General features: G+C 68.0%; 52 protein-coding genes and 1 pseudogene (1 of these 53 only partly in view). 21 read left to right on the top strand and 32 right to left on the bottom strand.

The genetic code is table 11. The features are described from left to right. Window positions 1-458, bottom strand: partial view of an aldehyde dehydrogenase iron-sulfur subunit PaoA gene (paoA, locus tag ACSFBF_RS17210; protein ID WP_097200658.1) — the 5' portion only. 187 nt of this gene lie to the left of the window's left edge; 458 of the gene's 645 nt are visible here — the first part of the coding sequence; it begins with the start codon at window positions 456-458; its stop codon lies beyond the left edge, outside the window. Window positions 459-595: 137 nt separating this feature from the next. Here paoA and ACSFBF_RS17205 point away from each other — a divergent pair, with 137 nt between their 5' ends. From ACSFBF_RS17205 to kdpE, 3 genes are all read left to right on the top strand, one after another. Then, on the top strand, window positions 596-1567 hold the full coding sequence (locus ACSFBF_RS17205; protein WP_435468999.1) for a LysR family transcriptional regulator: 972 nt from the start codon (window positions 596-598) through the stop codon (window positions 1565-1567). A 72-nt stretch (window positions 1568-1639) separates the two neighbouring features. Continuing rightward, the gene (locus tag ACSFBF_RS17200) at window positions 1640-4387 is read left to right on the top strand and encodes a DUF4118 domain-containing protein (protein WP_435468997.1); all 2748 of its coding nucleotides are present in this window, start codon (window positions 1640-1642) and stop codon (window positions 4385-4387) included. Window positions 4388-4391: 4 nt separating this feature from the next. After that, window positions 4392-5090 (top strand): two-component system response regulator KdpE, encoded by a 699-nt coding sequence (gene kdpE, locus ACSFBF_RS17195; RefSeq protein WP_258352430.1) that lies wholly within the window; start codon window positions 4392-4394, stop codon window positions 5088-5090. Between the two features lie 19 nt (window positions 5091-5109). Here kdpE and ACSFBF_RS17190 read toward each other — a convergent pair whose 3' ends face one another. The 7 genes from ACSFBF_RS17190 to ACSFBF_RS17160 form a co-directional block, all read right to left on the bottom strand. Continuing rightward, window positions 5110-5550 (bottom strand): hypothetical protein, encoded by a 441-nt coding sequence (locus ACSFBF_RS17190; protein WP_435468995.1) that lies wholly within the window; start codon window positions 5548-5550, stop codon window positions 5110-5112. Between the two features lie 256 nt (window positions 5551-5806). Further along, the gene (locus tag ACSFBF_RS17185) at window positions 5807-6940 is read right to left on the bottom strand and encodes a zinc-binding dehydrogenase (protein WP_435468993.1); all 1134 of its coding nucleotides are present in this window, start codon (window positions 6938-6940) and stop codon (window positions 5807-5809) included. Between the two features lie 98 nt (window positions 6941-7038). After that, window positions 7039-7614, bottom strand: coding sequence for a dual specificity protein phosphatase family protein (locus ACSFBF_RS17180; protein ID WP_435468991.1), 576 nt, complete (start codon window positions 7612-7614; stop codon window positions 7039-7041). Continuing rightward, window positions 7611-8102 carry a hypothetical protein gene (locus tag ACSFBF_RS17175; RefSeq protein WP_435468989.1) on the bottom strand — a complete coding sequence of 164 codons (492 nt, stop codon included), beginning with the start codon at window positions 8100-8102 and terminating at the stop codon, window positions 7611-7613. The genes ACSFBF_RS17180 and ACSFBF_RS17175 overlap by 4 nt, the downstream gene beginning before the upstream one ends. Next, the gene (locus ACSFBF_RS17170; RefSeq protein ID WP_435468987.1) at window positions 8099-9253 is read right to left on the bottom strand and encodes an MGDG synthase family glycosyltransferase; all 1155 of its coding nucleotides are present in this window, start codon (window positions 9251-9253) and stop codon (window positions 8099-8101) included. Before ACSFBF_RS17170 ends, ACSFBF_RS17175 begins: the two co-directional genes overlap by 4 nt. A gap of 326 nt (window positions 9254-9579) precedes the next feature. Next, window positions 9580-11025 carry a nicotinate phosphoribosyltransferase gene (locus tag ACSFBF_RS17165; RefSeq protein WP_435468985.1) on the bottom strand — a complete coding sequence of 482 codons (1446 nt, stop codon included), beginning with the start codon at window positions 11023-11025 and terminating at the stop codon, window positions 9580-9582. Window positions 11026-11089: 64 nt separating this feature from the next. After that, the gene (locus ACSFBF_RS17160; RefSeq protein ID WP_435468983.1) at window positions 11090-12160 is read right to left on the bottom strand and encodes a bifunctional nicotinamide-nucleotide adenylyltransferase/Nudix hydroxylase; all 1071 of its coding nucleotides are present in this window, start codon (window positions 12158-12160) and stop codon (window positions 11090-11092) included. Window positions 12161-12242: 82 nt separating this feature from the next. Between ACSFBF_RS17160 and ACSFBF_RS17155 the strand changes: the two genes are divergently transcribed. From ACSFBF_RS17155 to ACSFBF_RS17135, 5 genes are all read left to right on the top strand, one after another. Then, entirely contained in the window at window positions 12243-13076 is an 834-nt protein-coding gene (locus tag ACSFBF_RS17155) for a pseudouridine synthase (protein ID WP_093080928.1), read from the top strand. Further along, entirely contained in the window at window positions 13043-14158 is a 1116-nt protein-coding gene (locus tag ACSFBF_RS17150; RefSeq protein WP_435468981.1) for a winged helix DNA-binding domain-containing protein, read from the top strand. Before ACSFBF_RS17155 ends, ACSFBF_RS17150 begins: the two co-directional genes overlap by 34 nt. 131 nt (window positions 14159-14289) lie before the next feature. Next, window positions 14290-14946 (top strand): response regulator, encoded by a 657-nt coding sequence (locus ACSFBF_RS17145; RefSeq protein WP_258352440.1) that lies wholly within the window; start codon window positions 14290-14292, stop codon window positions 14944-14946. Continuing rightward, complete coding sequence (locus tag ACSFBF_RS17140; protein WP_435468979.1) at window positions 14943-16325, top strand: sensor histidine kinase; 1383 nt, start codon at window positions 14943-14945, stop codon at window positions 16323-16325. The genes ACSFBF_RS17145 and ACSFBF_RS17140 overlap by 4 nt, the downstream gene beginning before the upstream one ends. Before the next feature lie 187 nt (window positions 16326-16512). Then, entirely contained in the window at window positions 16513-16851 is a 339-nt protein-coding gene (locus tag ACSFBF_RS17135; RefSeq protein ID WP_435468977.1) for a hypothetical protein, read from the top strand. Window positions 16852-16884: 33 nt separating this feature from the next. On the opposite strand, the gene aqpZ is transcribed toward ACSFBF_RS17135, so the two are convergent. After that, complete coding sequence (aqpZ, locus tag ACSFBF_RS17130; protein WP_093058653.1) at window positions 16885-17592, bottom strand: aquaporin Z; 708 nt, start codon at window positions 17590-17592, stop codon at window positions 16885-16887. Window positions 17593-17756: 164 nt separating this feature from the next. Then, window positions 17757-18767, bottom strand: coding sequence for a zinc-dependent alcohol dehydrogenase family protein (locus tag ACSFBF_RS17125; RefSeq protein WP_435468975.1), 1011 nt, complete (start codon window positions 18765-18767; stop codon window positions 17757-17759). Window positions 18768-18868: 101 nt separating this feature from the next. On the opposite strand from ACSFBF_RS17125, the gene ACSFBF_RS17120 reads away from it, so the two are divergent. Next, window positions 18869-19780: a LysR family transcriptional regulator gene (locus tag ACSFBF_RS17120; RefSeq protein WP_435468973.1), complete on the top strand. Its 912-nt coding sequence runs from the start codon at window positions 18869-18871 to the stop codon at window positions 19778-19780. A gap of 10 nt (window positions 19781-19790) precedes the next feature. Here the strand turns inward: ACSFBF_RS17120 and ACSFBF_RS17115 are convergent, their stop codons facing one another. The 7 genes from ACSFBF_RS17115 to ACSFBF_RS17085 form a co-directional block, all read right to left on the bottom strand. Beyond that, on the bottom strand, window positions 19791-20318 hold the full coding sequence (locus ACSFBF_RS17115) for a DUF3761 domain-containing protein (RefSeq protein ID WP_435468971.1): 528 nt from the start codon (window positions 20316-20318) through the stop codon (window positions 19791-19793). A gap of 82 nt (window positions 20319-20400) precedes the next feature. Beyond that, window positions 20401-21069 (bottom strand): hypothetical protein, encoded by a 669-nt coding sequence (locus ACSFBF_RS17110; RefSeq protein WP_435468969.1) that lies wholly within the window; start codon window positions 21067-21069, stop codon window positions 20401-20403. Beyond that, window positions 21066-21878: a COG1470 family protein gene (locus ACSFBF_RS17105; protein WP_435468967.1), complete on the bottom strand. Its 813-nt coding sequence runs from the start codon at window positions 21876-21878 to the stop codon at window positions 21066-21068. The genes ACSFBF_RS17110 and ACSFBF_RS17105 overlap by 4 nt, the downstream gene beginning before the upstream one ends. After that, entirely contained in the window at window positions 21875-22369 is a 495-nt protein-coding gene (locus ACSFBF_RS17100) for a hypothetical protein (RefSeq protein WP_435468965.1), read from the bottom strand. The genes ACSFBF_RS17105 and ACSFBF_RS17100 overlap by 4 nt, the downstream gene beginning before the upstream one ends. Continuing rightward, a complete protein-coding gene (locus ACSFBF_RS17095; RefSeq protein ID WP_435468963.1) occupies window positions 22366-23025 on the bottom strand; it encodes a hypothetical protein in 660 nt (219 codons plus the stop codon). Before ACSFBF_RS17095 ends, ACSFBF_RS17100 begins: the two co-directional genes overlap by 4 nt. After that, window positions 23025-23630: a hypothetical protein gene (locus ACSFBF_RS17090; protein WP_435468962.1), complete on the bottom strand. Its 606-nt coding sequence runs from the start codon at window positions 23628-23630 to the stop codon at window positions 23025-23027. Before ACSFBF_RS17090 ends, ACSFBF_RS17095 begins: the two co-directional genes overlap by 1 nt. Before the next feature lie 61 nt (window positions 23631-23691). Next, complete coding sequence (locus ACSFBF_RS17085) at window positions 23692-25950, bottom strand: SdrD B-like domain-containing protein (RefSeq protein WP_435468960.1); 2259 nt, start codon at window positions 25948-25950, stop codon at window positions 23692-23694. A 294-nt stretch (window positions 25951-26244) separates the two neighbouring features. Here ACSFBF_RS17085 and htpG point away from each other — a divergent pair, with 294 nt between their 5' ends. The 4 genes from htpG (at window position 26245) to ACSFBF_RS17065 (ending at window position 31847) form a co-directional block, all read left to right on the top strand. Continuing rightward, complete coding sequence (gene htpG, locus ACSFBF_RS17080) at window positions 26245-28281, top strand: molecular chaperone HtpG (RefSeq protein WP_435468958.1); 2037 nt, start codon at window positions 26245-26247, stop codon at window positions 28279-28281. After that, entirely contained in the window at window positions 28278-28967 is a 690-nt protein-coding gene (locus ACSFBF_RS17075) for a hypothetical protein (RefSeq protein ID WP_435468956.1), read from the top strand. Before htpG ends, ACSFBF_RS17075 begins: the two co-directional genes overlap by 4 nt. Window positions 28968-29041: 74 nt before the next feature. After that, window positions 29042-30037: a Bug family tripartite tricarboxylate transporter substrate binding protein gene (locus tag ACSFBF_RS17070; protein ID WP_435468954.1), complete on the top strand. Its 996-nt coding sequence runs from the start codon at window positions 29042-29044 to the stop codon at window positions 30035-30037. Between the two features lie 151 nt (window positions 30038-30188). Then, a complete protein-coding gene (locus ACSFBF_RS17065; protein WP_435468952.1) occupies window positions 30189-31847 on the top strand; it encodes a hypothetical protein in 1659 nt (552 codons plus the stop codon). Here the strand turns inward: ACSFBF_RS17065 and ACSFBF_RS17060 are convergent. From ACSFBF_RS17060 to ACSFBF_RS17045, 4 genes are read right to left on the bottom strand one after another with little or no spacing between them, the layout of a single operon-like run. Beyond that, window positions 31837-32955, bottom strand: coding sequence for a glycosyltransferase family protein (locus ACSFBF_RS17060; RefSeq protein WP_435468950.1), 1119 nt, complete (start codon window positions 32953-32955; stop codon window positions 31837-31839). The two genes, ACSFBF_RS17065 and ACSFBF_RS17060, sit on opposite strands and share 11 nt — an antisense overlap. Before the next feature lie 3 nt (window positions 32956-32958). Continuing rightward, a complete protein-coding gene (locus tag ACSFBF_RS17055; RefSeq protein ID WP_435468948.1) occupies window positions 32959-33729 on the bottom strand; it encodes a hypothetical protein in 771 nt (256 codons plus the stop codon). Next, entirely contained in the window at window positions 33719-34732 is a 1014-nt protein-coding gene (locus ACSFBF_RS17050) for a hypothetical protein (protein ID WP_435468946.1), read from the bottom strand. The genes ACSFBF_RS17055 and ACSFBF_RS17050 overlap by 11 nt, the downstream gene beginning before the upstream one ends. Before the next feature lie 49 nt (window positions 34733-34781). Beyond that, window positions 34782-35807: a glycosyltransferase family 2 protein gene (locus ACSFBF_RS17045; protein ID WP_435468944.1), complete on the bottom strand. Its 1026-nt coding sequence runs from the start codon at window positions 35805-35807 to the stop codon at window positions 34782-34784. A 96-nt stretch (window positions 35808-35903) separates the two neighbouring features. Here ACSFBF_RS17045 and ACSFBF_RS17040 point away from each other — a divergent pair, with 96 nt between their 5' ends. Further along, window positions 35904-37247, top strand: a complete 1344-nt coding sequence (locus ACSFBF_RS17040) for a UDP-glucose dehydrogenase family protein (protein ID WP_435468942.1) — start codon at window positions 35904-35906, stop codon at window positions 37245-37247. On the opposite strand, the gene ACSFBF_RS17035 is transcribed toward ACSFBF_RS17040, so the two are convergent. The 3 genes from ACSFBF_RS17035 to ACSFBF_RS17025 all read right to left on the bottom strand — a co-directional run bounded on the left by ACSFBF_RS17035 (window position 37233) and on the right by ACSFBF_RS17025 (window position 41369). Beyond that, window positions 37233-38375, bottom strand: a complete 1143-nt coding sequence (locus ACSFBF_RS17035) for a CaiB/BaiF CoA transferase family protein (protein ID WP_435468940.1) — start codon at window positions 38373-38375, stop codon at window positions 37233-37235. The two genes, ACSFBF_RS17040 and ACSFBF_RS17035, sit on opposite strands and share 15 nt — an antisense overlap. Before the next feature lie 285 nt (window positions 38376-38660). After that, on the bottom strand, window positions 38661-39638 hold the full coding sequence (locus ACSFBF_RS17030) for a Bug family tripartite tricarboxylate transporter substrate binding protein (protein ID WP_435468938.1): 978 nt from the start codon (window positions 39636-39638) through the stop codon (window positions 38661-38663). Window positions 39639-39674: 36 nt separating this feature from the next. Then, a complete protein-coding gene (locus ACSFBF_RS17025) occupies window positions 39675-41369 on the bottom strand; it encodes an acyl-CoA dehydrogenase family protein (RefSeq protein ID WP_435468936.1) in 1695 nt (564 codons plus the stop codon). A gap of 108 nt (window positions 41370-41477) precedes the next feature. Between ACSFBF_RS17025 and ACSFBF_RS17020 the strand changes: the two are divergent. Continuing rightward, a pseudogene (locus ACSFBF_RS17020) lies at window positions 41478-42365 on the top strand (LysR family transcriptional regulator); the annotation flags it as partial. Window positions 42366-42435: 70 nt separating this feature from the next. Here the strand turns inward: ACSFBF_RS17020 and ACSFBF_RS17015 are convergent. From ACSFBF_RS17015 to ACSFBF_RS17000, 4 genes are all read right to left on the bottom strand, one after another. Beyond that, on the bottom strand, window positions 42436-43479 hold the full coding sequence (locus tag ACSFBF_RS17015; RefSeq protein WP_435468934.1) for a serine/threonine protein kinase: 1044 nt from the start codon (window positions 43477-43479) through the stop codon (window positions 42436-42438). A 33-nt stretch (window positions 43480-43512) separates the two neighbouring features. After that, entirely contained in the window at window positions 43513-44628 is a 1116-nt protein-coding gene (locus ACSFBF_RS17010) for a DUF2855 family protein (protein WP_435468932.1), read from the bottom strand. Window positions 44629-44789: 161 nt separating this feature from the next. Continuing rightward, window positions 44790-45215 carry an organic hydroperoxide resistance protein gene (locus ACSFBF_RS17005; RefSeq protein ID WP_093058675.1) on the bottom strand — a complete coding sequence of 142 codons (426 nt, stop codon included), beginning with the start codon at window positions 45213-45215 and terminating at the stop codon, window positions 44790-44792. A gap of 100 nt (window positions 45216-45315) precedes the next feature. Then, window positions 45316-45771 carry a MarR family winged helix-turn-helix transcriptional regulator gene (locus ACSFBF_RS17000; RefSeq protein WP_435468930.1) on the bottom strand — a complete coding sequence of 152 codons (456 nt, stop codon included), beginning with the start codon at window positions 45769-45771 and terminating at the stop codon, window positions 45316-45318. Between the two features lie 194 nt (window positions 45772-45965). Between ACSFBF_RS17000 and ACSFBF_RS16995 the strand changes: the two genes are divergently transcribed. Beyond that, entirely contained in the window at window positions 45966-47018 is a 1053-nt protein-coding gene (locus ACSFBF_RS16995) for a MerR family transcriptional regulator (RefSeq protein ID WP_435468928.1), read from the top strand. Here the strand turns inward: ACSFBF_RS16995 and ACSFBF_RS16990 are convergent. Continuing rightward, window positions 47008-47853: an ABC transporter permease gene (locus ACSFBF_RS16990; RefSeq protein WP_435468926.1), complete on the bottom strand. Its 846-nt coding sequence runs from the start codon at window positions 47851-47853 to the stop codon at window positions 47008-47010. The genes ACSFBF_RS16995 and ACSFBF_RS16990 overlap by 11 nt on opposite strands. Before the next feature lie 3 nt (window positions 47854-47856). Then, on the bottom strand, window positions 47857-48846 hold the full coding sequence (locus tag ACSFBF_RS16985; protein WP_435468924.1) for an ATP-binding cassette domain-containing protein: 990 nt from the start codon (window positions 48844-48846) through the stop codon (window positions 47857-47859). A gap of 84 nt (window positions 48847-48930) precedes the next feature. On the opposite strand from ACSFBF_RS16985, the gene ACSFBF_RS16980 reads away from it, so the two are divergent. From ACSFBF_RS16980 to ACSFBF_RS16970, 3 genes are read left to right on the top strand one after another with little or no spacing between them, the layout of a single operon-like run. Beyond that, window positions 48931-49773, top strand: a complete 843-nt coding sequence (locus ACSFBF_RS16980) for a hypothetical protein (RefSeq protein WP_435468922.1) — start codon at window positions 48931-48933, stop codon at window positions 49771-49773. Continuing rightward, complete coding sequence (locus ACSFBF_RS16975; RefSeq protein WP_435468920.1) at window positions 49770-50447, top strand: hypothetical protein; 678 nt, start codon at window positions 49770-49772, stop codon at window positions 50445-50447. The genes ACSFBF_RS16980 and ACSFBF_RS16975 overlap by 4 nt, the downstream gene beginning before the upstream one ends. Further along, window positions 50444-51049, top strand: coding sequence for a hypothetical protein (locus ACSFBF_RS16970; RefSeq protein ID WP_435468918.1), 606 nt, complete (start codon window positions 50444-50446; stop codon window positions 51047-51049). The genes ACSFBF_RS16975 and ACSFBF_RS16970 overlap by 4 nt, the downstream gene beginning before the upstream one ends. On the opposite strand, the gene ACSFBF_RS16965 is transcribed toward ACSFBF_RS16970, so the two are convergent. Continuing rightward, a complete protein-coding gene (locus tag ACSFBF_RS16965) occupies window positions 51046-51936 on the bottom strand; it encodes a LysR family transcriptional regulator (RefSeq protein ID WP_435468916.1) in 891 nt (296 codons plus the stop codon). The genes ACSFBF_RS16970 and ACSFBF_RS16965 overlap by 4 nt on opposite strands. Window positions 51937-52055: 119 nt before the next feature. Between ACSFBF_RS16965 and ACSFBF_RS16960 the strand changes: the two genes are divergently transcribed. Further along, window positions 52056-52715, top strand: a complete 660-nt coding sequence (locus ACSFBF_RS16960) for a glutathione S-transferase family protein (protein ID WP_435468914.1) — start codon at window positions 52056-52058, stop codon at window positions 52713-52715. Next, a complete protein-coding gene (locus ACSFBF_RS16955; protein WP_435468912.1) occupies window positions 52712-53704 on the top strand; it encodes a flavin-nucleotide-binding protein in 993 nt (330 codons plus the stop codon). Before ACSFBF_RS16960 ends, ACSFBF_RS16955 begins: the two co-directional genes overlap by 4 nt. Here ACSFBF_RS16955 and ACSFBF_RS16950 read toward each other — a convergent pair. After that, window positions 53662-54840: a cytochrome P450 gene (locus tag ACSFBF_RS16950; RefSeq protein ID WP_435468910.1), complete on the bottom strand. Its 1179-nt coding sequence runs from the start codon at window positions 54838-54840 to the stop codon at window positions 53662-53664. The two genes, ACSFBF_RS16955 and ACSFBF_RS16950, sit on opposite strands and share 43 nt — an antisense overlap. Window positions 54841-54845 lie beyond the last annotated feature (5 nt).

The following is a 54845-nucleotide window of genomic DNA, read 5'->3' as shown; positions in this document are numbered from 1 at the left end:
GAGCAGATCTGCCCCGGCGTGCAGTAGCCGCACTGGTAGCCGTCGTGCTTCACGAAGGCGGCCTGCATCGGGTGCAGCGCACCCGGCTTGCCCAGGCCTTCGATGGTGGTGACCTTGGCGCCTTCGTGCATTACCGCCAGGGTCAGGCACGAGTTGATGCGGCGGCCGTCCACCATCACGGTGCAGGCGCCGCATTGGCCGTGGTCGCATCCCTTCTTGGTGCCGGTCAGGTGCAGGTGCTCGCGCAACGCATCGAGCAGGGTGGTGCGGTTGTCCAGCGTGAGGACGTGCGTCTTGCCATTCACTTCAATGGTCGTCTTCGACAGGCCGGAGAGCTTTGGTGCGGGTGTCGTTGCCGCGTTGGCCGCAGGAGCCTCCGCGACCACTGCCGCCGAAGCGGCTCCGGCAATCAGCAGGTCGCGCCTGGAGATGGTGGTGGGTTCGTCGGGGGTATTCATGCCGTGCCGCGTGCCTTTCATCTCGAACAACTGCAATCCACCAATGTAGGCCGGCACCCCCGGGCCCAACTAGGCGGCGCGGCCTTGATGCACTGACAAGTTGCTCTTGATAATCGACGGCCACACTGGAGGCCTTTATGCCTATCAATGAACTGCGTTCCATCGCCACATTCGCCAAGACGGCTGAGCTCGGCAGCCTGCGCCAAGCCGCCGCGGCACAGGGGATGACGCCACAGGCCGCCAGCCAGGCCCTGGCCCAGCTGGAGCAGCACCTCGGTGTGCGGCTGTTCCACCGCACCACGCGCAGCATGGCGCTCACCGACGAGGGGCGGCAGTTTCTGGAAGCCGCGCAGCCCGCGCTGCTCGGCCTGCAGCGTGCCTTGCACATGGCGCGCCGCGCGACCGACGAGATTGCGGGGCCGCTGCGCATCGTGGGGCCGCGATCGACCTTCGCGCCCGTTTTCTGGCCCTTGCTCGACGAGTTCTGCAGGCTTTACCCCGAAGTGCAGCCCGACGTGCAACTCGACGACCGCATCGGCAACTGGGTGGAAGACCGCGTCGACGTGGGCTTTCGCGTCGGCCCGTCGCCGGCCGAGGGCGTCATTGCGCGAAGGTTGTTCGGTCTTCAGCTCATCGTCTGCGCGGCCCCGTCGTACCTTGACCGCCATGGCGCACCGGACAGCCTGAACGCGCTGGCGGCGCATCGCTGCAGCGGCTTCCGTCTCCCCAGCACGGGCAAGGTCATGCCCTGGTACGTGAAGGTCGGGGAGGATGTCGTCGAGCACCACATCGTTCCGGCGCTGTGCGTCAACGACGAAGCGCTGGAAACTGAAGCGGTGCTGGCGGGGCATGTCATCGGGCTGATGACCAGCGTGAGCGCCGCTTCGCACATCCGGGCCGGGCGCCTGATACCGCTGCTGAGCGAGCATGCCGCCGACCGTTCGGCCGTGTTCGTCTACTACGGAAGCCGCGCGGCCCAGCCCGCGCGCGCCAAGGCATTCATCGACCTGGCCATCCAGCGGCTGACCAACAACCCCGCCTATCTGCTGACGGCGGAAGAGTTGCGCTCCGCGGAATCCGCAGGGCGGCTTGCGCATGCACGCCGATAGGGTGAGCCGGCATTCAAACGGGGCCACGGCGTCGCACCTCCTTTGTGGCCTATGCGCTAACCTGTGCCGCCGATGAACGACGTTTCCCGCCCCGACCCCGACGCTCTGCTAGCGCAACTGCGCAGCGACGAGGCGCGCGCACTGCGCGGCAAGCTGCGCATCTACTTCGGCGCCAGCGCCGGTGTCGGCAAGACTTGGGCGATGCTGAGCGCCGCGCAGCGCGAGCACGCCACCGGCCGCGACGTGCTGATTGGCGTGATCGAAACCCACGGCCGCAGCGAGACTGCCGCGTTGCTCACGGGGCTGGAGGCACTGCCGCTGCGCAAGCTGGACTACCGCGGCCGCACGCTCGCCGAGTTCGACCTCGACGCAGCGCTCGCGCGCAAGCCCGCCGTGCTGCTGGTCGACGAACTGGCCCACACCAACGCCCCCGGCTCGCGCCACGCCAAGCGCTGGCAAGACGTGCAGGAGCTGCTGGCCGCTGGCATCGAGGTGTGGTCGGCCCTCAACGTGCAGCATCTTGAAAGCCTCAACGGCACGGTCGGCGCCATCACCGGCGTGCGTGTGCACGAGACCGTGCCCGACACCGTGCTCGACGAGGCCGACGAGGTGGTGCTGGTCGATGTCACGCCCGACGAACTCACGGCGCGGCTCGCGGCCGGCAAGGTCTATCTGCCGCAGCAGGCCGAGCGCGCCGCGCAGAACTTCTTTCGCAAGGGCAACCTGATCGCACTGCGCGAGATCGCGCTGCGCCGCACCGCCGAGCATGTGGAAGACGACGTGCGCGGCTGGCGGGTGGAGCAGTCGGGCGTTGGCGGCAACGGGCAGGGCCGCGAGCTGCAGGCCTGGAATACGTCGGGTGCGATCCTCGCCTGCGTCGGTCCGCATGAAGGCGCGGCGCAGACGGTGCGCACTGCCGCGCGGCTGGCGGGCCAGCTCAACGTGCGCTGGCATGCGGTGTATGTAGAGACGCCCAGGCTGCAGCGGCTGGCCGCGGCGGAGCGCGATCGCACTCTTGCTGTGCTCAAGCTGGCGGAAGAGCTGGGCGCAGCCACCGCCGTGCTTACCGGCTCCGACGTGGCAGAGCAGCTGGCCGAACAGGCGCGCCGGCTCAACTGCGCGACGCTGGTGCTGGGGCGCGCCGAACCCGCTACCGGCTGGCGCCGCTGGTGGCCCGCGGGAGCTCAGCCGCTGGCGCGTGCGCTGGCCGAACGGGCGCCCGCGCTCGACATCATGGAAGTGGCCCGCGCGGAAAGCTCGCGCCGCCTGTCGCACACCCAGCTGGAGGGCATGCGCATCGACAGCGACGATCACGAGAAGGCGCCCACCTACTGGCCCGCCTACGCATGGGCCGCTGCCACCAGCATCGCGCTCACGCTGATCTGCACGCCGCTGGCCCACGTGCTGGAGCTGTCGAACATCGTCATGTTGTTCCTGCTCGGCGTGGTGGGCGTGGCGATGCGCTTCGGGCGCGGGCCCGCGGCGCTGGCGGCTCTGCTCAACGTCGCGGCCTTCGACTATTTCTTCGTGCCGCCGCGCCTGTCGTTCGCAGTGAGCGACGTGCAGTACGTGCTGACCTTCGCGATCATGCTCGGCGTCGGCCTGCTGGTGGGGCAGCTTACGGCGGGGCTGCGCTTCGCGGCTGGCGTGTCGGCCAGCCGCGAGCGGCGCGCGCGTTCGCTGTTCGAGCTCACGCGCGAACTGTCGGCTGCGCTGGAGAGCTCGCAGGTGGTCACGCTCGGCACCGCTGCCGTGCGGGGCCACTTCGGCGGCGATGCGCTAGTGCTGGTGACCGACGCGTCCGATCAACTGATGCTGCCCGCCGACCCTCCCAAGGGCTTCGACCCGCAGGTGGCCGACTGGGCCTTCCGCCACGCCCAGCCCGCCGGCCTTGCGACCGCCACGCTGGCAGCGCAGGCCTGGCACTACGTGCCGCTGCAGGCGCCGATGCGTGTGCGCGGCGTGCTCGCCTTGTCACCCGCGCAGCCGCGCTGGCTGCTCATTCCCGAACAGGCGCAGCAGCTCGACACGCTGGCGCGGCAGATCGCGATCGCGCTGGAGCGCGTGCACTACGTCGAGGTGGCGCAGCAGGCCGTGGTCGAGATGGAATCGGAGCGACTGCGCAACGCTTTGCTCGGCGCTATCTCGCACGACGTGCGCACGCCGCTCACCGCGCTGATCGCGTTGGCCGAATCGCTGCAGACCCTGCCGCCCGAGGAGCACGGCAACACCGCGCGCGCCATCGTCGCGCAGGCGCACGAGCTGCATGCGCTGGTCAACAACCTGCTCGACATGGCGCGGCTCGAAAGCGGCATCGCGGGCGGTGCCGTGAACCTGCGACGCGACTGGCAGTCGGTGGAGGAAGTGGTGGGCTCCGCGATTCGCGCGGCGCGCACGTCGCTCGGCAACACCGTCGTGCAGACCGCGCTCGACCCCGACCTGCCGCTGGTCGAGTTCGACGCGGTGCTGATCGAGCGCGTGCTGGTCAACCTGCTGGAGAACGCCACCAAATACGGCGCGCCGCCCATCGTGGTGGGCGCGCGGGCCGAGCCCGGCACGCTGGTGCTGACGGTGCGCGACCACGGCCCCGGCCTGCCGGCCGCGCTGCTGGGCCACGAGCAGAAGCTGTTCGACAAGTTCACGCGCGGCGAAGTTGAATCGGCCACGCCCGGCGTGGGCCTGGGCCTTGCAATCTGCAAGGCCGTGGTGAACGCGCACGGCGGCGAAATTGCTGCGGGCAACGCGCGCGACGGCGGTGCAGAATTCACGGTCACTTTGCCCCGCCGCGAGCCTCCCGAACCGGCAGAAGCCCAACTCTGAACCCATGCCAACCCCCATCGCCATCGTGATCGAAGACGAGCCGCAGATTCGCCGCTTTGTGCGCGGCGCGCTCGAGGCCGAAGGCTGGGTGGTGCATGAGGCCGGCACATTGCGCGATGGGTTGGCGGCGGCCGGCACGCGACAGCCCGATCTGCTGGTGCTCGATCTGGGCCTGCCCGATGGCGATGGCGTCTCGCTGATCCGCGACGTGCGTGGCTGGTCGGCGGTGCCGATCATCGTGCTGTCCGCGCGCACTGACGAAGCCGACAAGATCGCTGCGCTCGACGCGGGCGCCGACGACTACCTGACGAAGCCTTTCGGCACCGGCGAATTGCTGGCGCGGGTGCGAGCCAACCTGCGCCGTCCGCGAGCGGCAGGCGGCAGCACCGAAGAGCCTCCCGAGGCGCTGTTCCGCTTCGGCGAGATCGAGCTTGATCGTGCTGCGCGGCTGGTGCGGCGTTCAGGCGTGGAGGTACACCTGACGCCTACCGAGTACCGCCTGCTGTCGGTGCTGGTCGCGAACGCGGGGCGCGTGCTGACGCAGCGCCAACTGCTGCGCGAAGTGTGGGGGCCTTCGCATTCCGACCAGAGCCATTACCTGCGGATCTACATGGGGCATCTGCGGCAGAAGCTGGAGGCCGATCCGGCGCAGCCCCGGCATCTGTTGACTGAGACTGCCGTGGGGTATCGGTTGGTGGTGTAGCTGCACGCAAGGGGATGCCTTAGAGGCAGCCCCACAGATAGACAGACTTCTTCTTGCCGACCGCCTCGGCTGCGAGCCTCCGGAGGTCTTCCATGACCGGATGCAGCTCGGTGGGCTCGCACGCGAGCTCCTCCGTGTTTGCCCATCGCTCCAGCACGGGGACCAGCGATGCAGAGTCGACTTGGGTCAACAATGTCGTCAGTTCATCGGGAAATCGATTGAGCCACGCATCGTTGTCTTCGCCGAGTTCGACGTATTCGAGCATGTGCCTGTCGACGTCCCACTCCTTGTCTTCCATGATGGCCCAGAGCGTCGTGATCTCAATGTCAGTGAATCGCTTGTACTGGACTGGCTCCAGCAGTTCCTCGATCTCGTCGCCCTCATCGGGCTCCTCGATCCGGTTGGCATAGCGCAATGCCTCTTCGGGGCTGGCGACGAAGAAATCCGAGAGTATTCCCATCTTCTGTTCCTCAGCAAGCTGAATGATGAGCCTGGATTACACCCTTCTTGCCCTTCGCCAGTTTTACGGATCGATGACGTTCGTCGGGGGAAGGGGTTGGACGCAGCGCTTGTGCTGGCCGATCAACCGCTGCGTCCATCGATCACGTCGATGGTGTGCTCTGCGCAGCGAAATAAAGGAGGAGGCCGAAGGCCGGAGGACATTCGCGGAGCAGAGCACGCCGTCGGCGTGAGCGCGCCCCTGAAGACGAACTTTCTCAGGCCGCAGCAACACCCTTGTTCGGATTCAACAAGAACTTCTCACCAGTAGCCTGCTTCCCATAAACGCCGATCGCATCGAGCTGCAGCGCCTCGACCAGCGACACCTCACGCGTGTAGTGGCTCGCAAACGTCGTCTTCAGTTCAGCGACAACACGCGCTTTCAAACGCTGCGTGCCGGCATCGCCGAGTTTCCCGAGAAACGGGAACAGCAGCCACCCGCCCATGCCCCACGCCATGCCGAAGTTGCGCACGAACTCGGTGGGAGCGCGGTCGAGGCCGCCGTAGATGTACACCTGCTTGTGCGTGGTCGAGCCGTAGCGGCTGTATTCCTTGGCGGTGCGGTTGATGGCCGCTTCCATGCAGCTGAGGATCTGTCCCGCGAGCTTGCCGCCGCCGGTGGCGTCGAAGGCCAGCGTGGCGCCGGTCTCGACCAGCGCCTGCGTCAGGTCTTCGAGGAAGGTGGGCGAGGTCGCGTTGCACACGTACTTCGCGCCCAGGCCGCGCAGCAGGTCTTCCTGCTCCTGCTTGCGCACGATGTTGACGAGGGCGATGCCGTCCTTCTGGCAGATCTTGTTGAGCATCTGGCCCAGGTTGGATGCAGCAGCCGTGTGCACCAGCGCCTTGTGGCCTTCCATGCGCATGGTCTCGACCATGCTGAGCGACGTGAGCGGGTTGACGAAACACGAGGCGCCTTCGGCCGGCTTGGTGCCGGCGGGCAGCTCCAGGCACTGGGCGGCGGCGAGGCAGCGGTACTGCGAGTACATCGCGCCGCCGATGGCAGCTACGGTCTTGCCGAGCAGGGCCTGCGCAGCCGGCGACGAACCGGCTTTCACCACCACGCCCGCGCCTTCGTTGCCGACCGGCATCGACTGGTCGAGCCGCGCCGCCATTGCAGGAAGCACACGTTCGGGCACGGTGGCAGTGACGACGGGGCGCTCGGCCGTGCCGGAGGCCTTGGCCGTGCTCATGTCGGCCGCGCCGAACAGCAGGCCCAGGTCCGACGGGTTCAGGGGCGACGCCTCGACGCGGATCACCACTTCGTGGGCCTGCGGTTCGGGAATCGGGTCGTCGTGCAGCGAGAGTTCGAGTTCGCCGCTGGCGCGAATGAGGGAGCGGATTTGCAGTGCCATGGAAGAGCCCTTTTCAGAAGGTTCGCGGGAGGTTCGCAGATGGCCTGTGGCCACGGGGCGGCCAGTATAGGAGCGGGGTACGAAAGGCGCTGGCGCCTTCAGGACACCATGGGCACCACCGGGGCATGGGCCAGCGCATGGCGCATCTTCACCGGGTCGAGCCGCTCGATATAACGCGGAATGTTGCGCCACAGCGTGTGATAGCCGTAGCCGCCGCGCAGCATCTCGTGGCGAGCGCTGTCCTTGTCCCAGTCCTGCACCGCCATGCGGTACACCGCCGCGACCACGCCGGTGCGGTCGGCGCCATGCATGCAGTGGATGAGCACCGGACCGTGCTTCTCGGCCTCGCGGATGGCGAGCAGCGCGCGCAGCACCTTGGCGTCGTCGATGGACCAGGTGTTGATCGGCACGCGCACCAGCCGGATGCCGCTGCCCGCGAACACCTTCCTGTCGTCGTTGAATGAGCGCAGGCTCACCACGGTGTGGATGCCCAGCGATTGCAGCGCCGCCATGTTGGCGCGCCGCGGCTGCGCGCTGCGGTACAGCGTGGGCGTGACGCGATGCAGGTTCTCGACCTGCAGTGCGTCCAGCGGATCGGCCCAGTGGCCGGGGCGCGGGTCGGCGATGCCCTCTTCTGCCGCTGCAGCAGCGGCCCTGTGCTTCTTGCTCGTCATTTCTTGCGCGGCCAGTGCCGCGTTGCCAGTATCAGTGCCGCCACCGCGAGACCGCCCCAGTAGTCGACCGGCGCACCCCACATCCAATGCTTGTGCCAGAACGCATCGACCGGGTTGAAGCGCGCCCAGCCGAAGGCCGGGTTGATGAGGAACCAGCTGAAGTCTTCGCAAACCCAGAACACGATGAGGCCTGCCCCCGCCAGCCCCACGTCGCGCCACGTCCAGCGTCCGTTGAAGGCCAGCGGCGAGAAGAACACCAGCGCCATGAAGGTGAACACCCAGGCGTGGTAGCCCGTCATCGCGCGGCCGCCCCAGAAGATATCGAGCCAGATGCTGTTCTCGATGCGCCAGGTCGGCAGCGACGTGGCCCAGCCCGCGCCGCCTTCGATCTGGATCTCGGCATTGGCAAAGAAGAAGGCCATGACGACCACCCAGGCGAGATAACCGAGCGTGCGGGCCACGCTCGTCTTTTCGACGGCGCCGCTCACGCCTTGGCACCCAGCACGTGTTGCAGCACCGCGCGCGCCGCCTGCGGCTTGCCCAGCGCCCGACTGCGCGCAGCCATGGTCGCGAGCTTGCCGGGGTCGGCCATCAGGCGCGCCACCTTGTAGTCGAGGCCGATGGCGTCATAGGCCAGCCAGGCGGCGCCTTCTTCCATCAGGAAGCCGGCGTTGTGTTCTTCCTGCCCGGGAATGGGCGAGATCAGCAGCATCGGCTTGCCCAGCGCCAGGCATTCCGAGACCGTGAGGCCGCCGGGCTTGGTCACCACGAGGTCGGACGCAGCCATCATCTTGTGCATTTCGTTGGTGAAGCCGATGGCCACCACGCGGCCCGGATAGCGCCTGGCCAGCGCTTCGAGCTTGCCGTGCGCCTCCACGTTGCGGCCCGCGACGGCGATCACCTGGAAGTTGCCTTCCTTTCCGTCATGCCCACCCAGGCCGAGCACCCGCTCGACCATGCTCGGCAGGTCACCGACGCCGGCACCGCCCGAGGCCATCAGCAGCACGGGGCGCGAAGGATCGAGGCCGAGTTCCGCCGCGCAGGCGTTGCGCGCGAGCGCCGGCACATCGGGTTCGGAAAACGCCGGCATCACCGGAATGCCGGTGACGTGAATGCGTTCCGCCGGAATGCCACGCGCCCGCAGGCGGAAGGCGACTTCTTCCGTTGCAGCAAGGTAGCCCGCCATGCCGGGCACCAGCCACATGTTGTGCAGGTCGTAATCGGTGATCTGCAGCCACACGGGATATTCGATGCGGCCGCGGTTGCGCTCGCGCATCAGCAGTTCGGCCGGCAGGAAGTGCGTGCAGACCACTGCATCGGGCTTCTCGCGGCGGATTTCGCGCACCAGCGCGCCGGTGCTCAACCGCTCGATGCCACGGCGCAGGCGTTGCGAGGGCGCGTGGTGCGGCGTGGTGTCGGTGCGCTGGTGCAGGTACGACCACAGCTCTGGTGCGCGGTTCACGAGCTGGATGTACCAGTCGGTGTAGACCTTGCGGAAGCCGCTGGCCACGTGGGCCATCGCGTCGATGTGAACCGCCGTGCAGGGCGGGACTAGGTTCTGGGCGGTGGCGGCAAGCGCCTGTGCTGCACGCACGTGGCCGTTGCCGGCGCTCACGCTGAGGATCAGGAGTTTGGTCATGGATTCGGCGGTCTGGGCGGATTATGGCTATGCCTTGTGGCACTGCTCTTTGGGGAGCCTGGGGCGCGCTCACGCCGACGGGGTGCCTTGCTCCGCGAATGTCCCCCGGCCTTCGGCCTCCTCCTTTATTTCGCTGCGCAAGACACCCCATCGACGTGATCGTCGGGCGCAGCGGCCGAACCACCGGCACGAGAGCAGCGCTGATGTGCGAATGGCACCGGGTACTCCCCGCAGCGAAATAAAGGAGGAGCCGAAGGCGGGGGACATTCGCGGAGGGGAGTACCCGGTGTCATTCGCACCCGCCCCGAAGAAGGACCGAAGCAGCCTCAGAGCGGCGCGCGCGAGGTGACGAACTGGTTCACCCCGATGGCAGCTCGCTCGCGTATTGCATCGAACGTGGTGCTCTCGACAATGCGCCCGTTCTCGAACACCGTCTGCAGCAGGTCGACCTGACCTGCCACAAGCGCTTCTTCACGCACGGTGTTCTCGACGCCATTCGCATCACGCACCAGCGCAAGCCGCCCCTTCTTCGAGGCCTTGCTCACATCGCCCACGGGCGACTTGTACACGTCGCGCCACTCGCCGTTCACCTGCATGGCCGAGCACTTCATCGCCCACTGCATGGTGTCGCGATTGACCTGTTGCAACAGCCCGCCACCCATGCCGAACGAGATGTTCTCCGTCGAAAAACCGTTGTGATAGAAGTTCGACAGGCACAGCCGCAGCGAGTCGAGGTTCACCCCGTCGCCCTGGATGATGCGCACGTTGTTCAGCACCCGAAAACCCTTTGCATTGGTCGTCGTGCCGAAGCGCTCGGCCAGTATCTGCGCCACCTTCAGCGTGGTCTCGGCCGGGTCGCCCGAGTCGGGCCGCACCACCAGCGTCGCGCCCGAGGCCACCACCTTCGCCTTCAACTCGTCGCCCCAGATGCGCGCGCAGGCATTGAAGATGTCGTAGCTGTCGCTCACCACCGCGAAGGTCGCGCCGGGCTTGCCGAACTGGTCGACCATGTTGCTGTAGGCGTCGGCTTCGTGCTCTCGGCCCCAGCCCGTGATGGTGCTGTGCTCGGCCGCGGGAATCGAGAAGCCCGCCACATCGCAGTCGTAATACCGGCGCGCGGCCACCAGCGCGGCCAGCGTGTCGGTGCCCATGAAGTTCACCAGGTGGGCCATGCCGCCGAGCGCGGCCGATTCGAGGCTCGACACACCACGTGCGCCGAAGTCGTGCAGCCTGAAGGCGATCTGCCCTTGCGGGTCGTCGCAAGTCGCTTCGAGATACCGCAACAGCGTGGTGCGCGCGGCGGCCGAGAGCGTGGCCACCGTGGTGGGGTACCAGATCGCGCGCAACAGTTCGGTCTCGAGAAAGCTCGTGACCCAGAAGAACTCGGGGTCGGTGTTCTCGATGGTCGCGAGCACGTTGTGCACCGGCAGCACGCTGCCTTCGGGCACCGCGCGGATGCGCACCGGCATCAGCCCGCCGTGCTTCTCGATCAGGCGCAGCCAGCCTTCGCGGTTGAAGGGCTCGCCATGCGCGGCCATGAGCAGGGCGGCTTCTTCCACGTCGTCGCGCGTTACCGGCGTCTGCAGATATTCACGCAGATAGGCCTGCAGGCCGAAGAACAACGAGTGGCTGAAGATGCCGCCGCGCGACTCGATGTAGCTGTACACCGTCTGCGTGCCGGATGGATATTGCATCCAGTGCGACACCTTGTAGGAGTCGGTGCGCAGCAGCAGGTTGTTGCCCAGGGGCGAGGAGGTGAGATTGCGGTTCATGTGAAAGCTCCTTTCACGTTGGCCCCGTCAACCGGGGCCGTTCTTGCTGACAAAGCCTGGTCGTTCAGTTCTTGCCCAGGCCACCCAAAAAATGATTCGCGATGAAGAAGTGGTCTTCGTAGATGCGGTCCTGCATGTCGAGGAACTCGGCAATCGGCACCCAGCGCACTTCGGCCGCGTCGTCGTCGGCACGCACGTCCGACAGGCCAGTCCACTGGTTGTGCGCCAGTTCGAAGAAGAAACCGTGCGTGATCGTGCGGCCGCGCTGCGAGCGGTCGGGCGCGTCGAACACGTGGCTGGCCTTCATGCTGCCGTTGAGCACGGGCACGGGCACCTTGAGGCGGGTTTCTTCCTTCAGCTCGCGGATGGCCGCGTCCTGCAGCCGCTCGTGCTGGCCGACGAAGCCCCCAGGCAGCGCCCAGGTGCCCTTGCCGGGATGGAACTTGCGCTGCACCAGCAGGATGTGGCCGGCCTCGACCACGATGGCGTCGACCGTGGTGTAGATCGGCGGAAAGTCGCTGCCCGCATAGCGGTACTTGTCGCGGTAGTCGACCAGGAAGGCGAGCTCTTCGCAGAGCTCCGCGTAGTCGGCCGTGGTGGTGAACTGTTCGAGAAACGCGGCGGTGCCGTCGGGCAGGTCGGCGCGCGCGAGCTGGCCGCGGTTCTCGGGGTCTAAGTAGAGGCTGCGAACGTCGGTAGCGTTGAGGCTTTCAACGCTGTTCTGGCCGACGAACTCCCAGTGCGGGAAGAGCTTGAGGTAGTAGCTCGATGAGTCCTTCAGGTGCCCCACCAGCGCCACCTTGGCCTTGGCGGGTGCATGGCCGTCCTGCACGATGAGCCGCTCGACCGCCGACTGGATCGACGCGATCCATATCTGATCGTTGTAGGGCGAGTCGCCCACGCCGACCACGCTCACGCGCATCTGCTCGGTGCCGCGCAGGCAGGCGCGCACCATGCGTTCGCGTTCGTCGAAGGTAAAGGGGTTCTTGACGCTGCGGGGCTTGCGGTCGGAGCCGACCACCACGATGACCCGATCGGCGGCGCGAAGGCCTTCTTCGATGAGTCGTTGATGTCCGAAATGAACGGGCTGAAAACGCCCGATGACGATGGCGTACTGGTACTTGCGTGTGCTCACTTGGGAATCCCCCAAAAAGGGCGCGATCAACTCGCGCTTGCGTTCAGGATAGCATCGGTGCCGCACATTGATCAAGCTTCCGATGACCGAGCCCTCTTCTCCCCCTACCGATGCCGTTCGCCTCAACAAGCGCATGGCCGAGCTCAAGATGTGCTCGCGCCGCGAGGCCGACGAATGGATCGCCAACGGCTGGGTGAAGGTCAACGGCAAGCCGGCCGAAATGGGCGTGAAGGTCACGCCGTCCGATCGCATCGAGATCGACAAGGCCGCCAAGGGCCAGCAGGCGAACCAGGTCACCATCCTCATCAACAAGCCCATCGGCTACGTGAGCGGGCAGGCCGAAGACGGCCACGAGCCGGCGGTCACGCTGTTCACGCCGCAGAACCGCTGGGCGGAAGACAACGCGCGCTTCTTCTTCAGCCCCCAGCAGCTGCGCGGCCTTGCGCCGTGCGGCCGGCTCGACATCGACTCCATCGGCTTGCTGGTGATGACGCAGGACGGTCGCATCGCGCGCCAGCTCATCGGCGAAGACTCCGTGATGGAGAAGGAATACCTGGTGCGCGTGGCGTACCACGGCCTGGGCCAGCCCGCGCCCACCGGCCAGCTGGTACGCATGGATGACGATGACCCCATCACGACCAACGTGCAGGCGGTCTTCCCTCCAGCCATGCTCGCCAGGCTGCGCCACGGCCTGAGCCTCGACGGCCAGCCGCTCAAGCCGGCGCGGGTCGAATGGCAGAACCCCGAGCAGCTGCGCTTTGTGCTCACCGAGGGCAAGAAGCGGCAGATTCGCCGCATGTGCGAGCTGGTCGGCCTGAAGGTGGTGGGCCTGAAGCGCGTGCGCATCGGCAAAGTGATGCTCGGCAATCTGCCGGTGGGCCAATGGCGCTACCTCGGGCCGCACGAGAAGTTCTGAGCCTGCGCGCGCTGAACCGCGCCACGCTGGCGCGGCAGATGCTGCTGGCGCGGCGCAAGCTGACGGCGACGCAAGCCGTCGAACGCCTGGCCGGCCTGCAGGCGCAGGCACCCAACCCGCCCTACATCGGCCTCTGGAGCCGACTCGAAGGCTTCCGGCGCGAACAGCTGACCGAAGCACTGCACAAGCGCCGCATCGTGCGCATGTCGACGATGCGCGCGACCCTGCACCTGATGACCGCGAGCGATGCGCTGGCGTGGCGTCCGCTGCTGGAGCCGGTGCATCAGCGCGGCCTGCTGGGCAATCACAAGAAGGCGCTCGACGGCATCGACCGTGCGGCGGTGGTAGCGGCTGGCCGCGTGCTGCTCGACGAACGGCCGCACACCAGCGCCGAACTCGGGCAGGCCCTCGGCCTGCGATGGAAGGGCCGCGAGACCGTCTCGCTGGCTGGCCTGATCCGCAACAACGTGCCGCTGGCGCATCTGCCGCCCGCCGGCACCTGGAACTCGCACCAGAGCGCGCTGCTGCAGCCCCTCAGCGATTGGCTGGGCGTTATCGATGCCGCCCCAGCCACGCAAGACGACCTGCTGCTTCGCTACCTCGCCGCCTTCGGCCCCGCCACGCTGGCCGACGCCGGCGCCTGGTCGGGCCTCACTGGCTGGAAGGCCGTGGCCGAGCGCCTGCGGCCGCAGTTGCGCGTGTTCACCGGCGAAGACGGCCAGGAGCTGTTCGACCTGCCCCGCGCGCCGCGCCCCGACCCCGACACGCCCGCACCGCCGCGCCTCGTGGCCGAGTGGGACAACCTGCTGCTCTCGCACGCCGACCGCAGCCGCGTGCTGAGCGAGGCGCACCGTGCCCGCGTGTTCACCGTCAACGGCATCGTGCGCGGCACGGTGCTGCTCGACGGGTTCGTGGCGGGCGTCTGGAAGATCGAGCGCGCGAAGAACGCCGCTACCGTGGTGCTGGAGCCGTTCACGCGCTGGTCGAGGGCCGACCGCACCGGTGTGGAGCAAGAAGCCCTCGACCTGCTGGCCTTCGCTTCGGACGGCGAGGGCGAACGCCATGCCGTGCGCCTGCCATGACCAGGCCATGACCCCGCGGTGTGCCCGCCGTCTAAGCGTGCCCTAAGTATTCGTTTCTACGCTGCGCCACGGCGCAGACACTTCCGATCATCCCGGTCGCGTGCTACCTTGCGGCCGAAGGAGTCGCCGCGATGCGCGTTCTACTGGTGGAAGACGATGAAATGATCGGGCGCAGCCTGAAGCAGGCGCTCGAGGGCGCGGGCTGGTCCGCGGACTGGGTGCGCGACGGCGAACTGGCGCAAAGCGCGCTGGGCGACGGCGGCTACACCTGCGTGCTGCTCGACCTCGGCCTGCCCAAGCAGGACGGCACCGAAGTGCTGCGCCGCGCCCGCGAACGCGGCGATGCCACTCCCGTGCTGGTACTCACCGCGCGCGACGGCCTCGACGACCGCATCCACAGCCTCGACCTCGGCGCAGACGACTACCTGCTCAAGCCTTTCGAATTCCGCGAGCTGCTCGCGCGCATGCGCGCCGTGGTGCGCCGCCGCGACGGCGCCGCGCATTCGCTGGTCGGCAGCGGCTCGTTGCAGCTCGATCTCACCACGCGTGAAGTGGTGGTCAACGGCGCGCGCGAGGCGCTCACCGCGCGCGAGTTCGCGCTGCTGCATGCGCTGCTGGAGCGGCCCGGCGCCATTCTTTCGCGCGAGCAGCTTGAAAATCGCATCTATGGCTGGGGCGAGGAAGTCACGAGCAATGCAATCGACGTGCTGATCCACGGCATGCGCCGCAAGCTCGGCGCCGACGCGATCCGCAACGTGCGCGGCCTGGGCTGGCGCGTCGCTGCATGACCGGAGTTCCGCGCAGCGGCGGCCGCTGGTGGCGGCCACGTTCGCTGCGCACGCAACTGCTGTTGTGGCTCATTACCCTGCACCTGGGCGCGGCCGTGCTCACGGCGTGGTTCTCCTTCGAGGCCTACGGCAACCTCGTGCACAACGCGCTGGACGACCAGATGCGCCTGGTGGCCGAGTCGTACGAAGGCAGCGATCCGCAGAAGCTGCCGCACCCCATGGACGGCGAGGCCGCCTTCTCGCGCGGGACTTTCATCGTGCAGATATGGAGTGCCGACGGCCACACGCTGCGCGCCACCTCGTGGCCCGTGCTGACGGTGCCCTTGCAACCCCAGCCCGGCTTCAGCGACGTGAACACGGGCGCGCATGCGGGCTCCGACTGGCGCGTGTTCACCGCCAAGCCCGGCCCGCGCGCCGACCAGCCGCGCGTGCAGGTGCTGCAGAACGAGGACTACCGCCGCCGCCGCGCCCTGCGCCGCGCAATGTTCGAAGGCCTGCCTATCGCGCTGCTGCTGCCGCTGGCACTGCTGATCCTGTGGGTCATCGTGTCGGCGGCTTCGCGCTCGCTGCGCGCGGTGGCGCGCGACGTTGCCTCGCAGGACGAGCGCAGCCCCACCGAGCTGTCGCTCGCACGCGTGCCCGACGAGATCGCGCCGCTGGTGGGCGCCTTCAACAACCTGCTGACGCGCGTGCGCAATGCCTTCGCCACGCAGCGGCGCTTCGTGCAGGACGCAGCCCACGAGCTGCGCACGCCGATGGCCGCCATTGGCCTGCAGATCGAGAACCTGCGCGCGCACGTGCCGGCAGGCGAGGCCACCGAGCGTTTCAACCAGCTCGAAGCCGGCGTCACGCGCGCGCAGCACCTGATCGAGCAGCTGCTGCATCTCTCGCGGCAGGATGCGCCGCAGAGCGTCGGCAATGCGCGCGAGCGCGTCGACATCGAAGTGCTGCTGCGCGAGAGCGTGAGCCAGCTGATGGTGCTGGCCGATGCGCGGCGCGTGGACATCGGCTTCGAAGGCAGCATCGCCGCGGTGGTTTTCGCGCCCGCGGCCGAACTACGCAGCGTGTTCGACAACCTGATCGACAACGCGCTGCGCTACGCGCCCGAAGGCGGCGTGGTCGATGTGAAACTGCACGAGGTCGAGGGCCACGCGGTGGTCGACGTGCTCGACAACGGCCCCGGCATTCCGCAGGCCGCCATCGGCCGCGTGTTCGATCGATTCTTCCGAGTGCCCGGCGCCGTGGCGGGCGGCAGCGGGCTGGGGCTGGCGATTGCGCGCACGGCGGCCGAGCGGCATGGCCTGCGCATCGAGCTGCGCAATCGCACCGGTGGGCCGGGGCTGATGGCGCGCGTGCATCTGCCCGTGCAGCCGGCTTAGCGGAGGCTGCCGGCACGCGAGGCACCTGCGGTCCAAAGCTTTAGAAAAAAACGCGCCGCTCACGCGTGCCTAACTCTTCCCTCACATTCACCTCAGTCTGCGTGCCTAGAGTGCACTCAGGTCCTGCCACGCGCAGTTCGCGCGATGGCACGTGACCGGGGACAACCTGCAATCAGGAGAACACGTCATGCGCACTTCCTTCAAGCTTCTCGCCGTCGGTTCCTTTGCTGCGCTGGCAGCCATGGGCGCCGTCACCGCATCGGCCGAAACCACCGATGGCTCGGACTTCCATCCGCTGCAGATGAACTCGGCCGAAAACCCGGATGTCCAGGCCGGCGCGATGGCCGCGGCCCGTCCGAGCGGTACTGAGCCAATGGGCCAGTCGACCAGCGCACCCGCGATGAGCTCGACGCTGCCGGTGGCCGACATCCAGGCCGGCGCCTATGGGGCGTCGCACCCGACCGGCACCGAGCCGATCGGGCAATCGACTTCACTGCCGATGGTGAAGTCGGGCAGCGGCAGCTGAGGCTGAAGCTGCGCTGCCGGTGACGACGATCAATCAGTCGTCGTTGCCGTTGCTGAGCAGGGCGCGGTAGATCACCGCGCCGATGATGGCGCCCGCAATGGGTGCCGCCCAGAACAGCCACAGTTCCGACACCGCATAGGACGGCCCGAACAGGGCCGGGCCCGTGCTGCGCGCCGGGTTGACCGAGGTGTTGGTCACAGGGATCGAGATCAGGTGAATCAGCGTGAGGCACAGGCCGATCGCAAGACCTGCGAAGCCGCCGGCCGCGCGCTTGGCGGTGGAGCCGAGGATCACGATCAGGAACACGGCCGTCATCACCACTTCGCACAGCAATGCGGCCGTCATGCCGTACTTGCCGGGTGAGTGCTCGCCGTAGCCGTTGGTAGCGAAGCCGCCGATGTCAGCGCCCGGCTTGCCCGTGGCGATGAGGTACAGCACGCCGGCTGCCGCGATGGCGCCGAGCACCTGCGCCACGATGTAGCCCGCGAGCTGCGAGGCCTTGAAGCGGCCCGCGGCGGCAAGGCCGATCGACACGGCAGGGTTGAAGTGCCCGCCCGAGATCGGGCCCAGTGCATAGGCGCCCGTCACCACTGTGAGACCGAAGGCCAGCGAGACCCCGAGCAGGCCGATGCCGACACCCGGAAAGGCCGCTGCCAGAACTGCGCTTCCGCAGCCTCCGAGCGTGAGCCAGAAAGTACCAATGAACTCGGCTGACCACTTTTTGTAGGTACTGTGTTCCATAACGCTCCATCCTGAAGTTGAGAAAGCGCGCAATGCACGAGGCTGTGCGCGGGCGGATTCTAGGAACGCCAGCGGGGGGCGTCGAGCGTGTAATTCGTACTAACGGAACCTGTTCACGGATGGCGCGGCTTTTGTGCAGTGCCGCAACTGCGTTGCGTCTTCGTTCAGAGCGTCACGACGATCTTTCCGAACGCACCGCGTTCGAGATGATCGAGCGCGGCGGGCAGCGTGTCGAAACCGTACTGCGCGGCAATCACAGGCTTGAGCGCATTCGCATCGACGGCGCGCACCAGGTCTTCAAGCGCGCGACGGTGGCCCACGCCGATGCCCTGCACCGTCACGCGGCCCAGCACCATCGCGTAGAACGACGCGCTCAGCGTCTCGCCGCCGAGCATGCCGATGATCGACACGCGCCCGCCCTGCTTCACGGCCTGCAGCGAGCGGTCGAGGTTGGGGCCGCTCGCGAGTTCGAGCACGTGGTCGGCACCGCGGCCTTGCGTGAGCCGGCGCACTTCGGCGGGCCAGTCGCTGTCGCGCGCCAGCACGTGCGTGGCGCCGAGTGCCAGCGCCTGCGCGCGCTTGTCTTCGCTGCCCGTGACTACGATGGCCTGCGCGCCGTGCAGCCGCGCGATCTGCAAACCGAAAAGCGCGACGCCGCCTGTGCCGTGGATCAGCACTGTCTCGCCCGCGCGCAACGCGCCGGTCTCGGCGAGCGCGAACCATGCGGTGAGGCCCGCGCACGGCAGCGTGCTGGCTTCGGCCAGGCTCAGCGTCGTGGGCGCGGCCACGGCCCAGGCGGCGTCGAGCAGCACATGCGAGGCGAGCATACCGGGGCCGGGTCCGCCAAGGAGCGTGGCCTCCGCGTGCCAGTGGCTGTCGATCCAGCCGCCCCAGAAGGTGTTGGCGACCCGGTCGCCGATGGCGAAGCGCGTCACGCCGGGGCCGACGGCCGCCACGGTGCCCGCCATGTCGGAGCCGGGCGTGAAGGGCAGGCCGAGCGTCATGCCCATGCCGTCGCGAATCATCAGCAGGTCGCGGTAGTTGAGCGACACAGCGCCGACCTTCACGAGGATCTGGTTCGTGTCCGGCACGGGCAGCGGTGCTTCGGCCTGTTCGAGGTGGGCGCGGCCGAGCTTGGGGAGTTGCCAGCGGCGCAGCGTTCGAGGTTCTTGCATGAAAAAAGACTCCGGGGAAGACAAGGACCTTTCATGCTATTGACGATGCCAGATACCCGGTGGCGGATAATTTTCCTTTCACTGGTGCTTGAAAGTCTCCAATGGGTCAACGTCTGCAAGGCATCGAGGAATTCGTCGCGGCGGTCGAGGCGGGCAGCTTCGCGCTGGCCGCGCAGCGCCTGCATGTCACGCGCTCGGCCGTCGCCAAGAGCATCGCGCGGCTCGAAGCGCGCCTGAACACGCGGCTCTTCCTGCGCACCACGCGCAGCCAGAGCCTCACCGAGGAAGGCCACGGCTACTACGAGCGCTGCCGCCGCGTGCTGGCCGAGCTCGAGGCGGCCGAAGCCGTGACCAATGCCGCGCGCAGCACCGCCTCGGGCCTCGTGCGCCTGAGCATGCCGGCAATGCTGGGCCGGTTGAAGGTCGGGCCGCTGATGCTGGCGCTGGCGCGCCGCCATCCGCAACTGTCGCTCGAACTCTCGTTCAACGACCGGCGCGTGGATCTCGTGGAAGAGGGGCTCGACCTGGCCATCCGCAGCGGCGAACTCGCCGACAGCGCGGAGCTGGCCGCCCGGCCGGTCGGCATGCAGTGGATGGCGCTGTGCGCCTCGCCCGCCTACCTGGCCGAGCACGGGCATCCCGCGAGCATCGACGACCTGAAGGAGCCGCACGAGGCCGTGCTCTATGCGCGCGACGGCCAGATCTCGTCCTGGCGCTTCAACGACGCCGAGGGCCGTCTTGCGGAAGTGACGCTGCCTTCAAGGCTGCGCTGCGACAGCGCCGAGGTGCTGCTCGAAGCCGCCATCGGCGGCATGGGCCTCGCGCGCCTGCCGGCCTGGCTCGCGGCTGATGCGCTCGCGGCCGGCACGCTGGTGCGCGTGTTCGACGAGCCGCGGCCCTTCGGCTTCGCGCTGCACGTGATCCGCCCGCGCAGCCGCTACCTGCCGCTGAAGACACGGGTGGTGATCGACTGGCTGGCAGAGCACCTGCCGCCGCTGCTGGCCGCGCGCTGAAGCGGCGAGCCTACGAACAGGCTTTGTTGTGCGAGGCGTGCATGCCCTTGGCCTTCGCATCGGCCTCGCTCAGATACTCGCCCTTCTTGGTCTTGCCGTAGTAGCGGTCGCCCATGCAGTGATAGACCTTGGTCTCGTCGTTCGCCCACACCTTGCCTGCGCCGCCACCGGGTGCGGCCGCCATCTTCGTGAGGTCGGGCGAGCCCGGCGTCCTGGTGGCCGTGCCGGTGCTCGGTGCCACGCCTGTCTTGTCGACCTTCGCCGACTGGGTCTCGACCGCGGGTGCGGGCGCAGCCGCTGCGGCCGGCGCGGTTGCTGCGGCACCAGCGGCAGCCGGCGCGGCCTTGCCGAACCAGGTCTTGATGCCCTTGTGACCACGGCAGGCGCCCGACTTGGTGTCTGGCGATGCATAGCTGTCGTCCTTGCATTGCACGGTGGTGCCGGCCGGTGCATCGGCCGGCACCTGCGCCTGCGCGCCGAGTGCGGCGAGGCCGAGGAAGGCGGCGACCCACAGCACACGGGGTTTCTTGTTGTTCATGCAAAGCTCCTTGAGGGGTGAAGGAAAAGATCCACCGCGGAGCTTTGGCGAGCGATCCCAGCGCCAGCTGACTTGTCGCCAATCAGGGCGAACTGGCCGTGAAGGTGACCTGCCCGGTGTAGGTGCCGGCGGGGCGGTTGGCCAGGTTGGCATACGAGAAGGTCCAGGTCGCGGTGCGCTGGGTGACGAGGTTGGCGAAGCTGGTGCCAACGACATTGACCGTGGTGCCCGTGCCCGAATTGGGAATCGGCGGCGCGGGCAGGTTGCTGTCGCTGCTCGCAATCGTGATCTCCGACAGCGGGATCGCGTTCGCCCCGCTCACGAGCGGCGCGGTTGCGGCTGCCCGCAGCGTGACCTGCCCCGCGTTGCTGCGCACCTCGATCGGCAGCGCGTTGCCGCTCGGCGTGACGCTGAAGGTCGGCGCCGCGCCGCTCCAGTTCACGGAGGTGTTGTTGCCCGCGACCGGCGTGGTGGGCCCGCCCGGGATCGACGGCGTCAGCACGAAGCTCACCGTGCTCGTGGTGCCGCCCGGCGTGGGCCACGCGCCGTCGCCGATGCGGAAGAAGATGAACTTGTCGATGGCGATCGTGAAGTCGAGGTTCACCAACCCGGTGGTCAGCGGCACCGAGGCGCTGGGGCCGACGGTGCTCGACGCGGCGTGCACGTTCGCTGCGGGCGCCATGCCGGCCGCCGTGGCGAGCAGGCCCGCGAAGGTGCCCGCGAGAGTGATGCCAGCGCAGTGCCGTGTCACTTGAGCTCCATGTCCACCTTGAAGCTGCCCTTGTCCCAGTCCAGCGTGCCGCTGGCCTTGACCGGGTAGGCGGGCTGCGGCGCGGGCTGACCGTTCTCGCCCTTGGGCACGAGCACCAGCGTGCGCGTCTGGCCCGGCAAGATGGGCGTACCCTCGGGCACCAGCTCGAAAGCGCGGCCCTTGCTGTCGGTGGCGTCCAGGCTGCCTTCGAGCCGGCCGTGCGCGTCGCCCGTGTTGCTCACGGTCACCAGCGTGCGGCGTGCGCCGTCGGTTTCTCCGCTGGCGATCTGCTTGATCTCCAGCTTGGGCTCGGCGCCGTTGAGCATGACGTACACCGCCACCGCGATGCGGCCCGTGACCGGCAGGCTCAGGCTGGCGCCGCCGCTGCGGATGACGGTCTGCTGCGCCGGCTCCGTGCCCTCGATGGCGATCATGAAGCGGCACTCGCCGCGCGGCGCGTCGGCCGGCGGATCGACCTGGAAGCGGAACGCCTTCTTGCTGCGCGCCGGCACCGACACGCTGCGCCGCTCCAGCACCACCCATTGCCTGCAGCTGCCGGGCAGAAGTTCGTCGTGGTAGCTGATGTTGCCTTCGGCCGAATAGCTCCAGTCGATGGTGCGCATCGTCACCTCGGTGGCGGTCGGCGCCAGGTTGTGGATGTCGAGCGACTGCCCGAGGCGCGCACCGGCCTTGCCCGAGAGTTCGAAGCGCGAGGGGGTTACGGCCAGCTCGAAGGGCGCGGCCATTGCAGCGCCGGCCGCCGCCAGCAGCAGGAGGACGAGAGAAGAGGAAGAGAAGAAAACATTCATGGCAGGGTTTCGATTTCGAAGAACGACTCGAAGCTCAGCGCCGAGCCCGAAGGCATGCGCAGCTCGCGGGGATCGATGCGCAGCGTCAGGTCGAAGGTCTCGTTCATCCACGGCGCCTGGATCACGCCGTTCCACACCTGCACCCGGTCGCCGGGGCGGCCGCTGCCACTTGCGAAGGCGCCGTTGCCGCGCCACTGCACCTGCATTCCGGCCGGCGAGCGCAGGCCCGCGACCATCGACGGAATCACGTAGAAGATGCGCGCGCGCCGGCCCACATGAGGCGCCATGGCCAGCCGGTACTCGATGCGCCCGAGGGGCACCACCACCATGTTGCCGTCCATCCGCTGGGCGTTGCTGAAATCGCTGCGCACCTGCGCGCGCGGGGAGGCCGAATCGTCGAGCCGGGCGACCGCCGCCCACGCGGGGGCGAGCGCTGCACCGCAGAGCAGCAGTGCAGCGGCTGGCCATCGGTGAAAGCGCAGGGAGGTCATTCCATCGAGGCCGTGAAGCGCACGGTGCCCTTGTAGTTGCCGCCCGGGTACACCACGTCGTTGTCGTAGGAGAACTGCAGCCGCGTGGCAGTCACGTTGCGCGACAGGTAGGTCCAGGTGCCGATGCCCAGGACGCAGGGCAAGCCGAGCGGGCCGACGCAGAAGGTGGCGTTCGCGTCGTAGCTCGCGATCGACTGGTTGGCGGCGGCGGTGAAGCGGCCACCCTGGATGTCGCCCGAGGCGGCGTTGCTGTTGTTCGTGGCCACCCAGGTGATCTTGCTGAAGGGAATGGTCGTGGTGCCGCAGCCGCCCGACTGGCAGGTCAGGGCAATGGAGGAATCGACGCGCAGCGTCACCGGCCGCGCTACGGTGGTGTTGGCTACGGGGCGCACTGGCATCACCCAGACGTCGATGGTCGGCGTGCCGATCACTGCCGTGGGGGTCAGCCCGGCGTTGGCGCCGGTCACGCTGAAGGCCACCGTGTCGACGGTCGCGCCGGCCGTGCCCACGCGCAGGGTCAGCAAGTAGCTGGCGCCCGTGTCGGTCACCGTGGTGATGACGGCGTGCGCGGGCGGGGCGAGGCTCGCCGCCGACGCCATGAGCGCCGCGGCGGCGACCGCCTCGCATCGCCGGGTGTGCAGCCCGGAGCGCGCCATCAGATCCCCTGGGCCGTGTACGTGATGGTGTTCGTGTAGGTGTTCGCAACCCAGCCAGCGGGCGTGCCGCCCAGCGTGTAGGCCCAGGTGCCCGTGGCGACCGCGTTCGAGGGGAACGAGGTCGAGGCGCAGGCGCCGAGGTTGGCGCCCGGGTGCGGCAGCGTGCCCGTTGCGGTGACGGTGAAGTCCGCGTTCGCTGGGCCGCCCGTGAGGGGCGCCCAGGCGCCCATGGCGCAGTTGATGGTGCCGGCGCCGGCGTTGGTCCAGGCGTACACGGTGAGCGTGCTCGCGGCGGACGTGGCCGTGACAGTAGGTGCCGCGCCGTTCCAGTCCACGTTGGTGTTGTTGCCCGTGACCGGCGTGGTGGGCACGCCCGGAATGCTGAGGGCTGAAGTCCAGGTCACCGTGTCGACCGTGGTGTTGGTCGAGCCGACGCGCAGCAGGATCAGCTTGGGCACCGTCACGCTCAGGTTCACCTTGGCCTGCGCCGTGATCGTGCCCGTGCCGGAGCCGTACTGGCTCTCGGCCATGGCGGGTCCTCCGGCAAGGGCGAGGCCTGTGAGTGAAATGGCCAGCACGAGGCGGGCAATGGATGTTCGGGTCATGAAGTCTCCTTGGGGTTGTGTATGCGAGGAAAAAAAGAAATCGAAAGGTCGGTGTCGTGGCTCATTCGCCCACCTTGACCACGGGAATCGCGGCAGTGGCCTGGCCGCGCAGCGGCACGTTCACGCTCGTGCCGGTGTCGCCGGCCGCGCCCCAGGGCAGCGGCACGCTTTCGAGCGTGAGCGTCAGTTGATGCCGGCCGGTGGTCACCAGCGGAAATTCGAAGCGGCCGTCGCGGTCGGTGATGGCGCGGTAGCGGCCGTCGAGCAGCACCTCGACGCCGGCCACGCCGCCTTCGCCCACCTGCTGTTCGCCGTCGCGGTTGGCGTCGTAGAACACGCGGCCCGACACGCTGCCGCCGCCCGCACCCTCGCCGCGCATGCCCGCCGCCCGGTAGGCCGTGCCGGCGCTGCCCTCCCAGCGCAGGTAAACGTAGGCGGTCTTCTCATTGCTGCGATAGAGATTGGGTGCGGAATAAGAGGTCGGCAGCAGCGAAGCGCGCGCCTGGTTGAAGTTGGCCATGAAGCCCACGCGCCAGCCTGCGCCCAGTTCCTTCTCGGCCGTGAGCGAGCCCGACAGGCCGCGGCTGGTGTAGAGGCCGCCGCTTTGCGAGGTGTAGCGCAGGTTGCCGCCAATGTGGAAGCCGCTGTCGATCCAGTAGCGAAACTGCAGGCCCGCCGTCGGGTAGCTGCGGGTGGTGCCGCCGCTGCTGTCGCGCGCATGGCCGAGGGTGGTCGTGAGCTCGGGGCGCATCGTCTCGTAGCGCCCGCCGATCCAGTCCTGCTCCCACTGCACTTCCTGGCCGGTGGCGGCACTGTCGCCGAGCACGATCAGCTCGTTGCGTCGCACCGTCAGCGTGAAGCGGCTGCGCGGCCAGTCGAAGAAGCGGGTCTGATAGAAGGCGCTGCCGTAGAGGCTGCGACCGTCGCCGCTGCCTGCTGAGCTTGTGGTGTTGCCGTCCGGCAGTCCCTCGTAGCGCGTGCGGTACGCGCTCAGGCTGCCGCCGACGGAGTTGTAGCGGTCGAACAAATACTGGACGTTGCCGCTCGCGCCAATGCGCCGGTAGCCCGAGAGGTGATAGCTCGTGTCCGGCTGTGCACGCTCGTAGTCCAGGCCGGCGCCCCAGCTCAGGCGGCTGGTGTTGCGGTCCACGCGCCAGTACGCGCCGCGCGTGCCGGTGGCCAGAGCGTAGTCGCCGAAGTACAGGTTGGGCCGCGCGGTGTAGATGCCGAATTCGTGGCGGTACAGGCCGGTGCGCGCGCTCGCCTCGATGAAGAGGCCCTGCGAGTCGCCGGTCGCCACGCCCGGCGTGGGTGAGTTCACGCGGCTGCCCACCAGCGTGGCGCGCGCCTTGAAATCGCCGTCGCGCACCACCTCGCGGCCGTAGCCGATCGACGTTGCCCAACTCGTGACGTCCTTGCGGCCGATGCCCTGCGCCGTGATGGGGTCGATGTAGTAGGCCGGAATGTCGCGCGCCTGATCGAGCTGGAACGAGGCGAACCATGGATCGCCCAGGCGCAGCGTGGTTCCGAGCCAGCCGAGCGTGCCCTGGCTCTTCTCGAAGCCGGGGTACGGTCCGCCCGTGAGGTTGCCGCGCTGGCCGAAGCCGGCGCGCACGTCGAGATCCGTGCTGAAGATGCGCGCCGAGGCGCCGCGCACCGTGGTCGAGCCCAGCGTGAGCCTGTAGTTGCGTGCCAGGCCGTCGGTGACTTCGCTGTAGATGTCGCCCACGGCGGTGTCGGCGAAGGTCTGCGTGGTCAGCGGAAAGCCGAGGTTGCGCAGCGTGAAGCGGCCGCTGGTGGCCTCGCGCGCATAGCCCAGCGAGCCGATGCCGATGCCGCTCGCACTGTTGTCGCCACCCAGGTGGCGGCCGTCGGCCTGCAGCACGAACTCGCCGTAGTTGAGGGTTTCGCGCCGGTACTCGAAGCGCTGGCCGAACTCGGTCGCGCGCTGGCGACCGTAGCCGGTGGTCGTGGCGTCGCCGAAGCCGATGCGGCTTTCCACCAGCCAGGCGCGATAGCCCTGCGGCTGCTCGGCTTCGGGCGTTGCGTCGGCCGCCGCGGTGTCGGCGTCGAGGGTCATGAAGCGGTCTTCGTAGCTCTTGGGCGCGGAGTCGACGAGCGCCTTCAGCCGCGCCTGCTCTGCCTGTGCACGGTCGAGGGTCTCGATGCGTGCGTCAGCCACGGCCTGGGGTTTCTGGGGCTCGGCCTGCGCCTGCGCGCAGGACAGCCATGCCAGGGCGGTCGTGCATTCGAGCCACGCGAGTGCGCCCCTCGGATGCCACAAGGCTCCGGCGGGACCGGGTACGGTCCACGGCGTCATTCGAATCATCTGGCGACATCCCTGTTTTGTCTCCCGGGTGTTGCGGCCCTGTTCCGGATCAGGCGCAGGATATTTCAGAAATGTTGACGAACGTCAATATTTCGTGACCCCGAGGGCTTCCCCGTGTGAGAACGTTGTTCTTAAGTCTTCAGGGGTGCGCAAAATGGAGCCTTTCGACCCCATTTGCCTCTTGATGAGGCCGAAAGACCACCCATTTGAAGAAGTTGGCACAGCGTCACCGCATGGACGCCGTGCCCGACTTAGAATTTTTTGGCTTCGATATTTCTTTTTTCCATGGCTGATTCCTCCAAAACCAAACTCCCGTTCCAGGCTGAAGTCGCGCAACTGCTGCACCTCGTCACGCATGCGCTTTATTCGAACAAGGAGATCTTCCTGCGCGAGCTGATCTCGAACGCGTCGGACGCGTGCGACAAGCTGCGCTTCGAGGCGCTCGACCACCCCGAGCTTTATGAAGACCAGCCCGAGCTCGATGTGCGCCTTTCCTTCGACAAGGCCGCGCGCACCCTCACCATCACCGACAAGGGCATCGGCCTGTCGCGCCAGGAGGCCATCGACAACCTCGGCACCATCGCCAAGAGCGGCACCAAGGACTTCATGAGCAAGCTCAGCGGCGACCAGAAGGCCGACGCGCAGCTCATCGGCCAGTTCGGCGTGGGCTTCTATTCGGGCTTCATCGTGGCCGACAAGATCACGGTCGAATCGCGCCGCGCGGGCCTGCCGGCCGACCAGGGCGTGCGCTGGGCCAGCGGCGGCGCCGGCGACTTCGAGGTGGCCGACATCACGTGCGCCGAGCGCGGCACCAGTATCACGCTGCACCTGCGCGACGATGCCGACGAATACCTCAACGCCTGGAAGATCAAGCAGATCGTCGGCAAGTACTCCGACCACATCTCCCTGCCCATCCTGATGGAAAAGGAAGAGTGGAAGGACGGCGAGAACGACCAGCCCGGCGACATGGTGAAGACCGGCGAGTGGGAAACCATCAACAAGGCCAACGCCCTGTGGAGCCGCCCCAAGAAGGACATCACCACCGAGCAGTACGAAGAGTTCTACAAGAGCATCAGCCACGACTACGAGGCACCGCTCGCCTGGAGCCACAACCGCGTGGAAGGCAGCACCGAGTACACGCAGCTGCTCTACATCCCCGCCAAGGCCCCGTTCGACCTGTGGAACCGCGAGAAGAGCGCGGGCGTGAAGCTGTACGTGAAGCGCGTCTTCATCATGGACGACGCCGAGGCGCTGATGCCCAGCTACCTTCGCTTCGTGAAGGGCGTGATCGACTCGGCCGACCTGCCGCTGAACGTGAGCCGCGAGCTGCTGCAGGAAAGCCGCGACGTGAAGGCGATCCGCGAAGGCAGCACCAAGCGCGTGCTCGGCATGCTCGAAGACCTGGCGAAGAAGCAGAAGACCGCGCCCGAGAGCGGCGAGGGCAAGATCGACGTGGGCTCGGGCGAATCGGTGCCTGCACCGGAGCCGACCGAAGGCGTGACTGACGTGGTCGACAAGAACACGCCCACAGCTGCTGAAACCGCTGCTGCGGCCGCAGACGAGTCGGGCAAGTACGCCAAGTTCTACGCCGAGTTCGGCGCGGTGCTCAAGGAAGGTTTGGGCGAGGACATGGGCAACCGTGACCGCATCGCCAAGCTGCTGCGCTACGCCTCCACCACCACCGACTCGGTGGGCGTGAGCTTTGCCGACTACAAGGCGCGCATGAAGGAAGGCCAGGACGCGATCTACTACATCACGGCCGACACGCTCGCCGCCGCCAAGAACAGCCCGCAGCTCGAAGTCTTCAAGAAGAAGGGCATCGAGGTGCTGCTCATGACCGACCGCGTCGACGAGTGGGCGCTGAACTACCTGAGCGAGTTCGACGGCACGCCGATGCAGAGCGTGGCCAAGGGCGCGGTCGATCTCGGCAAGCTGCAGGACGAGTCAGAGAAGAAGGCCGCCGAGGAAGCCGCCGAGTCGTTCAAGCCCATGCTCGAGAAGCTCAAGGAAGCGCTGAAGGACAAGGCCGAAGACGTGCGCGTGACCACCCGCCTGGTCGACTCGCCCGCCTGCCTCGTGGTGCAGGACGGCGGCATGAGCACGCAGCTCGCACGCATGCTCAAGCAGGCCGGCCAGCCCGCGCCCGAGCTCAAGCCGGTGCTCGAAGTGAACGCCGAGCATCCGCTGGTGAAGAAGCTCGAAGGCTCGTCGCATTTCGACGATCTCGCGAACATCCTGTTCGACCAGGCGCTGCTCGCCGAAGGCGGGTTGCCGGCCGACCCGGCCGCCTACGTGAGGCGCGTCAACGCGCTGCTGGTGTGAGCGACCGGCCGCGCGTTCCTCGTGCAGCAGCCGTCGTTCCGGCGGCGCTGCTGTTGCTTCTGACGGGCGGCTGTTCTCACTATCACGTCGGCATTCCGCTGGTGCCCGGGCTCTCGCTCGGGCTGGGCGCCACCAAGGACGGCAATTTCTCGGTGGGGCTCAACACCGGCTTCGGCCCGCTCGGCGCGGGCGTGGCCGTGAACAACGGCGGGCAGGTGTCGGGCTCGGCCGGCGTGGGTGTCGGCGTGGGGCCGGTGGCCACGGGGGTCAGCAAGGGTGCTGTGCTCTACGACCCGAAGGCCGCGCCTGCGGCTCCAGCTGCTGTGGCGGTCGCTCCGGCCGGTGCGGTGGCATCGGCGACGCCCGCAGCACCTGCTGTGGCACCCGTGGCTTCGGCGCCGACCCCTGCGGGAACGCCGGCGACGGTTGTCCCCGTGCGCTATTCGACACCTGCCGATCCGTTCACGCCCATCGCCACTCCTGCTGCTGCGGCGGCCCAGGCACCCACCGCCTCTTCGGTGGCGCGCACCACCGCACCGGCCCGGCCGCCTCTCGTCAAGATCACGCGTCCGCCGCCGGAGCCTCCAGCGCCCGCCGTGAACATCAAGTACCGCACCCCGGCCGTGGCTGCCGCCGCGGCCTCGGCCCGCGAAACCGGCACGCCCGGCAACCCCGTCGCGCCCTGATCGACGCGCCTTTCACACGAACACGCGACCCGGCCTAACATCGCGGCTGGTATCTCCTCCGGAGACAGTCGTCCATGACCCGCCGACCGCTGCTGCTGCACCTCCTGGACCTCCTGGCCATGGCCGCCCTCGCGGCCACGGGATTGCCCCGCGCAGCGAAGGCGCAGGCCGCATACCCCGCAAGACCCATCCGCTGGATCGTGCCGTACCCCGCGGGCGCCGGCGCCGACATCGTCGCGCGCACCATCGGCACCCAGCTCGCCATCGACGCGGGCCAGCCAGTGACCATCGAGAACCGCGCGGGCGGCAACACCGCGCTCGGCGCCATCGAGGCCGCGCGCGCGCCGGCCGACGGCTACACGCTGCTGTCGGCCGACAACGGCACGCTGGTGTTCAACCCCGCGCTGTATCGCAACCTCAGCTACAACCCCTCGCGCGACTTCGCGCCCGTCACCCTGCTGGGCCGGCTGCCGATGGTGCTGCTGGTCGGCCCTTCCAGCGGCGTGAGGGACGCGCGCGCCTTCATCGACGATGCGCGCGCCTTTCCCGGCAAGGTCAGCTTTGCCTCGGCCGGCACCGGCAGCCCGCAGCACCTGGCGATGGAGCTGCTCGAACGCGAAGCCGGGCTGGAGATGGTGCACGTGCCCTACCGCGGCGCCGCGCCCGCGCTGGCTGACGTGGCGGGCGGCCAGTTGCCGGTGCTGATGTGCGACCTGGCCGCGTCGCGCCGCTTCATCCAGGGTGGCAAGCTGCGCGCGCTGGCGGTGGCGCACCCGCAGCGGCTGAAGGAATTGCCGGCCGTGCCGACCTTCGCCGAGCTCGGCATGCCGCGCGTCGAAGCTGCTGCGCTCATGGGGCTGGTGGTGCCCGCCAACACGCCGGGCGAGATCGTGACGCGGTTGCAGCAGTCGGTGGCCAGCGCCATTCACAACCCCGCCGTGCTGCGCAAGCTCGCCGAGTTCGGCGTCGAGCCGGTGGGCGATGCGCCTTCGCAGTTCGCGGCGCTGCTGCAGGGCGAGTCGGCGCGCTGGCATCCGCTGATCCGCGATCTCAACCTCACCCTGGATTGAGGCTGAAATGAGGCCGGGGCCTTTACGGCAACTTTGCGAGCGTGCCGAGTCTTTCTCACTTTGAACTAAGAGTCGCTGCCTAGATTGACGCATCGCACAGAAAAGGTCGGCGAGGCGGGTTGCAAAGGGCAGGCCGGTCCTCCCGAGACCCATGACCACGAGCCGGTTCCACCACGTCATTTTTGCGGACGACTTCTTCCGCTCTCCCGCCAACGGGCTGCAGTATCACGCCGCCAACCGGCGCTTCCTCCGGGGCTTCTTCGACACCGCACTGGGCCGCCTGGGCCTGCCGGTGCGCGAGATCACGCCGCTGTCGGAAGGCGGCCGCATCGACGTCGAGCGCCTCATGGACCGACTGGAGCTGCCCTGCACCCCGGCCGGCTGGGCGCGCGCCTGCATCGCCAACCTGCTGCCGCTGGCTGGGCGCGAGGGCCTGCCGCTGTTCGACCCCGGCTGCCTCGTGATCGGCTGGGGCCTCACGCCCGCGCTGCAGCAGTGCATCGACCGCAGCGGCGCAAGCTACCTCGACATCGAGATCGACCCGCGCCGCTTCACCGAGCACCTGCACTTCTGCGCGCGCACCAACGACCCCGTCATCGAAGCCGCGCTGCTGGCACGCCGCGTGGACGAAGAACTGTTCTGGAACCACGCGAGCGCGCTCAAGGGTCGCTTCGCGCGCCACGGCGCGGCCTCGCTGTTCGACCCGCGCCTGCGCGTGGGGCTGTTCTTCGGCCAGAGCCTGGTCGACCTGTCGCTGGTCAGCGGCGGGCGCACCATGCACCCGGCCAGCGTGATTGCGCCGCTGCGCGAGCTGGCGAGCAGCGTGGACCTGCTGGTCATCAAGCCGCACCCTTATGAGGGCGCACTGCACGACCTGGCGCCCATCGCGCGTGCCATTCCCAACGTGGCGTGGACAAAGGAGAACACGTACGCGCTGCTGTCGGCGGCCAACGTGCATTTCGCATCCAGCCTGTCGTCGAGCGTGCTGACCGAGGCGCGCTACTTTCGCAAGCCCGCGCACGCGCTGATCCGCGCCGACCGCAATGCGGCCGGGTTGCTGCCCGAGGCCTGCTCTGACTGGATTCCAGTGGGCGCCGCGTTGGGCGCGATGGATTTCATGGCCGCGGCCTGCGGCGCCGACGACAACAACAACAATGCCAAGCCGAGCCTCGTGGCCTGGCCCGCAGCGGCGATCGACCGCGCCTTTCTCACCCGCTGGGGCCTCGACGACCAGACCCAGGGCCTGCCCGAAGTGGCCGAGCTGCAGATGGGGCGTTCCTACCTGTTCCATCCCGGCAGCCCCGCGATGAACTGGCTCAGTCACGGCTGGGCGGGCTTCGATGGCGATGGCGCGCGCAGCGAGGGCGAGTTGGCCTGCCTCGTCATTCCCTTGCCTTCGCTGGCACAGTCGCCCGTGCTGTCGCACCAGCGGCCGTACCGGCTCGAGGTGAGCATCGACTACCGCAGCAACGCCAAGGCCACCAGCGTGCTCGCCATGTTCGACGGCACGGTGCTTACGGGCCAGCGCGGCACCGGCGCGCGGCGGCGCTGCCTGGTGTTCGAGGTCGAGCCGACAGCGGGACGCAAGTGCCTGGTGCTGCAGTTCGTCGTGGCCGCGGGCACGGGGCGCCGCATGGCCCAACCGGCCTTCACCATCAGGAAGCTGCAGGTGTCGCTGCGCATGGGCCGCGGAGTGATCTCCGCGCCGCCGAAGGCGACAGCGAAGCAGTGGTCCGAGATGCATCCGGTGCGTGCGATGACGCGGGTATTTCGCGCGTTGATCGATACGGCGCGTGGGGTTATCGGGTAGCTGTAGAGGTAAGGCCGGACAGCAGCGCAGTCCAATGCTGCAGCCGGTCGATGGCGCCTTGACGGCTTTCTGTAGTGTCCGCAGCGCTCGCTGGCAACGCAAGCAATTCACCGGCCGCCGTAGCCACGGCCCGAGCAAACTTCGGCGCATCGCCGCGCCACACCACTACGCGGTGCTCCAAGCCCAGTTGCGCCGCGCGCCCCGCGTTGATCGCCTGCTCGGGCTGGTCGGTCAGCAGCAGCAGAATCGGCTTGCGATAGACCGCCGCGATAGACAGCGCCGCCATGCCCGGCGCCGAAACGATGAACGCGCTGTGCGCCGCCGCCTCTATCCAGTGCTCGTCGCGCGCATGCCAGTGCGGCCTGTGGGCATAGCCTTCGCCGACGAGATGTGCCGGCACGCCCGCGTCGGCAAGACCCTGTTCGAGGCCGTCGGCAAGCGCCGGCTCCTGGAAGTGCGGGTTGAGGTACACGGCAGCCGCGCGCTGCGCCGCATCGCTGTGGTCCACCGCATCGACCACCGCGACCGGGGTGGCCAGCCGGTGGCGGCCGTGGCCGTCGTGCTGGGGCTCGCCGTAGGCGAAGTCGTGTTCGATGCGCGCTAGGCTGCGGTCGATCTGCCACGCCACGATGCCGCCAAACAGCTTTGCGACAGCGCCAGGCATCCGTCCCTTGAAATTGGTTTCGAGCGCGCGCCGCAGGCTGGCGCCGTACACGTGCACGACCTTGCGCCGCCAGAACGGCAGCCAGCCCATCAGCAGCAGCGCGGGGTGGAACGAGTCGTTCACCACCAGGTCGGCTTCCCGGAAGCGCGCGCGCAGCCGCCACACGTCGCGCAGCATGCGTTCGGGGCGGAACATGTAGTGCGCCACGTTGCGGTCGGTCTCGCGGCGCAGCATGTTCTGCTGCGTGTCGAACTGCACCGCGTAATGGCGCGAGAGCACCGGCGCATCGATGCCGAAGCCGGCAAGAAAGCGCGCGCCTTCGTCCGAGGTGGTGAGCACCTGCACCTGCGCGCCGGCTGCGCGCAGCGCATGCGTCAGCAGTTGGGCGCGCATCAGGTGGCCGCGCGCGTCCGCGGTCGCGAGGTAGAGGATGCGCGGCGGCATCGCTCAGGCGTGGTGCTGCACCGGCCGTGCCGCGCCGGGGCGCAGCCGCAGCGCCACGCCGGCGAGCCACATGCCGAGAGCGCCGGTGACGCCGAAGCCGCGCTCGGTATCCCGCACTTCGCGCATCAGCTGCGCGAGCCGCTCCTGTTCGTGCGGCGCCACGCAGCGCTGCAAGGTGTGGCTGCACAGCCGAATGTGTCGGTCTTCGTCGGCCAGCACGCGCGACAGCAGCGGGTGCAGCGCATGTTGCGGGCCGATCAGCGCGCAATGGCGCTGCAGGATGCGCGAGGCCATCTGCTCGGCCGAGAGGCCGATGGCATAGGCCGGCACCAGCCCGCCATGTTCGAAGTGCGGCGCATGGCGGCGGATGAGCGCCTGCCAGCGCGCGAGCTTGCGGCGGCTGAACCAGTCGGGCTGTGGCGCTTCTTCGGGCGAAGCTGCCGCTTGCGCGCTGCCGCCGCGCTCGACGATGGCCTGCGCGAACAGGCGCGCATGGTGCTGTTCGTCGGCCAGGTGCTGATCGAGTTGGCGCGCGAGCCACTCGGGCGGGGCGACACGCAGCTCGCGCTGCAGCGCCTGCTCGGACGACTCCTCGCCCACGAGATAGAAGCGCAGCAACAGCATCTCGCCCGCATTGCTCGCATGCAGCTGGCGCAGTGCGGCGCGCTTGACGTGATGCACGAGGCGGGCCTGCAGGGCTGACCAGCCGCGCAAGGTGGGCGGAGAGAGGCAGTCGAAGCCGGCTGCGATGTCGTCGGCTGGCTCAGCGGCCATCGGCCTTGGCCTTCGTGGTCTGGGGTGTCTGCTGCTGCCAGCCCAGCACCAGCCCGATGAAGCTGTCCTGCAGGAAGGCGCGCGCGGCGGCATCGGCGCCCGCGAATTCGCGTTGCTGGCCGTCGTAGCGCACATAGCCCTTGCCGTTGGTGGCGCCGAGCACCAGCTTCTCGTTCTTGCGGAAGCCGCGCTGCAGCAGCGGCTGCAGCAGCGACTGTGATTCGAGCCCGTACAGGAACATGTCGCGCTGCACCACCTGGTGCGGGATCTGGCCGCTCAGCGCCTGCAGCTCCAGCGTCCAGTTGCCCTGCTGCATGGCCTCGGCCAGTTGCATTCCCCTGGCGGCCGGCGCATGAAAGCGTGCGCGCGCCACCGACTTCGAGGCCTTGCTCAGGCCGAGGCCAATGGTGATGTCGGCGTCTCTTGCGCCGTTCGTGCGGTTGTCTTCCACCTGCACCAGCACGTTGGCCAGGCGCGCGGTCAGCGAAGGCTTGGCGAGCGCCTCGACGACCTGGTCGGCCGTGAGCAGCACGTGGTCGGTGGTCGCCTCGTTCACCACCACGATCTGGTACGGGTCGATGCGGATGTCGCTGAACTCGCCGCCCACAGGCGAGTGCGCATGGCTGCTCACCGACCACTCGCTGCCCGAGCGGCTCAGCAGTGCATGAAAGGTCAGCGGCACGCGCTGGCCACTGCGCGCCTGGCCGGAGCCCTGCAGCAGCACGTCGCCGACGATGGTCTTCTCGCCGTAGCTGCGCGTGTTGACGAAGCGGATGGTGCGCGCGGCGCTGTCGAGCGCGGCGCGGGTGTCGGGGTCGTCGAGGGCGAGGCGGTTGCAGTCGTTGCCGGGGCCCGCGAGCGCGGCGAAGGGACAGCCGGCGTCGGACTTGAAGTTGAAGACGCCGCGGCCGGCGAAGTCGGCGGCACTCGCCAGCGTGAAGGCGCCTGCGAGCGCGAGGCCGAGCGCCAGCTGGCGAGCGATGAATGAAGAGCGGATGGGCATGTTCTTGTCTTGTTGTTCTTCTGGAAGAGAAGGAAGGCGCGAAAGGCGTTCAGGGCCTGTGATACGAAAGCGCCTGGGCATCCGCATTGGTGCTGCCAGTGGTGTGCCACCCGATGCCGCGCGCGAACGCACCCAGCATGTCGACCGCCGAGAAGCCGAGGATCAGCGCCACGCCTGCGAGCCAGCGCAGCCCGCGCAGCGGCGGCAGGTCTTGATGGTTCAGCGCCCTCACGCTGAACCCCAGCCGTGTGAACAGCACGGCCAGCGGCCCGATCGGCCCGCTCTTCGCGAGCCACTGCCAGCGCGGCGACACGTAGCTGCGCAGCAGGTGCGGCGTGAGCGAGTACGTGTCCTGTCCGCGCATCCAGCGCAGCTTGAGCGCCTCGGCGCGCGTGTCGGGCAGGCGGTGTTCGGTGTGGGCCTGCGCCGCGTAGTAGATGGGCACGCCCGCCGCTTTCAGTCGCATGCCCAGCACCTGGCAGTGCGCGCGGTACACGCCGTCGAGTGCCTGGTAGCTGTGCTGCTCGAACACGTCGCGACGGAAGGCCACGTTGTTCGCGTAGAAGTTGCTCGTCGCGCCGGCATGGTCTGCGTTGGGGAAATACATGAAGTCGATGGTCGTGAGCGCAGTGCCGACCACGTTGGCCGCATAGCTGGTGCGTCCGGCCACCACCGCTGGCGCATCGCTCCACGTGAACGGCAGCAGCACCTGCAGCAGCCAGTCGTCGTCGGGCAGGCAGTCGGCATCGGCGAACACCACGTGTGTGCAGCGCTGCGCATCGGTGGCCTCGAAGCCGACGTTCTTGGCGTCGTAGTAGCCGGTGGCGGCGTCGATGCGCACGAAGTCGACCGGGCGGCCCGCGAGCGCACTTACGGCTTCGCAGGTGGCGGCGCTCAGCCCGTCGTGCGTGACGACCACCTGTGCGAGCGCGCTCAGCGGCAGCTTCTGCTTCGCCAGCAGGGCGACGAGACGCTGCAGGCTGGTGCCCGCTTTGGCCTCGGCATCGGCTCCGCCGCGCAGGTTGTTGGTCTCCAGGACCAGCGCGCAACGCGCGGCAACTTGATCGGGCATCATCGAATTTTCCTGTCCGGACATTGTTTTGAAGGCTTGCATCCTGCTTTTATCGCACAACCGCGCCCGCCACCAGTGCCGTGCGCCATGGGCTCGCCCATGAAAGTCAGCATCTTCGGCGCCGGCTATGTGGGCCTTAGCTTTGCCGCCTGCCTGGCTGAAGCGGGCCACGAAGTGCTGTGCGCGGACGCGGACTTGGCGCGCATCGAGGGCCTGCAGCGCGGCCTGATGCCCTTGCACGAACCGGACCTGGAGGCTCTGGTGGCTGCCGGGCTGGCCGCGGGAACGCTGCGCTTTACGGCCGACGAGCCCACGGCTTGCCTGCACGGCGAGGTGCTCTTTATCGTGGTGAACACGCCGGCCGATGCCGAAGGGCGGGTCGATCTGCGGCACGTGATTGCGGTGGCTGCCGGCATCGGGCGGCACCGCGACCGCGAGGCGCTGGTCGTGTGCAAGTCGACCGCGCCCGTGGGCACGGCCGCGCAGGTCGAGGCCGTGCTGGGCGGGGAACTTTCGCAACGTGGCGCGCCGCATCGCATCGCGGTGGCGGCGAACCCCGAGTTCCTGCGCGAAGGCTCGGCCGTGCGCGACTGCCGGCGGCCCGACCGCGTGGTGATCGGCAGCGAAGACCCGTGGGCCATCGAGCTGCTGACCCGGCTCTACGAACCTTTCATCGAAGACCCGGCAAAGCAATTGCTGGTGATGGACCGCCGCTCGGCCGAGCTCACCAAGTACGCGGCCAACGCCATGCTCGCCACCCGCATCAGCTTCATGAACGAGATGGCTCGCTTGGCCGAGCATGCGGGCGCCGACATCGAGATGGTGCGGCGCGGCATCGGCGCGGACCGGCGCATCGGGCCCGACTTTCTGCAGGCCGGCGCAGGCTATGGCGGCTCGTGCCTTGCGAAGGACGTGCGGGCGCTTCGGCATGCGGCGGATCGCGACGGCCATGCGCTGCGCATCCTCTCGGCGGTCGAGGCCACGAACCATGAGCAGAAGAGCCGGCTGTTCGACCTGATGACGCACCACTTCGAAGGCCGCATCGCGGGCAAGGCCATCGCGGTGTGGGGCCTGGCCTTCAAGCCCGACACCGACGACATGCGCGATGCGCCGAGCCTCGTGCTGCTGGAGCGGCTGTGGGCAGCCGGTGCGCGCGTGCAGGTCTATGACCCGGCGGCGATGCCGAATGCGCGTGGCCTCATCGGCGAGCGTGAAGACGTGCGCTGGTGCGCCACGGCGCAAGAAGCGCTGCAGGGCGCCGATGCGCTGGCGCTCGTTACCGAGTGGGCGGAGTTTCGGCGGCCTGATTTCGCGAGCGTCGCGAAGGCACTGCGCACGCCGGCGATCTTCGATGGCCGCAATGTCTACGACGCCGCCCAAGTCGAATCCGCAGGCATCGCGTACTACGGCATCGGCCGGGGCCGATCGTCACTCTTGCGCTGAATCGTTCAGCGACAGGAAGGCATCGCCCGGTGTGAGCGGCGCATGCCGGTAGCTGGCCGGCGTGCGGCTCAGCTTCACCGGCGCGCCGATGCCGCGATAGCCGCCGGGCATCTCCACAACCATCTCGCGGTGCAGCGTGTGCGGATGCTGCAGCGCGGCATCGACCGGCAGCACCGGCGCGGCGGGCACGCCGGCCGCCATCAATTGCTCGACCAGCGCGCGGCCGTCGAAGGCGGCCATTGCCGCCTCGAGCTGCTGCTTGAGCCCATCGCGATGCACCGAGCGCGCACCGGCCGTGCGGTAGAGCGGGTCGTCCGCCAGATCGGGCAGCCCGATGCAGCGGCACAGGCTGGCGAACTGCCGGTCGTTGCCTACCGCGACGAACACCGGGTCAGTGCCGGTGGCCAGCGCGTCGTAGGGATAGATGTTGGGGTGCGCGTTGCCGGTGCGGCGGGGCTCAGTGCCGTCCATGAACCAGTTGGCCGCATGCGGGTGCAGCAGCGATAAGCCGCTGTCGTACAGCGCCGCCTCCACGAACTGCCCGCGCTCGCTGCGCTGGCGTTCCTGCAGCGCGAGCAGCACGCCGATCACCGCGTTCAGCCCGGTCACCATGTCGACCACCGGCAGGCCCACGCGCAGCGGTCCACCATCGGCTTCGCCGTTGATGCTCATGATGCCGGTCATGGCCTGCACGGCGGCGTCGTAGCCGGGCAGCGCGCCTAGTGGACCGTCGGCGCCGAAGCCCGACACGCGGCACCACACGAGGCGCGGAAAGCGCTGCGACAGCGTCTCGTAGCCGATGCCCCAGCGTTCCATCGTTCCGGTCTTGAAGTTCTCGATCAGCACGTCGGCCTCGGCCACCAGCGCGAGCAGCGCCTCGCGGCCTTCCTCTGTCGAGAAGTCCAGGTGCTGCACGCGCTTGTTGCGGTTGAGTCCGTGGTAGTACGAGGCCACGCCTTCCCTGAAGGGTGGGCCCCAGGTGCGCGTGTCGTCGCCCTGCGGCGGCTCGACCTTGAGCACGTCGGCGCCGTGGTCTCCGAGGATCTGACCGCAGTAGGGGCCGCCGAGGATGCGGGAGATGTCGAGGACGCGGATGCCTGCGAGGGCGCCTTGGGGGGCTTGTGTCATTTCAGTGCTTTCGTTTGTTCGTTCTTTCGGGGTGCGTGCGAATGACACCGGGTACTCCCCTCCGCGAATGTCCCCCGCCTTCGGCTCCTCCTTTATTTCGCTGCGGGGAGCACCCGGTGCCATTCGCACATGAGCGCAGTCGTTGTGCTGGCGGATTAACCAGTGCTTTGAACGATCACGCCGATGGGGTGCCTTGCGCAGCGAAATAAAGGAGGAGGCCGAAGGCCGGGGGACATTCGCGGAGCAAGGTACCCCGTCGGCGTGAGCGCGCCCCGAACGACTGCATCAATCGAGCTGCGCCCCCGATTTCTTCACGACGTCTTTCCACTTCACAGACTCGCTGCCGATGAACGCCCCGAGCTTCTGCGGCGAGGTGTCGGCCGAGGCTTCGAGGCCCTGCGCCGCGAACATCTGCTTCACCTTCGGCGAATTGAGCACTTCAGCGAAGGCATGGTTGAGCTTGCTCACGCGGTCGGCAGGTGTGCCGGCCGGCGCGACGATGCCGAAGAACACGCTCACGTCGTAGCCCTTGTAGCCCTGCTCCGAAATCGTCGGCACATCGGGCAACGCCTGCGAGCGCGCGACGGTGGCCACGCCCAGTGCGCGCAGCTTGCCGGCCTTGACGTAGGGCAGCGCGGTGAGGATGTCGGTGAAGGTCATGCTGACCTGGTTGCCCAACAGGTCGTTGAGCGCAGGGCCGGTGCCCTTGTAGGGAATGTGCTGCAGGTCGGTGCCCGCCACCGAGTTGAAGAGCACGCCCGCGAGGTGTGACGACGCGCCGTTGCCCGACGATGCATAGCTGAGCTTGCCGGGGTTGGCCTTGGCGTAGGCCACGAGCTCCGGCACGGTCTTCACGGGCAGGGCGGGGTTCACCACCAGGATGTTGGGCAGGTAGCCGACCTGGATCACCGGCGCGAAGCTCTTCACCGGGTCGTAGTTGATCTTGCGGTACAGGCTCGCGTTGATGGCCAGCGGGCCCGAGGTGCCGAACAGCAGCGTGTGGCCGTCGGCCTCGGCGCGCGCCACGTACTCGGCGCCGATGTTGCCGCCCGCGCCCGCGCGGTTCTCCACGATCATGGGCTGGCCGAGGCGGTCTTTCATCTCGGCGGCCAGCGTGCGCGCCATCGCATCGGTGGGGCCGCCGGGCGGGAAGGGCACGACCAGCATCAGGGGCTTGGTGGGGAAGGCGTCGGCGGCTTGCGCTGCGGGCATTGCAGTCAACAGCGTGGCGCAGGCGGCCAGCAGGAAGGTGAAGCGTTTCAAGGATGTCTCCGTTTTTTGTATGAGGGGAAAAGAAGATCAGGCCGGCACCGTCGTGGATTGAACGGTGGCGGCATTCCAGTCCGCGGGCATGGCATCAGGCGACAGCGGATCGCGCGGCAGCACGCGATGCAGCAACACCAGCTGCGCCCAGCGCAGGCGCGGTGCGGAGCCGCTGTGTGCGGCTTCCCAAGCCATCGCGATGGCGCTGGTGCAGTGATAAAGCGCCGAGGCGGCCTGCCGCGCGAGCACGTCGCCGCCTTCGTGCGCGGCGGTTTCGGTCAGCGCTGCGGCACGGTCGAGTGCGTCGCGCAAGGCCCTGGCGAAACCGGGAGCAAGCGCCGCATCGTCCAGCAGCTTCGCGCAGTGCGCGCGCAGCACAGGCAACGAGCCTTCGCGTTTCACCGCGCGAATCACGTCGAGCGCCACGATGTTGCTCGTGCCTTCCCAGATCGAGCCCAGGTGCGCGTCGCGCACGAGGCGCGCATCGCTCCATTCCTCGATGTAGCCGCAGCCACCGCGCACCTCCATCGCATCGCCCGTGACCTTGCGCGCATCGCGACACGCGCGAAACTTGATGAGCGGCGTGAGGATGCGCAGCAGCGCATAAGCGTCGGGCTCGGCCGCGTCGGAGCGCGCGAGCGCCAGCGCCGTCTGGCACACCATCGTGCGCGCCTGCTCGGCCGGCAGGCGCAGCTTGTCTAGCTGGCGCTGCATCAGCGGCATCTGGTCGAGCGTGCGGCCGAAGGCGCGGCGCTCCGATGCGATGAACTCGGCCTCGGCCACCGCGCGGCGCATCAGGCCGGCGGCACGCGCGCCGTTCGACAGGCGCGAGTTGTTGACCATGTCGGCCATCTGCACGAAGCCGCGGCCCGCTTCGCCCACGAGGTACGCGACCGCGCCTTCGAGGCGGATCTCGCCGCTGGCCATCGAGCGCGTGCCCAGCTTGTCCTTCAGGCGGATGATGCGGTAGCGGTTGAGGCTGCCATCTTCGAGCCGGCGCGGCAGCAGGAACAGCGACACGCCCTTCATGCCCGCCGCGCCATCGTCGGCACGCGCCAGCACCATCGCGAAGTCGGCATCGGGGTTGGAGCAGAACCACTTGTCGCCGGTGATGCGCCAGCTGCCATCGGCTTCCTGGTGCGCCATCGTGGCGGTGGCGGCAATGTCGGAGCCGGCGGCCTGCTCGGTCATGAACATCGCGCCCTGCGCCAGCTCGTCGAAGTCGAGCGAGGTCAGGCGCGGCAGGTACTTTGCGACCAGCTCCGGGCTGCCGAACTTCTTCAGCGTGCGCGTGAGCGAATCGGTCATCGACACCGGGCAGCACAGGCCGAACTCCGCCTGCACGAACAGGTAGGTCAGCACGTACTTGACCAGCGGCGGCATCTTGCCCTGCCAGCCCAGCGTGTCGTCGCGGTGCGAGATGGCGGCCAGGCCGAACTCGCTGAGCGCGAGGCGTTCCATTTCGACGTAGGCGGGGTGCTTCACCACCTTCTGCTCGTCGAGGCCGGTGCGCGTGCGCTGCTTCAGCACGGGCGGATTGCGGTCGGCGGTGCCGGCCAGCTCGTCGAGCAGGCCGCCCGCAAGGCCGCCCAGGCGCTCGAAGTGCGGCTGCATGTGGCGCCGCAGGTCGTCGGGCAGGTACAGCGCGAGCAGCGCGTGCAGCTCGGCGTCGGTGGTGAACAGGTTCTGGCCGTGGCGATCGGGGATCGGATGGGCGTGCTCTGCGGACATGCGTTTTGTCTCCATGGTTCCTTGAGTCCTTGGTTTGGCGCATTGTTGAAGCCGCGACGATCCGTGTCTAATATCGATTTGGTCTTGTTCGATTCGATCTGACTATCCATGGAACTGAGGCACCTTCGCTACTTCTCCGTGCTCGCCGAAGAGCTGCACTTCGGGCGGGCGGCGCGGCGCCTGTCGATCTCGCAGCCGCCGCTGTCGGTGGCGATACGGCAGCTGGAAGACAACGTGGGCGCGCGCCTCTTCGAGCGCAACAGCAAGGAGGTGCGGCTCACGCCCGCCGGCGAGGCGCTGCGCGTTTCGGCGCGGCGCGTGCTGCTGCAGGCGGAAGAAGCCGCCATCGAGGCGCGCGACGTGGCGCTGGGCTCGGCCGGGCGGCTGCGCATCGGCTTCGTGGGCGCGATGCTGTACCGGGGCCTGCCGCAAGCGCTGCGCGCCTTTCAGGCGAAGCACCCGGCGGTGCGCATCACGCTGAGCGAACTCAACTCCGGCGTGCAGATCACCGAGCTGCTGAACGACCGGCTGGACATAGGCTTTGCGCACACGCGCCGTGTGCCGCTCGAACTGCAGCACCGGCTGCTGCTGTCCGAGCCCTTCGTGGCCTGCCTGCCGGCGGGGCATGCGCTGGCGCGCAAGCGGGTGCTGGCGCCGGTCGACCTGCGCGACCAGCCTTTTGTGCTGTTCTCGCGCGAGGCTTCACCTGACTATCACGAGCGCATCCTGTCGATCTGCGCCGACGCTGGCTTCCTGCCCGAGGTGCGGCACGAGGTGCGCCATTGGCTGGCCGTGGTCTCGCTGGTGTCGCAGGGCATGGGCGTGGCGCTGGTGCCGCAGGCGATGCGGCATTCGGCCTTGCGCGGCGCGGTGTTCAGGCCGCTCGACCGGGTGGTGGCGCAGTCGGAGGCCTATGGCATCTGGCGCAACGGGCCGGCCAACGTGCTGGTCGAGCGTCTGCTGCAGGGCGTGGTCGACGCGCAGCCGGCCGCCGCCGGGCCGCCCCCTTGGGGGGTGGAGAATTACACGCAGCGAAGCGGAGTGAAAAGCCGGGGGGCCGACATTTCTAGGCGTAGAGCGGCTCTTCGGCCATCTGCTCGCACTGGTCTTCCAGCACGAGAATTTGCCCCTTCCAGTAGTCGCTGGAGCCGAACCACGGGAAGTTGATCGGGAAGATCGGGTCTTCCCAGCGCCGCGCCAGCCATGCGCTGTAGTGAATGAGCCGCAGCGTGCGCAGCGGTTCGATCAGTGCCAGCTCGCGGCGGTCGAATTCGCGGAACTGTTCGTAGCCGTCGAGCAGGCCCGACAGCTGCGACGTGCGCTGCGCGCGGTCACCCGATAGCAGCATCCACAGGTCCTGCACCGCGAAGCCGGTGCGCGCGTCGTCCAGGTCGACGAAATGCGGGCCGCCTCCCGGTCGGTCGGTCGGCGTCCAGAGGATGTTGCCGGGGTGCACGTCGCCATGCAGGCGCAGCTTGCGGGGCTTGAAGTCGGAGGCCGGTGGCTGCAGCGCGAGGGCGGTCGCGCGGACCATGTCCAGCGCCTCGTTGCAGGTCTTTTCCCAGTCGCGCTGCATGTCGAGCGGGATCTTGTCGTTCTCCAGCAGCCAGTCGCGCGAGTCGAGGCCGAAGGTCTGCAGGTCGAGCGCGGGGCGGGCCTCGAAAGGCTTGGCGCTGCCCACGGTGTGGATGCGCGCCAGAAAGCGGCCGACCCATTCGAGCACCTCGAAGTTGTCGAGCTCGGGCGCGCGGCCGCCGCGGTAGGGGCTCACGCTGAAGGCGAAGCCGGCGTGGTGATGCAGCGTCTTGCCGTCGAAGGCCAGCGGCGGCACGGCCGGCACTTCGCCGGCGGCCAGTTCGAGCGAGAAGCCATGCTCTTCGAGGATCTCGGCCTCGCTCCAGCGGCCGGGACGGTAGAACTTGACCACCACCGCCGGATGCGGGTTCGGGTCTTCCAGGTAGACCTGGTAGACCCGGTTTTCATAGGAGTTCAGGCCTGTGAGCCGGCCGTCGCCGTGCAGGCCGAGCGTCGCGAGCGCGTCGAGCACCACGTCTGGCGTGAGGCTCTCGTAAGGATGTGTGTTCGCGGGCGCCGCGGAAGAAAGGGTCATGCGGCGATTGTCGCCACACGGCGCCCCGCGGGCTCAGGCGTTCGCAGGTTGTTTGTAAAGAGAAAGGATATGGCCCGTGCGAGGGTCGCCCTTGCCCGCGAGCACCTGTGCATAGGCGGCCTGCACCGCCTCGCCGCCATCGTGGTGCTCCGCGTGCAGCCAGGGGGACTTTGCATCGGTGACGGTGGCCAGGAAGTTGTGCCAGGCCGCGACCATGCGGCGCCCGAACTCCTCGGCGCCCCATTCGCTGGTGCGCTTCTTGATCTGCGCCGGCGCGAAGAACAGCGTGGCGCGTGGGCCCGACAGGTCTTTGCCCGCGCCCTTGGTCGCAAGCTGTTCGACGTGCGTGCCGCCGATGGAGCTGCTGTACTTGAGGTTCGTAAAGCGCTCGTGGATGGCGTTGCGCAGCGCACCGTTGCCGGCGAAGTCGACGTACACACAGGATGTGTCGGCCGCGATGGTGTCGAGCGCGTCGTAGGTCACCACGCGGTCGTAGCAGCCGAGGCTTTCGCAGAAGGCCACGTTGGCGGGCGAGGTCAGGCCGATCACCTCGATGCCTTCGCGCTGGTGCAGCTGGAAGGCGGTGCCGTAGGCTGTCTTGCTCGATGCGCTCGACAGCAGCATGGTCTTCGCACCGAAGAAATCGTTGTCGGCCATGAAGTCGTCGATCAGCCACGAGGTGATGAACAGCGGGCGCAGCAGGGCCTGGATGTCTTCGGTGTCGGCCGTGTAGAGCGCATCGCTGGCGCAGCGGAAGTACTGGTTGTAGACGGCGGGCAGTTCCGCGCGGTGCGGCGCCACGTCGGTGAAGCGCTCGGGCGAGAGCCGTCCGGGGCTCAGCACTGCGGCCGAGCTCATCGGCCAGTAGCCGTAGAGCCGCTCGCCCACCGCCACGCCCGGGTGCAGCGACTGCACCACGCTCGCAAAGCCCCACACGGGGATGCTGCCCCAGCCTTCTTCGCCGCTCGGGAAGAACTGCCAGTAGCTCATCGCATCGCCGAAGGCGGCGTACGTGATGTTGTTGGAGGTGAGTGCAAAGCTGTCGATGCGCACGCGCACCTGGCCGTCGGCGAGCGCTTCGTCGGTGGCGGTGTGCAGGCGCGTGGTGGCGAGCTGGTCTTTGCGGATGAGGAAGCTGGTGGTGCTCATGAGCGGGGCTCCTGGCAGTTGGTGTCCAGCTACGTTAGCCAAGCTTGATGAAAGGCGCTATCTCGCGGCGGGTTTTGGCGTCACCCGTGAGACATCGGCGGACATTAAAAAAGCGGCCCGGCTTGTGGCCGGGCCGCTTGTTCGCGAGTGATCGGGGCAGATCAGGCGATGGTGAGTTCGACGTCGATGTTGCCGCGGGTGGCGTTCGAGTAGGGGCAAACTTGGTGAGCGGTGTCGACCAGCTTCTGCTTGGCATCTGCATCCAGGCCAGGCAGCGTGATCGCCAGCTTCACGGCGATGCCGTAGGCGGCGCCGCCGTTCGTCGGGCCAAGGGAAACGCTGGAGTCGATGGCGACGTCTTCAGGCACCTTCACGCCGATCTTCGGGCCGACGGCCTTCATCGCGCCGATGAAGCAGGCGGCATAGCCGACCGCGAACAGCTGCTCGGGGTTGGTGCCGGGCTTGCCGGAACCGGGCGAGCTCAGCTTGACGTCGATGGCGCCGTCGCTGGACTTGCCTGCGCCGTCACGGCCGCCGACGGTGTGAGCTTCTGCGGTGTAGAGAACTTTGTCGAGCTTGGTGGTCATGGTGATTCCTTTGGTGATGATGAAGTGGAGGGAGGGTGGTGAAAGGCTTCGTTCTCTCTTGATGGGATCGACCGAAGCGGGAGAAAAATGTTGCGCTGCGTCAGGCTGCCTTCTTGATGCGGTCGCGCAGGGTCTGGATCTGCTGGGTGAGCGAAATCAGTTCGGGCACCGAGCACTCGGTGGCGGCCATCAGGCAGGCCGGCACGTTGGATGCGCGGCTCTTGAGCCTGCGGCCGGCAGCTGTCAGGGTGATGTGCACGCGGCGCTCGTCGGCCACGTCGCGCACGCGGGCCACATAGCCGTTGGCTTCGAGGCGCTTGAGCAGCGGCGTGAGCGTGCCTGAATCGAGCGAGAGCCGTTCGCCGAGCTCGGAGACCATGAGGCCGTCTTGCTCCCAGAGGGCGAGCATCACGAGGTATTGGGGGTAGGTGAGCTGCAGCTTTTCCAGCACCGGCTTGTAGAGCCGCGTCATGGCCAAGGAGGCGGAGTACACGGCAAAACACAGCTGGTTGTCCAGCTTGAGCATTTCGTCGGCGGGGACTGGAGTGGAGCGCATGGCCTGAATTGTAGCGAGCAATTAGATTGTGTGCAACTTAATTTGCAAGCGTTGGTTTCGGCAGAGGCTACAGTCGGCCGGGAACGGGCATTCTGAACCTGCAAGGCCAGTGAATCCAACTTTCATGTCCGCCTGTTGACCCGGCCCCAGGGGCAGCCCTTAAAAAGGGAAGAACGTCGAAAAAGGTTCTCTTCATGCAATCCACTTCTCGCTCTTTCAGTCCATCCGAAGCCGCGAGGCGGCTCGGTGTTTCGGCCAAGGCCTTGCGGCTCTATGAGCAGCGTGGGTTGGTGGAGCCCGGCCGGAGCGCTTCAGGGTGGCGGGTCTACGGCCAGAAGGAGATGGCCCGGGCCGCCGAGATCGTCGCGCTTCGCGCACTCGGCTTCAGCGTCGCCCAGGTGGGACGGGTGCTGGAGGGCAACTCCCAAGGCCTGGAGCCAACGCTGGCGGCACATCAGGCGGCGCTGGAAGCGCAGCTTCGCCAGCTTGCCCGCACTGTGGAGAAGGTCCGTGGGCTGCGAAGCGATCTGGTGCAGGGCCGCACGCCGACCATCGGCGAACTGATGGACCTGCGGGCGCCGGTCTCCGAAGTCCGCGTTGCATTCGAACTCCCGTGGCCATGGGGTGGAGAACTCTTCGAATTGCGCGACATCCGTTCCCTGAACTACATCATCGGCCCGCTAGGCAGCGGCAAGACCCGGCTGGCGCACAGCCTCGCCAATGCAATGTCCAACGCTGCCATGCTGGGGCTGGAGAGACTCGAAGATGACGAGGTGGCAGCAGCAAAGTCGCGGTTGGATGGCGATCCCCTGCTGAAGTCCCGCGTCGACGAAGCCCTGGCGTGGCTTGTGGAAGACGGCGCCACGCCATCGGATGCCTTGATCGCATTGCTCGCGGGGCTGGAGGCCAATGGGCCGGATGCCCTGGTCATCGACATGATCGAGCAAGGTCTCGACCACGCAGCCCAGGAGGCGTTGATTGCCTGGCTGCGCCGCCGCGGGCCCGAAGCGCGGCCCCTCTTCATGCTCACCCGCTCCTGCGCCATCCTCGATCTGTCGGCAGTCGGTCCGGACGAAACCATCATCCTCTGCCCCGCGAACCACAGTCCGCCGACCCAGGTTGCGCCCTATCCCGGCGCGCCCGGTTACGAGGCTGTTGCCACTTGCCTGGCTTCGCCTGAAGTGCGGGCCCGGACTGCGGGAGTCATGCAGTTGCAGGTGATGAAGAGACCCAGCCTCACCCCTTGAACCGCTTGCGCGTCAACGCCAGCGCAATCCAGAACGCCACCACCGCATACACCGCCAGCACCGCTGCATGCAGCCACCAGTCGGCCGGCCACTGGTCCATGAACAGCGGCCGCACCAGCGCCACCGCATTCGTCAGCGGCAGCCACGCTGCCACGGCCTTGACTGCGGAGGGCAGTTGTTCGAGCGGAAAGAACACACCGCTCAGGAACATCATCGGCGTCATGAACAGCGTGAAGTAGTACGTGAAGAAGTCATAGCCCTTCGCCAGTGCATTGAAGATCAGCGCGATCGACGAGAAGGTAATGCCAGCCCCGATCAGCACCATCCACGCGACGATGAGCTTAGGGCTGTGGCTGATGCCCAGCCCGAGCATCACGAACAGGATCGCCGTGACGGTGAAGATCGATTTGAACGCCGCCCACAGCATCTCGGCCATCACGATGTCGTCGAGCCCGACGGGCGCGTTCATGATGCCGTCCCATGTCTTTTGCACGTGCATGCGAGAGAACGCCGAGTACAGCGCCTCGAAGCTCGCCGCGTTCATCGCGCTCATGCAGATCGATCCGCTCGCGAGGAACAAGATGTAGGGCACCTTCACGCCGTCGACCGACACCTGCCCCACCAGTGCGCCCATGCCGTAGCCGAAGGCCACGAGCCAGATCAGCGGTTCGGCGATGTTGCCGATCAGGCTGGGGATGGCGAGCTTGCGCCACACCAGCAGGTTGCGCAAAAACACGGGCCACCAGCGCAGCGATATCTCGGGCGGGCGCCACACTGAAGGTGAAGGGGGCGCGGTCGTTGCAATCGGTGCGGTCGTTGTTGTTGTCGTGTTCATGGTCTAGCCGTCCTCGCGAATCTGGCGGCCGGTGAGCTTGAGGAACAGGTCCTCCAGGTTGGCCGGTCGATGAAAGGTGCGCAGGCCGCTGTGCTGCGTCAGCGCATCGAGCAGCCGCCGCGCGTCCTGCGTGTAGAAGAAAATCGTCTCCCCGCTGACTTCCACGCGCGCCGCCATCGCCTTCAGCTCGGGCGATTCCGCCAGCGACAGCGCGCCGTTGCCATACACCTCGACCACGTCGGGCTCCAGGTGCTCGGCGATCAGGTCGCGCGGGCGGCCTTCGGCGATCTTGCGGCCGTGGTCCAGCACCAGCAGGCGTGAGCACAGGCGCTCGGCCTCGTCCATGAAGTGCGTGGTCAGCAGGATCGACTTGCCCTGCTGCAGCAGCACCTGCAGCCGTTCCCACATCAGGTGCCGCGCCTGCGGGTCGAGCCCGGTGGTCGGTTCGTCGAGCAGCAGCAGCTTCGGGTCGTTGACCAGCGCACGCGCCAGCGACAGCCGCCGCCGCATGCCGCCCGAGAGCTCGCCCGGCTTCGCATCGGCCTTGTGCGACAGCGCCGCGAACTCCAGCAGCTGCGGCACGCGTGCGCGCACATGCGCCTTGCTGAAGCCGAAGTAGCGGCCGTACACCACGAGGTTCTCGGCACAGCTGAAGTCGGGGTCGAGCGTGTCGAACTGCGTGACCACGCCCAGCTGCGCCTTGATGGCCAGCGCATCGCGCGGCATCTGCAGGCCCAGCGCGGAGATGTCGCCGCCATCGGGCGCGGTGAGGCCCAGGCACATGCGGATGGTGGTGGTCTTGCCCGCGCCGTTCGGGCCGATCACGCCCAGGCACTCGCCGGGTGCGATCTCGAACGACAGGTCGTCGACGACTGTGGTGTCGCCATAGCGCTTGCGCAAATGGCTGGCGTGGAAGAGAGGGTGTGGAGCGGAAGAGATGATGGACGGCACGCAACCATTCTGACGCAGTCGCCTGAAAACCACGGGCACCATGGGTCCTCGATAACCCGGGTCGAACGGCGCTGCGGCGGCCTCACAATCGACGCCCAGTTGCATTGCGCGGTGGGAGGCCCAAGGATGCTGCGTTTCTGGTTGGCGCTGTCGGTTGTGCTGCTGCTCGGCGCCTGCGCACCTTTTCATCGGCCCCTGGCGGTCGCGGACCGCAACAAGGTCCAGGAAGTCGACGTACGCGTCGTCGTCGCGCAAGAGAGCTTCATGTTCTCCGCGCAGCCGCCCGGCGTGAGCGCGGCCACGGGTGGCGGGCTGATCGGCGCGCTGATCGACTCGTCGGTGCAGCAAACGCGCCAGAAGGAGATGAGCGCCGAGGTGCAGGCCATCGTCGGCCCGCTGCTCGACTACGACTATCGCGTGGAGGCGGGCAAGGCGCTAGCCACACTGCTGGCCGAGCCGAGCTCGTTCCCGCTGAAGATCCGCTCCTCGCAGGTGCTCGCGGCCATGCCGCTGAAGGCCGAACAGGAAGCCCGCATCGCCGCCACGAAGACCGGCCCCGCCTACATGGTGCTGTTGCTGCAATACGCGCTGGAGCCGGGCCTGGGCGCCTTCACCACGCGCACCTCGGCCCTGCTCTGGCAGGACGGCCGCAGCGAGCCGAGCTATCGCGCCTCGGCCATCTTCCAGACGCCCATCGGCGGCACCGCGCGCGCCGCCGTGCTGCGAAGGCTCACTGCGAATGACGGGCAGGTGCTGCGCGGCGTGATGCGCGAGTCGATGGCACAGACCCTGCATGCGGTCGCGCTGGACATTGCCGGCGCCCGTTCAGGTGGCGTTAAGACTGCGCGCTTTAATGTCAATGGCTCGTGGGTGACGCTGGCCGGCCAGAGTTTCGACGAGCAGCCCGGCCGCGTGCTGTTCCGCGACCAGGACGGCGCCATGTATTCGGTCAGGAACACCGCCCCATGAGGTCACGCCAAGGACTTGCCATCGCCACCACACTGGCCGCGCTCTGCGCCATGCCCACTCTGTCGCACGCCGTCACCGAGAGCGAGCCGCTCCCCATGATCTTCGAGCCGGCGCCCGAGCCGGCCGAACGCCCCAACAGCGTGCCGGCCGCGTCGCTGCGGCTCGCGCGTGGCTGCACGCTGTACCTGACGTCGATCGAGGACGCTCGCAGCAACAAGGCCAACGCCGGCAACCTCACCGTGATGCTGCCGACGGTGCATGCCACGCCCCGGTCCGTGCAATCGCTGCGCAGCGGCGACGCCACCGCGTGGACGCGCGGCGCGCTGCAGTCGACGAGCCGCTACGGGTTCCAGACGGTGCTGGGCGCGCCGCCCGCGAGCGCTGGTGCCAGGCAGGTGACTGCGGACGTGGCCCTGCGCCTGGCCCACGCGTGGTCTGTGGAGCTGAACCTGGTGTCGCACGTCGTGCTCAAGGTGAACTACCGCCTGCCCGGCGGCGAGACTGTCTTGCGCCAGTACCACGGCATGGGCACGCGCACCAACTGGGCCAGCGCCAACGGCGAGTTCATGTCGGTGCTGAATCTCGGCCTCGAAGAGGCGGTGCGTGGCATGGCGAGCGATGCTGCAGCGCTCTGCGATGGCCTGCCCTTGCCCGCGCCGGTGGTCGTGCCATGAAGAGCAGGCTGGAACTTCACCTGACCTGCGATGTGCCGCACGAATCGCAGATCCCGTTCTTTGTCGCGGTGTGCGAGCAGATCGGGCTGCGGCCGCTGCTGATCGACCATCACCACGACAACGGCGGCGAGCGAAAGCAGCAGCTCTCGGCTACCGCCTGGTTGCGCGCCGATCTCGAAGAAGCCAAGGCCGAAGCGATGGCGTTGGCGCAATGGCTGGCGCGGGCGGGTATGGCGGTGCTGGGCGTGAAGGTCGATGCGCCCGTGCAGGACGCCGAGCAGCTCGACTGCGCCGGCCAGTATTTCGAGTGGCGCGGCAAGCTGCGTCAGCAGCAGTGCGACATGTCTGCGCTGCAGCAGCTGTGCGAGGCGCACGGCGCGCAGTTGTCGCGAGACAGCCTCCGTGAAGAAGCCTGCACTTGCTTCGTGACGCTGCGCAGCTGCGAATCCTTGGAGAAATTCACGTCGCGCGTGTCGGCCGTGACCGGACAGCTCGAGCGCGACGGCTGGCCGGTGCTGAAGCAGGATTCGGAAATCTGCCTGCTCGACAGCCGCGAGTTGCCCCGGAACTGCAATTGCAATTGCAATGGCAACTGCACCTAGAGCCTGAGCCCGCTGAACTCCATCTTCATCCACTCGATGAACGCCCGCGTGCGCGCGGGCAGCAGCCGCGCATTGGGATAGATCACGCTCACCGGCCGCGGCGGCGGCTCGAAATCTTCCAGCACCAGCTTCAGCCGGCCCTGCGCCACGTGCGGCATCACCTGGTACGAGAAGAAGGTGCCGAAGCCCATGCCTGCCGCACACGATTCGATGGCCGGCGCGAGGTGGTTGAACTCCAGGCGGTTGTTCGGCGTCACGCTGATCGTCTTTCCGCCTTCGCGGAACAGCCACTGTGCCGGCGCATCGACGCGGCCCCGCACGCAGGGCGCGCCGTTCAGGTCGCGAGGATGCGTTGGCGTGCCGTGCCGCGCCAGGTAGTCGGGGCTCACGGCCACCACGCGGCGGATGGTGCCCAGCGTTTGCGCCACCAGCGACGAATCTTCCAGCGGGCTGATGCGGATGCCCACGTCGATGCCCTCTTCGAGCAGGCTCACGGTGCGGTCGTACAGCCGCACGCTGCAGCGCACCTTCTCGTAGCGCTGCATGAAGCGCACGATGGCGGGCGCCACGTACATGTGGCCGAAGAGCACCGGCGCGGTAATGGTGAGCTGGCCTGCCGGTTCGCGCGCCTCGGCCTTCAGCGCGAGGTCGGCGGCGTCGGCCGCGAGCAGCACCTCGCGTGCGCTTTGCAGGTAGTGACGGCCTTCTTCGGTGAGCGAAAGGCGGCGCGTGGTGCGGTGGAACAGGCGCACGCCCAGGTGCGCTTCCAGCGCGGCGAGCGCGCGCACCACCGCGGGCAGCGAGGTGCCGAGCGCCTCGGCGGCGCGGGTCAGGCTGCCCTGGTCGGCAATCTGCACGAAGGTCTGCATGGCCTTGAAGCGATCCATGGGTGGTGATTAAACCGGAAAACGCAGCAGTCAAATACAGGAATGGCTATTCATTCATTTGATGCAAGAGAGAAGAATCGAGGCACCGCCCCCAGCCATCTCGAAAAAGGAACGCCTCCATGAACGCCGCAGCCGCCAATCGCCCCGCCCAGCCCATCAAGCTCTACGGCACCACGCTCTCTGGTCACGTGCATCGCGTGCGGCTGTTCCTCACGATGCTCGGCCTGCCCTTCGAGAACGTCGAGATCGACATGCGCAAGCGCGACAACCGCGCGCCGGAGTTCCTGGCGCGCAACCCCTTCGGCCAGGTGCCGGTGATCGAGGACGGCGACGTCACTCTGGCCGATTCCAACGCCATCCTGGTCTACCTCAACGAGCGCTATGCGCCCGACCCCGCACGCTGGATGCCACGTGATGCCGTCGGTGCGGCGCGCGTGCAGCGCTGGTTCTCGGTGGCGGCGGGGCCGCTGGCGTACGGCCCGGCGGCCGCGCGGATCATGGCGCTGTTCGGCCATACCACCGACCCGACGGAGACCGTCAAGCGCTCGCATGCGCTGCTCTCGGTGATGGAGATGCACCTGCAGCAGCAGTCCTTTCTTGCCGGGTCCGCTGCGACGCTGGCCGACATCGCGAACTACGCGTATGTGGCGCATGCGCCCGAAGGCAGCGTGTCGCTCGATGCCTACCCGAACGTGTGCGGCTGGCTCGAGCGCGTGGAAGCCTTGCCGGGCTTCGTACCAATGGTGCGCACGCCCATCGGGCTTGCGGCGGTTTCATGATCGCGGCGCCGTTCCACGCGGGCGAGCGGGCGTTGCAGGCCCTGGCGGGTTCTCGCGAGCAGATGGAGGTGGCCGGGCCTCGCGTCATTCGCGACTACATGCCCGACCAGCACCGCGAGTTCTTCGGGCTGCTGCCGTTCCTCGTGGTCGGCAGTCTCGACGCGGATATGCAACCCTGGGCCAGCGTGCTCGCGGCACCCACCGGTTTCGTGCATTCGCCAGATGCCACGCACCTGCGCGTCGATGCGCTGCCCGCGGCGGGCGATCCGCTCGTTGGCCAGTTGAAGCAGGGCGCCACGCTGGGCCTGCTCGGCATCCAGCCGCATACGCGGCGGCGCAACCGCATGAACGGTACGGTCGAGGTGCTCGACAGCGAGGGCTTCATGGTCGCGGTGCAGCAGAGCTTCGGCAATTGCCCGCGCTACATCCAGGCGCGCGAGCCGGAGTTCGTTCCGCCGCGTGCCGATGCAGGGCCGCAGGCGCAATGGCTCGACAAGCTCGACTTGGCGGCGCACCGCCTCATCGGCAGCGCCGACACGCTGTTCATCGCCACGGCCTATCCGAACGAGGTCGCGGCGGGCGATGAGGCCGATGCGAGTTCGCACGGCGTCGATGTGTCGCACCGCGGTGGTCGCCCTGGCTTCGTGCGCATCGACGGCGACGACGTGCTCACCGTGCCGGACTTCAACGGCAACCGCTTCTTCAACACGCTCGGCAACCTGGCGGCGTATCCGCGCGCGGGGCTGCTCTTCGTCGACTTCGACAGCGGTGATCTGCTGCACGTGGCAGCCACGGCCGAGATCGTGTGGGACGGGCCCGAGGTGGCCGAGTTCGAAGGCGCGGAGCGGCTGATGCGCTTCCACGTCACGCACGCGCTGCGCCGCCCGGCGGCGTTGCCGCTGCGCTGGGGCGACGCGCAACTGTCGCCCCACCTGGCGGGCACGGGTCAGTGGAACACGGGGATGCGCCCGTTGACCGACGGCCGGTAGCTCCAGCCGCGCAGGCGCTGCGCATCGAGGTCGGGCGCGCGGCGCAGCAGGGCGTCGAGGCTGGCCGCCGCCAGCGTGCACGCCAATGCCTGACCGGGACACCCATGCATGCCGTGGCCGAAGCCGAGCATGCGGCGGCGGGCGCGAACGAGCATGAAGCTGTCAGGGTCGGGGTTGAACGCCGCATCGCGATTTGCCGAGGCCAGCAGCACCAGCACCGCATCGCCGGCTGCCAGTGCAGTTCCGGCGATGGTGACGGCTTCGGCGGCAAAGCGTCGCGTGTTGTGCACTGGCGGGTCGTGTCGCGCTGTTTCTTCGACGATGGCCTGCAGGCCATCGCGCGTGCGGGTCGAGGGGCGCAGCGAAGGCTCGCGCATCAGCGCTATCAGGCTGTTGCCGACCAAGCCCGCCGTGGCGTCGCAGGTCTGGGATAGCAGGCCGGCGACGTTTGCCAGCAGCGAGCGCGACAGGGGTGCATCGCCCGCGCTTTCAGCGAGCACGGCCGCAAGCAGCGTGCCGTGCCGTGGCGACTCGCCTGCCACCAGAACTTCAAAGCGCGTCATCAATTCGCCCGCTGCGGCGCTCGCACGCTGCAACTGCTCGGGCGTGGACAACGGCGACAGGCAGGCCACGAAGTCGCGCATCCACCGGTCCACCTGCGGCAGCGCATCGTCGGCAAAACCCAGCAGGTGCGCGACGGCCTGCACGGGCATCGAGAAGAGCGTGTCAGACAGCGGCTGCCGTTGCGACACGCGAAGCGCCACTTGCAGGGCCGCCGCATGCACCGCGTTCAGGTCGAGCCCGGCCAGTGCGCGTTGCAGCGCGGGCCGGTGCGCCTGGTGCGCCGCGCCGTCGTTCATGCGAACCAGATGGCCGAATACCTCACCGGCCGCGCTGCCCACGATGGCGCGCGGCACCGGCTCGGCGGGCGGCCGCACGCGCAGCGCGCCGTGCGCGAGCAGCACCTCTTCGATCACGTCCGCGCGGCTCGCGACCCAGAGGCGCAGCTTCTCGTTCCACGCGAGCGGCGGCCCGTCGCGAAGGGCGGCGTAGTACGGATAGGGGTCGGCATGCGTGACGGCTGCGACCGGGTCGGCGGGCATGTCGGCGAGGGTGGGGCTGTGGCTTGAGTTCATGGCCG

Source organism: Variovorax nivicola (assembly GCF_051216475.1).
Classification (GTDB): Bacteria; Pseudomonadota; Gammaproteobacteria; order Burkholderiales; family Burkholderiaceae_C; genus Variovorax.
This window is presented reverse-complemented; position numbering and strand designations above follow the sequence as displayed.

Bases quoted from the DNA above. Each gene is read 5' to 3' on its own strand.
- kdpE (WP_258352430.1), top strand. From the start codon at position 4,392: ATGCCAACCCCCATCGCCATCGTGATCGAAGACGAGCCGCAGATTCGC.
- ACSFBF_RS17155 (WP_093080928.1), top strand. From the start codon at position 12,243: ATGACCGAGCCCTCTTCTCCCCCTACCGATGCCGTTCGCCTCAACAAG.
- ACSFBF_RS17060 (WP_435468950.1), bottom strand. From the start codon at position 32,955: ATGCCGCCGCGCATCCTCTACCTCGCGACCGCGGACGCGCGCGGCCAC.
- ACSFBF_RS16955 (WP_435468912.1), top strand. From the start codon at position 52,712: ATGATCGCGGCGCCGTTCCACGCGGGCGAGCGGGCGTTGCAGGCCCTG.
- ACSFBF_RS17010 (WP_435468932.1), bottom strand. From the start codon at position 44,628: ATGAGCACCACCAGCTTCCTCATCCGCAAAGACCAGCTCGCCACCACG.
- ACSFBF_RS17070 (WP_435468954.1), top strand. From the start codon at position 29,042: ATGACCCGCCGACCGCTGCTGCTGCACCTCCTGGACCTCCTGGCCATG.
- ACSFBF_RS17055 (WP_435468948.1), bottom strand. From the start codon at position 33,729: ATGGCCGCTGAGCCAGCCGACGACATCGCAGCCGGCTTCGACTGCCTC.
- ACSFBF_RS16950 (WP_435468910.1), bottom strand. From the start codon at position 54,840: ATGAACTCAAGCCACAGCCCCACCCTCGCCGACATGCCCGCCGACCCG.
- ACSFBF_RS17005 (WP_093058675.1), bottom strand. From the start codon at position 45,215: ATGACCACCAAGCTCGACAAAGTTCTCTACACCGCAGAAGCTCACACC.
- ACSFBF_RS16990 (WP_435468926.1), bottom strand. From the start codon at position 47,853: ATGAACACGACAACAACAACGACCGCACCGATTGCAACGACCGCGCCC.
- ACSFBF_RS17025 (WP_435468936.1), bottom strand. From the start codon at position 41,369: ATGTCCGCAGAGCACGCCCATCCGATCCCCGATCGCCACGGCCAGAAC.
- ACSFBF_RS16965 (WP_435468916.1), bottom strand. From the start codon at position 51,936: ATGGATCGCTTCAAGGCCATGCAGACCTTCGTGCAGATTGCCGACCAG.
- ACSFBF_RS17145 (WP_258352440.1), top strand. From the start codon at position 14,290: ATGCGCGTTCTACTGGTGGAAGACGATGAAATGATCGGGCGCAGCCTG.
- ACSFBF_RS16995 (WP_435468928.1), top strand. From the start codon at position 45,966: ATGCAATCCACTTCTCGCTCTTTCAGTCCATCCGAAGCCGCGAGGCGG.
- ACSFBF_RS16960 (WP_435468914.1), top strand. From the start codon at position 52,056: ATGAACGCCGCAGCCGCCAATCGCCCCGCCCAGCCCATCAAGCTCTAC.
- ACSFBF_RS16975 (WP_435468920.1), top strand. From the start codon at position 49,770: ATGAGGTCACGCCAAGGACTTGCCATCGCCACCACACTGGCCGCGCTC.
- ACSFBF_RS17125 (WP_435468975.1), bottom strand. From the start codon at position 18,767: ATGCAAGAACCTCGAACGCTGCGCCGCTGGCAACTCCCCAAGCTCGGC.
- ACSFBF_RS17000 (WP_435468930.1), bottom strand. From the start codon at position 45,771: ATGCGCTCCACTCCAGTCCCCGCCGACGAAATGCTCAAGCTGGACAAC.
- htpG (WP_435468958.1), top strand. From the start codon at position 26,245: ATGGCTGATTCCTCCAAAACCAAACTCCCGTTCCAGGCTGAAGTCGCG.
- ACSFBF_RS17105 (WP_435468967.1), bottom strand. From the start codon at position 21,878: ATGAATGTTTTCTTCTCTTCCTCTTCTCTCGTCCTCCTGCTGCTGGCG.
- ACSFBF_RS17045 (WP_435468944.1), bottom strand. From the start codon at position 35,807: ATGATGCCCGATCAAGTTGCCGCGCGTTGCGCGCTGGTCCTGGAGACC.
- ACSFBF_RS17165 (WP_435468985.1), bottom strand. From the start codon at position 11,025: ATGAACCGCAATCTCACCTCCTCGCCCCTGGGCAACAACCTGCTGCTG.
- ACSFBF_RS17090 (WP_435468962.1), bottom strand. From the start codon at position 23,630: ATGACCCGAACATCCATTGCCCGCCTCGTGCTGGCCATTTCACTCACA.
- ACSFBF_RS16970 (WP_435468918.1), top strand. From the start codon at position 50,444: ATGAAGAGCAGGCTGGAACTTCACCTGACCTGCGATGTGCCGCACGAA.
- ACSFBF_RS17120 (WP_435468973.1), top strand. From the start codon at position 18,869: ATGGGTCAACGTCTGCAAGGCATCGAGGAATTCGTCGCGGCGGTCGAG.
- ACSFBF_RS17200 (WP_435468997.1), top strand. From the start codon at position 1,640: ATGAACGACGTTTCCCGCCCCGACCCCGACGCTCTGCTAGCGCAACTG.
- ACSFBF_RS17185 (WP_435468993.1), bottom strand. From the start codon at position 6,940: ATGGCACTGCAAATCCGCTCCCTCATTCGCGCCAGCGGCGAACTCGAA.
- ACSFBF_RS17180 (WP_435468991.1), bottom strand. From the start codon at position 7,614: ATGACGAGCAAGAAGCACAGGGCCGCTGCTGCAGCGGCAGAAGAGGGC.
- ACSFBF_RS17035 (WP_435468940.1), bottom strand. From the start codon at position 38,375: ATGACACAAGCCCCCCAAGGCGCCCTCGCAGGCATCCGCGTCCTCGAC.
- ACSFBF_RS17065 (WP_435468952.1), top strand. From the start codon at position 30,189: ATGACCACGAGCCGGTTCCACCACGTCATTTTTGCGGACGACTTCTTC.
- ACSFBF_RS17015 (WP_435468934.1), bottom strand. From the start codon at position 43,479: ATGACCCTTTCTTCCGCGGCGCCCGCGAACACACATCCTTACGAGAGC.
- ACSFBF_RS17040 (WP_435468942.1), top strand. From the start codon at position 35,904: ATGAAAGTCAGCATCTTCGGCGCCGGCTATGTGGGCCTTAGCTTTGCC.
- ACSFBF_RS17085 (WP_435468960.1), bottom strand. From the start codon at position 25,950: ATGACGCCGTGGACCGTACCCGGTCCCGCCGGAGCCTTGTGGCATCCG.
- ACSFBF_RS17100 (WP_435468965.1), bottom strand. From the start codon at position 22,369: ATGACCTCCCTGCGCTTTCACCGATGGCCAGCCGCTGCACTGCTGCTC.
- ACSFBF_RS17150 (WP_435468981.1), top strand. From the start codon at position 13,043: ATGGCGCTACCTCGGGCCGCACGAGAAGTTCTGAGCCTGCGCGCGCTG.
- ACSFBF_RS16985 (WP_435468924.1), bottom strand. From the start codon at position 48,846: ATGGTGCCCGTGGTTTTCAGGCGACTGCGTCAGAATGGTTGCGTGCCG.
- ACSFBF_RS17205 (WP_435468999.1), top strand. From the start codon at position 596: ATGCCTATCAATGAACTGCGTTCCATCGCCACATTCGCCAAGACGGCT.
- ACSFBF_RS17115 (WP_435468971.1), bottom strand. From the start codon at position 20,318: ATGAACAACAAGAAACCCCGTGTGCTGTGGGTCGCCGCCTTCCTCGGC.
- ACSFBF_RS17095 (WP_435468963.1), bottom strand. From the start codon at position 23,025: ATGGCGCGCTCCGGGCTGCACACCCGGCGATGCGAGGCGGTCGCCGCC.
- ACSFBF_RS17140 (WP_435468979.1), top strand. From the start codon at position 14,943: ATGACCGGAGTTCCGCGCAGCGGCGGCCGCTGGTGGCGGCCACGTTCG.
- aqpZ (WP_093058653.1), bottom strand. From the start codon at position 17,592: ATGGAACACAGTACCTACAAAAAGTGGTCAGCCGAGTTCATTGGTACT.
- ACSFBF_RS16980 (WP_435468922.1), top strand. From the start codon at position 48,931: ATGCTGCGTTTCTGGTTGGCGCTGTCGGTTGTGCTGCTGCTCGGCGCC.
- ACSFBF_RS17190 (WP_435468995.1), bottom strand. From the start codon at position 5,550: ATGGGAATACTCTCGGATTTCTTCGTCGCCAGCCCCGAAGAGGCATTG.
- ACSFBF_RS17050 (WP_435468946.1), bottom strand. From the start codon at position 34,732: ATGCCCATCCGCTCTTCATTCATCGCTCGCCAGCTGGCGCTCGGCCTC.
- ACSFBF_RS17135 (WP_435468977.1), top strand. From the start codon at position 16,513: ATGCGCACTTCCTTCAAGCTTCTCGCCGTCGGTTCCTTTGCTGCGCTG.
- ACSFBF_RS17170 (WP_435468987.1), bottom strand. From the start codon at position 9,253: ATGACCAAACTCCTGATCCTCAGCGTGAGCGCCGGCAACGGCCACGTG.